This is a genomic window from Dactylosporangium maewongense (genome assembly GCF_039531485.1).
GTDB classification, from domain to species: domain Bacteria; phylum Actinomycetota; class Actinomycetes; order Mycobacteriales; family Micromonosporaceae; genus Dactylosporangium; species Dactylosporangium maewongense.
Window position 1 is genome coordinate 1 of sequence record NZ_BAAAQD010000009.1, and the last position, 54,761, is coordinate 54,761.

The window sequence follows — 54,761 nt, forward strand, 5'->3', positions numbered from 1 at the left end:
CCCCCGAAATCTGGTGCTTCACCCGAGACCTCCGCGTCCCGTTCGACAACAACCAAGCCGAACGCGACATCCGCATGACCAAAATCCAGATGAAGATCAGCGGCGCCTGGCGCACCACCACCGGAGCACACCACTGGCTCCAAGTCCGCAGCTACATCTCCACCGCCACCAAACACGGCCAGAACACCCTGACCGCACTCCGCCACGCCCTCACCGGCAACCCCTGGCTCCCACCCCTACCTGAATAGTTACCCGGATCCGTCCTTGGATCACCAGGCGGGGGTCCAGCAGCGACGCGCTTGGCGACCGGATCGATCCCTGACCCGAGCCGGTCCTGGCCGCGGCCTGCCTGCCGCAGGACTCGTCTGCTACTGCGCCGGCTGAGCTGAGCTTCCGCTCCGCCGCTGGCGCGGCGGGCGGGCACCGGCGGGGATTTCACCCACCTGCGCGCTACATCCCTTGGGGCCCGTCGCCGTGCAATGTCACCACGCCAGCCGAACTGCGCGGGAGATCGGTCATGAGATCGGTGATCCAATAGCGAATCTGGCTGTCGGGACGACCAGATCTGCAATTCGATCACGGTGGGGACTTTTCGAGGCCTGGGGCGCGCTTGTGGTTCCGGTTCTTCCGCGCCTTTGGCGCAAATACGAAATGTCGGATAAGTCCGGGCGCTTGCGCCTGGACTTATCCGGGGACGTCGCGCCAGGGGATGTGTTGCCCGCGGGGTTGTCGCCAATGGAGGCGGAGAGGGGAGCTGTGGCGTGCGTCGTGGTCAGGTGGCGGGGAGGGCCGTGGCGGTGGTGCGGGCGGTGTCGGCGGTGGTGCGGGCCGCGGTCACGATGCCGACGACAGCGCCGACGAGCAGGACGACGGACCAGATCAGGGCGACGATCGCCACGACGATGCCGGCCACGGCGTCGGTGATGCTGACCAGGATGCCTGGCACCAGGCCGTGCAGGAACGCCACCACCACGTTGCACAGCAGCGAGCACAGGGTCAGCAGGACCAGGCCCTTGTTCTGCAGGAAGCGGGGCTGGGCGGCGACCAGCGAGCCGGCGTAGACGAGCTTCAGGAACATGAGCAGCGAGAGGATCACGGTGGCGGTACCGCGGGGGAACGAGGCGAAGAGAATCAGGTAGGCGATCGTGCCGAACGGGAACGCCAGCAGCAGGGCGACCATCAGGACCAGCTTCGCCACGGCGAGAAGGATGAGGCCGATGGAGGTCAGGAGCAGCAGGATCGCCACGATCAGCGTGACGACGCCCTGGAGGCGGCCGTGCAGGCGCTGGGGGACCACGAGGCCGGCCGCCATCAGGGCGACGGTGAAGAGGGCCGCGAAGTCCAGCAGCGCCAGGTACGGGATGCCGACGCCGGAGGGGCGTTCGACGTGGCCGCCGGCCGGGACCTGGGCGCCGAGGGCGGCGGCGTTGTCGGTGAGGGCGGTGCCCGCGTCGACGCCGCCGATCAGCAGCTGCTCGCCGAGCTCGACGCAGACGACGAGGGCCATCGCGACGAGCGCGACGATGAAGAACGGGGTGCGGAGGCGTTCCACGGCTCAGCCCTTCTTCGCGATGGTGAGGACGCAGGTGCGTTCGCCGGCGCAGATGAGGTCGATGTCGGTGGCGGCGTCGCCGACGGTGACCGAGACGGTGTCGCCGGCCTTGGCGTCGCTGCGCACGAGCGTGTCCTGGCCGGGGGCCGGGGCCTGCACGCCGACGTCGCTGTCGGCGCGCAGGCGGACCGTGCGGCGGCCCTGACGGGCGGCGACCCGCAGCACGCAGCTGCCGTCGCGCACGACGAACGTGTCGCCGGAGCGGCAGGGGGCGCTGAGGTCGGCCGGGTCGGCGTCCGGGGTCTTCGCGAACTTCGCCCCGAACCATTCGACGAGCGCCCCGGGCTCCTTGAGCGAGCCGCCGCCCGGGCGTTGCGCGGCGGAGCCGGCGAACATCGCCGTGATCACGACGAGCGCCGCGATCACGATCTTCGTCTGCCTGGTCATCACGGCACCATCTGGGCGGGCAGGACGGCGGCGGCGGGGCCGATGCCGCCGAAGTCGTCGACGGCCTGGACGGTCCACACGAAGGTGCCGTTGAAGGTCAGGACCGTGCCGCCGAGGCCCATGTTCTGGGCGGGGCGCAGCGACGGCGCGTAGCTCTTGGCGTCGGTGCGGGCCGTCACCATCGGCACGGTGTTGCACGCCTGCGGGGTCAGGGGGCCCTGCGCGCACACCGAGATCGACAGGCTGACGACCCAGTGGGTCACGTAAGCCTCCGGCTGGTCCCAGACGAGCCTGCCGTCGGCCTGCTTCAGCTGCGCGTTGGCCGGGGTCTTCAGCACGGGCGGGGCCAGCCGCACCGCGACGACCAGGTCGACGGCCGTGCCCGCCGCGACGGTCTTCGCCGCCGGGACGCCCTGCTCCACGACCGTGTCGGCCCTGGTCGGGTCGTTGCGGTGCTTGATGGTGCCGGCGACGAGGCCCGCCTGCTTCAGCGCGAAGACGGCCTGGGTCTCGTTGAGGCGGGCCAGGTCCGGCACGGGGATCGACCCGGACGGCGGCGCGGTGACGACCGGTGCGGCCGACGCCGACGCCGAGGGCGCCGGCGAGGAGCCGCCGAGCGTCAGCACCAGGGTGACCGTGACGGCGGTGATGACGACGAGCCCGGCGGCGATCGCGATGATCCACCACGGGATCCGGCGCTCCGGCGGCGCCGGCGGGGCCGCGACGTCGAAGACGACCCGGCCGCTGAGCACCGACGACTCCTCGGGCGCGGAGTCCGCCGAGTAGGCGCGGCCCTGCACCTCGTACGAGCCGGGCTTCGCCTGCGCCGGGACGTGGACCTTCAGCAGGAACGACGCGGACGCGGCCGGCAGGACCCGGCGCTGCGGGTCGTCGACGGTGAACCAGGACGGGTCCGCGTCGCCGCCGGCGACCGGCTCGAACACGACCCGGTCGGCGGCCTTGCCGGGGTTGGTGACGGTGAACGTGGTGCCGCCCTGGTGCGCGTCGTCCAGGACGATGCGCTCGGCGGCGGTCGTGACGACCCACTTCGTGGACATGACACACAGCTCCTAGGGAATCGAGACGGTGACGGCCGCGGGCTTCTCCTGCTGCACCACGAGCCGGATCAGGGACAGCTGGTCGCGGGCGGGATCGGGCACCCGCACCACGACGTGGAAGGGGCGGGGCTCCTCGACGGTGAAGCCGGGCACCCCGGTCACCGTCTCCAGCAGCGCGCACAGGCCGCCCGCGGTGCCCCGGCGGCGGGCCAGGTCGCCGGCGCGGGCGACGAGGTCGCGCTGCCGGCCGGACGGCAGCGACCGTCCGATGTGGTCCATCGCCACGCACCGCAGCAGGAACGGCAGGAAGGCGTCGGGCGTCCGGTACGCGGCGAAGAGCTCGTCCACGGCCGTGAGCCGCCGCTCGGCCGGCGCGTGCATCGCCTCCATGACGTCCAGCAGCGCGGTCAGGACACTGCCGGGCTGCGCCGCCGGCTGGTACACGGCCGGGAGCAGCCGCACGATGTCGTCATGCCGCATTGAGACGCACCACCTCGACGTCGTGCTCGCCGGAGCACAGCAGCCAGGTCGGCGGGATCGTCACCGGCTGCCGGGTCTCCCGGTCGGCGGTGAAGGACCACGTCCTGGCGTCGTCGCTGCGGTACGCGCCGCGGGGCCCACCCGCGAGGACCCGCCCCGCGGTGCCGGTCCCGCCGCCGGCCACAGTGCTGGTCGCAGTGCTGGTCACAGTGCTGGCCGCGAGGGCCGCCACCGGCTCGAACCGGGTCCGGTCCCGCAGCGGCAGGCCACCGTTGACGTTGGCCGCCTCCCACTGCGGGGTCTTGCTCGCCAGGTCCAGCCGCAGCACCCCGGCGCTCTGCGTGGCGGCGACGACGGCCTGGCCGGTGAAGTCGAGGTCCCAGCAGGTGCCGCCGGTCCAGCCGGCGTTGAGCTGCTCCCACCGCACGTCCGCCTCGAACAGGCGGGCCCGGTGGCAGCCCTGCCCGGGGCGGTTCGGGTCCGACTCGCCGGCGCCGACCCACACCACGGTGGACGGGCCGTCGTACTGGATCTCGATGGCGCGCGCGTCGGTGCCGCGCAGCCCGACGTGGGCGAACGTGCCGGCGGTGCCGCCCTCAGTGGACAGGTAGACGCCGTACTTCGCCTGGGCCGCGAGGACGACGCCGTGGGTGCCGCGTTCGGAGACGAACGACCGGACGCCGGAGAAGCCGCGGCCCGGGTCGGTGTTGTCGACGAGCACCTGCAGCGGCACCGCGCCGGGCTCGGCGGCGACCTCGTACAGGCCGGCGTCGGTCGCGCACAGCAGCGTCGCCACGCCTTCCCGGTCGATCCAGGCGACGTCGGCGATCGCCGGCTCCAGGGCGGCGACCAGGGCCCACGTCTCGCCGAGGTCCCGCGACACGTGCACGGCGCTGGTCCCGTCGGCGGTGTGGGTGACCGCGGCCAGCAGCCCCGGGCGGGCGGTGATCCCGGGCCGGTTCGGCGCGGGCGCCGCGACGACCCGGCGGACATCCTCGCCCGGGAACCGCCCGGCAGGCTCCCAGCCGGCGCCGCCGTTGGTGGAGCGGAACACGACCTCGCCGCTGCCGGCGTACCAGGTGTCGTCCTGGAACCGGTCGGCGACGACGGACCGGACGGCCTTGTCGGGCGCCTCGTCGACCACGAACCGCACGTCGTCGACGTACCGGACGCCGGGCTCCGCGGACTCGAGCATCCGGTACACGTTGGACGCGCGCAGCGGCTCGCCGAACGCCCAGCCGGTGGGGGTCATCGGGGTCGGCAGGGGGCTGATCGTCGCGTACAGCCGGTCGTTGATCCGCCGGCGGACCGCGTCGACGTCCTCGTGGTCGCCGACCACGACCCGGGCCCGCACGGCGACCGCCTTGTAGCGGGCCCAGCCGGCGACGACCCGGGTGCCGAGCGCCCGCCGCGCCTCGAGGTCCTGCTGCGTGTGCAGGCGCACGTCCTCGCCCTGCACCTCCAGCAGCCTCGCCACCGGCAGCCGCCAGTCGGGCCGGGACTCCGTCCCGACGTGCGGCACGAGGACGACCTCGACCTCGCCGGGCTGCGCGAAGGACCACATGGTGGCGCGGGTGAACGCGGTCGCCCGGGCCACCGCCGCCGACGCGGCCGTGGCGAGCAGCTCGAAGTCGCGGGCGGTGACGGCCCGGCGCAGCGCGAAGAACTCGTACGGGCCGCGGGTCAGCGCGGCGTCGACGGGCTCCAGGTCCCGGCCGCCGAACGCGGGCCGCTCGTTGGTGACCCGCACTCCTGGCACCGGGTCGCGCAGCGCCGTCACGGTGTGCGCGGCCACGTTGCCGGCCGAGCCGCCGCCGACGCGGTACCAGATCCGCACCTCCCGGCCCGCCGGCGGGACCGCCGCGACGGGCGCGCCACCGGCGTCGACGGCCGGCGCGAACGTGACCGTGCCGGTGCTGCGGTCCAGCTGGTAGACGAGGGCGTCCGCCGGTACACCGGCGAAACCCGCGACGGGCTGCCAGATGACGAACGAGCGGCCGTCGTGCTCCCGCGCCGGGACCCCGTCGGCGACCTCCTCGGCGGGCGTCTGCACGCCCAGCATCACGTCGAGGTGTTCGGTGGTGGTCACGATCGGCGCCCGCGCCGTGCGCAGCACCTGCCCCGGCATGCCGGTGCCGAGACCGAGCAGCTCGGCCGCGACGGGCTCGCAGTGGTGCGCCCGTACGGTGACCGCGGCCTGCCCCTCGGCGAGCACCGCGGACTCGGTGGTGACGAACAGGACCGGCTGCGGGTCGGCGCCCTGCGCGGCCGCCTTCGTCCCGGCGGGCACCGTGATCCTGGTGGTGGTGTCGTCGCCGGTACGGGTGAACGTCAGCTCCGTCCACGCCGCGGCGGGCGCGTGCCGGGTGATGCCGAGCAGGTTGAGGTACTCGATGTAGGCCTTGTCGGGCAGCCGGTTCAGCCGGTACAGCATGACCTCCGTCAGGTGCGCGAACACCTCGACGAGGGCGATGCCGGGGTCGTGCACCGACAGGTCGGTCCAGCCGGGGCAGGACCGGGCGATGCGGTCGCGGGCCTCGCGGACGAGGTCGGTGAAGCTGCGGTCGTCGAGGTTGGGGATCGGCAGGGTCATGACGGGCTCCCGTCGGACGCCGGACCGAGGTCCAGCGGGATGTCGAGGTCGGCGAGGGTGAGGGTGGCGAGGACCCGGTACCGCAGGTGGATGGTCAGCCGGGTCGGCACGTCGGGGTCGGCGGCGGCGTCCAGCGACACGATCTCCGCGCGCGGCTCCCACCGCTGGACCGCCTGCCGGACGTAGTGCACGGCGAGGCCGGCGGTCGTGTGGTCGTTGGGGGCGAACAGCAGCCGGTTGAGATGGCACCCGTACTGCGGCCGCATCAGCCGCTCGCCGGGCGTCGTCGCCAGGAGGAGCAGCAGCGCCTGCCGTACCGCGGCGTCTCCGTCCACCATGGACAGCGACCCCGTGGCGGTGAGGGCGGGCGCGAACCTGATCGCCTTCATGCGTCGGCCCCCACGAAGGACTGGCCGGGGTCGCGGACCGTGTAGTGGACGGTGCCGGGGACCGTGCCGTCGGTGAGACCGTCCAGGTTGGACAGTGCGACCCGCTTGCCGTCGACGCGGATCCAGTCGCTGTACCCCGCCTGCACCGCCAGGGTGAGGGCGCAGGGCTTCATGGTCGGGCCGATGTTGGGGCAGCCGGCGACCGCGCGGCCCTGCGGGTCGTCGTCGACGAGGACGTCGGCGCCGCCGACGGTGACCCAGTGCTGCGAGGCGTTGTTGCGCACCCGGCCGTCGTGGCCGCAGCGCACGACCGCCCGCACCGTCACGAGTTTCATGCCGGACCTCCCGGGAGCGTCGGGACCGCGATGAGGGCGTGCTCGAAGTCGACCGTGCGGGCCTTGACCGTGACGCCGTGCCCGGGCGCCTCCAGGACCAGGTCGGTGGCGGCGTGCAGCCGCACCACGTCCGGCGCGAGCTGGAGGTAGCTGCCGTCGGCGGTCTCCACCCGCAGCGACTTCTCGGCGTCGTCGACGACGATCGACTGGCCGTGCGCGGTCCGCATCGACCAGCGCTTCACGCCGCCGCCCGTGACCCCGGCGCCGTCGGGCGCCTTGGCGGTGCCGAACAGGGAGCCGAGGACGACCGCGTCGCCGGACGCGTCGTGCGGCAGCGCGACCAGCACCGAGTCGCCGACGTCGGGCAGCAGCACCAGGCCCTTGCCGTCGCCGGCGCCGGGCACCAGCAGCGAAACCCAGCCGGCGTCGAGCCCGCCGTGCGCCTGCAGCGCCACCCGCACCCGGCCGCAGCCGTCGGGGTCGTCGACCGCGGTCACCCGCCCGAGCGTCAGCGACGCGCCGGGCCGAGCCACGTCGCGCGCCGGCGGCCGGGTCGACACCGCCGCCAGGTACCCGTCGGCGTCCACGGTGGACACGACCTCGGTGAGCACGTAGGTGCCGTCCAGGGCGTCGGCGACGCCGCGCACCGCGATCCGGCGACCGGCCCGCAGCGCGGCGCTGCCGGCGGCGACGCCGTCGAGGGTGACCGCCCGGGCCGCGCTCGCGTCGAGGGCGCCCTGGGCGACGGCGCGCAGCTCGTCGCCGGTCCGCGCGGACTCGTCGACCAGCGTCAGCGGCGCCGGGCTGTCCGGCCGCAGCGCGATGTCGCGGCCCTGCCGGGGCTGCCCGGCGGTCTCGGTGAACGCCTTCGCCCGCTGCGGGTGCCAGCCGACCGCCTCGCAGCGGGCCGCGAGCCGGTCGACGCCGGCGGCCACCTCGACGTGGTGCAGGTCCCTGCCGTACCGGAGCGGGACCGGGTCGCCGTGCCCCTGCAGGGTCAGCACCCGCAGGTCGGTGCCGTCGAGGACGACGTACATCCCGATCCTGCCGAGGGTCTCCGTCAGCAGCTGGAGGTCGCGCTGCCGGTGCTGCACCACCCGCTCGAACCGGGGGCCGTCGCCGCCGCCGTGCACGTGCACCCCCAGGTCGCCGGCGACCGCCTCGACCAGGTCCTTCGGGCCGACGCGGTCGAAGGAGCGGACGGTCTGCCGGGCGCGGAGCCGGTGCAGCAGGTCGTAGCCGGTCAGCCGGGTCTCCGCGGTGCCGTCCGCGGCCCGGGTGAGGCCGACCCCGGTCACCTCACCGGTGAACAGGGGCCCGTCGTCGCCGGCGACGCGCACGACGAGGCTCGCGCCGAGCAGGTGCAGGGCCTCGCCGCGCGGGTCGTCGAGGGTCAGCTCGCACTGCGCGGGCTGCGAGAGCCGGCTGGTGACCCGCACCCCGGTGACCGGAAGCTCCCGGTCGCCCGCCGTCGCGTGCACCGCCGGCATCATGGCCGGCCGCCCGTCGCCGGCACCGACAGCACCCGGCCCGGCGCGACCGCGAACGGGTCGTCGACGCCGTTGTGCTCGGCGAGCTCCCGCCAGCGCATCGGGCTGCCGAGCGCCTCCATGGCGAGCAGGTCGATCCTGCCGGTGCCGCCCGGGCCGGTGCTGCCGTCGCCGAGCGCCTGCACCGCCGTGGGTGCCGTGCCCGGTGCGGTGCCGGCGCCCGAGCGCGCCAGCTCCCCGTCGAAGTCGCGGGCGCCGGCCTGCTTCGGCTCGTCGACCCGCACCAGTTTGAGCCGCATCCACGACCGTCCCGGCGCGCCCGTGGGGCCGAACGCGTCGAAGCGCTCCGCGATGGCGGCGATGACGCCCGGCACGTTCCACGACCGGCCCCACACGAGCCGGACCAGCGGCGGGCGGGCGGAGCCGAGCTCCTCTGCGGTGTTCTCGGCCAGGTTCCACAGCTTCGCGGTCAGCTGCCGCACGTCCTGCGGCGCGGACCGCGACTCGACCAGCGCGACGTCGAACACCATGTCCAGCAGCAGCTCGGTGCGCCCGCCGCCGGTGAATCGCACCGGGTCGTCGGCCCGGCCCCGCCCGACGAGCCGGCTCTCACCGGCGGCGGGCGTGCGGATGCCGGCGAGCCGTTTGACCTCGAACGTCTCCGGGTTGAGCAGGCAGTCGATCCGCTCGCCGGTCTCGTCGACGACGAACGCTACGCGTTCCATGGCAGTCCTCGCTGTTCCTCGTCGAGCCGGCGGATCCGGTCGCCGCCGGGCCGCGGGGTGACCTCCCACTGGGCGCTGTCGTCGGGCAGCTCCGGCCACCGGCGGTGCGTCTCGTCCCCGAGCCGCGGCCACGGCCCGCTCCTCACCACGTGCTCCGCGACCTCGGGCAGCCGCGCCGGCCGCGCGCCCGGAAGCTCGGACCACGTCCCGGCGGTCCCGTGCCGTCGCGGCGGAGCGTCGGTGTGGTGCGGTGGGACCTCATCGGGTGGTGTCTCGTCACTCCATGCGTCGCGGGCCGAGTCCGGCAGGTCCGGCCACCGCAGCACCACCGGGCCGCGGCCGGGCGTCCCGGGCTTCTGGAGCTTCTGGGGCTTCCGGGGCTTCTGGGGCTTCTGGGGCTTCTGGGGCCGGTCCGCGGGACGCCGCGCGGGCTGCTCCCGACGCGTCTGGGGCGGCGCCGGCTTCTCGCGATGGGGGCTTGATGGCATGGCTTCCTCGACCGGTGCCGTGAAGACCGCCCGGGTTGGGTGGGTGTCCGCCTCGACCCGCAGGGCCGGCTTCGTCCGCGGTGCGGTGTCGTCCTCTGGTACTGGTCTGGCCCGCGGGGCGAGGTCCTCCTGCGACGCCGGCGTGGGGCGTGCGGCCGGCGCCTCGGCAGGTTCGGGAAGTCGCCGCGGTGCGGGGGAGCGGACCGGCTCCGGGACCGCCGGGCGCAGCCGGACCGCCGGCCGTGACGGCCCGATGTCCTCGGTGGACGCCCGGCGGATCGCCCGCCGTGGCGGCTCGGTGTCCTCAGTGGACGCTCGATGAGCCGCCGGTCGTGGCTCGCCGTCCTCGGTGGACGCCCGGCGGGCCGGGGGCGGGGCGGCCGCGGAGACCGCGACCGCCACACCCGTCCATCGCACCTGAGTCTCGCCGGCCGGCGGGGGAGCGGGCGCTGCCCGTACCGACGCCGCCGCCGCGACGGAGAGCACCTTCGCCGGCCGCAGCAGGTGCGGTGCACGGTCCCGGACCAGGCTGAGCCAGTGCTCCGGCGCTCCGGGCAGCGACCGCTCCTCGACGACCGTCTCAGCAGTGGGCACGAGCCGGTCGGCCGCCCACCGCAGCCACCCGGCGAGGGTGTCACGCAGCCGCGCGGCCACCGCCGGCCTCCCGCTGCAGCCCTTCGTGCGCGAGCACCAGGGTCTCGATGGCCAGTTCCCGGCTCATGGCGTCCAGCGGCGCGCCGCTCCACTCCTGCGGCCAGGCGTTGATGAGGTTCCACCGCAGCGCCTCGGCGGTGCCGGCGGGGTCGAGCATGACGATGGAGACGTTGCGGCGGCTGACCTTGCCCTCGACGGCGGTCATCAGCCAGTTCCACAGCTCGGCGGAGTTGGTCAGGCCGAAGCGCAGCGTCACCGGCGGGTACGTGACCCGGCCGGGGATCGCGCGCACCACGCTGCCGTTGCCGGCCTCGCGGTAGGAGATCCGCTCGACCTTGACGCCGAGCCCCTGCACCTCCGTGAAGTGGCCCTCGTTGACGTTGTTGATGAGGAGTTTGAAGTTGTACGCGCGGTACGGGTCGACCCAGTTGCCGGGCTGAGCGGACGGGGCCGGGACGGGTGCGGTCATCGAGCTGCTCCCTTACTGGGCTTCGGTGCCGATGGCGGACTGGCTGAGCTTGAACACGACGAACTCGGCGGGCTTGACCGGCGCGACGCCGATCAGCGCGACGACCTGGCCCGCGTCGCGGACCTCCGCGGGGTTGGTCTCGGCGTCGCACTTGACGAAGAACGCCTCCTGCGGCGTCGCGCCGAGCAGCGCGCCGTCGCGCCAGACGCGGGTCAGGAACGCGCCGATGTCCCGGCGGATCGAGCGCCACAGCTGCTCGTCGTTGGGCTCGAACACGATCCAGCGGGTGCCGTCGCCGATGGACTCCTTCAGCATCGAGAAGAGCCGGCGGACGTTGAGGTAGCGCCACTCCGACGCCTCGGCGGCGAGGGTGCGGGCGCCCCAGACGCGGATGCCTTCGGACGGGAAGTAGCGGATGCAGTTGACGCCGGCCGGGTTCAGCAGGTCCTGTTCGGCGCGGGTCACCCGGTACGTGAGGTCGACGGCGCCCCGGACGGGCTCGTTCGCGGGCGCCTTGTGCACGCCACGGATGCTGTCGTTGCGCGCCCACAGGCCGGCGACGTGCCCGCTCGGCGGGGTGGTGACGACGTCGCCGCTCATCGGGTCGCGGACGACCAGCCACGGCAGGTAGAAGGTGCCGTAGTCGCTGTTGCGGGGCCGCAGGCCGCCGTCGTCCGTCGCGGGGGCCGGCTGCGCGGGCTGCTGGCCGTCCTGCGCGGGGGTCTTCGCCTTCTTGGGCGCGGGCGCGGTCTCGACCCGCACGAGCCGCTCGACGTCGGTGATCTCCTCCGGCGGGTCGAGGATCGCCATCCGGTCGCCGAGGTTCTCGCAGTGCTTCAGCAGGTCCTCGTGCGACAGCACGTCGGTGTACCCGGGCGCGGCGACGATCGCGATCTCGTCGATCGCCTCCAGCAGGCCGAGGCCGGAGCGGGTGCGGCCGGCGCCGGCGATCGGCTCGCCCGGCGCGATGTTGACGATGTAGCACCGCCCGCCGCCGTTGTCGAAGAACCCGTACACGGCGCGGGACAGCGGCGTGCCGGCGCCCGGCTCGGTGCCGCCGGCGTAGATCCGCAGGAACTCCGACCAGCTGCCGACGGCGACCGCCTCGTTGCGGCGGGCGTCGCGGTCCGGCGCGGTGCCGACGAAGCCGGCGGTGCTGGTGCCGACGGCGCCGATGGGCCGGGCGCCGCCGCTGACCTCCTCGACGTACACGCCGGGAGACGCGTAGTAGGGCATGTCATGCCTCCTTGATCTCGCACCGGATGACCGCCGGGGAGGCGGCATCGGCGGTGACGGTGTGGTGGAACCGCAGGCCGCGGCCGGACAGCCGCAACCTGGCCGGCCGGTCCGCGGGCAGCCCGTCCAGGACGAACGTGCCGTCGGCGCCGGTGTAGGTGACCTCGGTCCGGTCGGCGCTCTCGACCCGCATGCCGGCCAGCGGCGTGTCGCGGGGCCCGAGCACCACCCCCGACAGCGGCCGCAGCGGCACCGTCTCGATCCGCAGCGGCGCGGTGACCCGCGGCGTGGCGGGCGCGGGCCGGTCGAGCCGCCCCGGGACGTCGACGTAGAACGCGGGTCTCGTCGGTACCCCCGACGACTGCCACACGTGCGCCGGCACCTCGTCGAAGACGGGCCGGTGCGGGCCGGTGGTCGTCGCGCTCAGCAGCCGGTCGAGCGCCGCGACGTCGTCGGCGCGGGCGGTGGCGAGCAGGAACCGCATCCTGAACCGGACCGGCTCCAGCCCGGTGGTGGGCCGCATGCCCTGCTCAGGCAGCAGCGCGGTGAGCCACACGTGCACCTCCGCGGGCTTGGCACCCTTGCCGTCGCTCTTGGTGTCGCCGCTCGGCGGCCCCTGCCTCGCGCTGAGGCCCGCGCCGCCGACCCAGCGCAGCAGGGCGGTGGTGGCGGTCTCGACGATGCCCGGTTCAGGCATGACGGTGTCCCCTCGTTCATGGGCTCGGGGTTTCGGTTCGGTGCAAGCAGGACGTCCGGCGGCCCCGGTTGATACGGGGAGCCGTGTCGCCTACCTGACTGGGTGAACCGGTATCAGCGGCACCCGCGGCCGCCTCTGCCGGCGCCCCGCCTGAGCACCCGCACCGGGCTACGATGCTCGGGCGGACAGTGACAGGTGTCGAAGGGAGACCGGCCGGTGGCGGACAGCGGGCTGGAGCGGGCGCTCGAGGAGCACCTACGGGCGCTGGAGCGCAAGGACCTCGCGGCGTACGCGGCGACGCTCGCCGAGGAGGTGGTGCTGATCCTGCCCAACGGCACGGTCGTCGACGGCAGGGCGGCCATGGTCGAGTTCCACCGCGAGATGTTCGCCGACGACACCTGGACGCAGGAGCGCACCGTCCGGAAGGTCACCCTGGCCGGCAGCACCGGATGGGTGCTGATCGAGTACCTGTGGACCACCGTCGACGCCGCCGGCGCGGTCGAGTCGCAGACCCGGGCGTACTTCACCCTCACCTACGCGCTCGTCGACGGCAGGTGGCTCGTCGTGGCCGACCAGAACACCCGCCTGCCGTAGCGGGCGGGTGCGGCGGGCCCAGGCGGCGGCGCGGGTGACGGCGGCGCCGACGGTCCGGGTGCCAGCTGGTCAACGTCAACTCCGGCAAGTGCCTGCAGCAGGCGGGCGTGACGTCGGAGACGCGGGTCGAGGTGCTGCCGCACGATGCGGGCGCGGCCGCCCGGTGGTGCTGCGGCAACCAACAGGTCAGCGGGAGCGGGGATCGACGTGCAGGAGGCAGAACTCGTTGCCTTCGGGGTCGGCGAGGACGGTGAAGGGTTCGGTGCCGGTCTGGCCGGCGTCGGTGGGGCGGGCGCCGAGGCCGACGAGCCGGACCACCTCCGCCTCCACGTCGCCGTCGAGGATGAGGTCCAGGTGGACGCGGTTTTTCGGAGAGTGTGGGGTGGCCGCGCGCTGCAGGAAGACCGACGGCGCGCCGGGCGGGCCGAACAGGTGCGTGCCGCCCTCCTCCGCGGGGCCGGCGGTGTAACCGAGGGCGTCGGACCAGAAGCCGGTCATCAGGTCGAGGTCGGTGACGTCGATGGTGCACTGCGCGATGTGAGGGGGCATACACCGTCTGCTACCCGTTCCGGGACAGACCCTAACGAGTGGCCCAGCCGGTGAGCGCCAGGACCGAGGCGGCGACGTCGGCGACGGTCCGGTCGTCGGTGGGGATCCGGTGGACCGACGGGGGCGCCGTCGCGGCGAGGGATCTGGCGGCGGCGTCGCTGCGCTGCACGTGCAGGTCGTAGGCGGTGCCGATCTCGCGGCGGGCCAGCCGGGTGCGGGCGGTCGCGTCGGAGGAGGTGAGCAGGACGGCGGTGACGCGTGGGGCGTCGCCCATCGCGGCCGTGAGCGCGGAGACCTGCTGGACGCTGACGGTGTTGGTGTAGATCAGGCGGCGGTAGCCGAGGGCGCGGTAGTTGGCCCACATGGCGGCGAGGTTGCGCTCCGCGAGGTGGTGCTCCCACGGCGGCGGGTACGCGAGGTCGAGGTTGTCCCCTTCGACGACGCAGTGCCGTACACCGGCCGCCGACAGCTGCGCGTGCAACTCCGCCGCCACGCTGCTCTTGCCGACCCCTGACCTGCCGCCGAGGAACAGCACCTCGCTCGCGTCGGTCATCAGCGGGGGCAGCGGCCGGTGCTCAGGACCACGCCGGTCTGGCCGTCGAGGAGGATGTACACGTGGTCCTCGACGATGTTGAGGCGGCCGCCCGGCAGCGGGTCGCCGGTGCAGTAGCTCGGGACCGGCAGCCGCTGCCCCACCGACACCGGCACGGGCGCGGCGGCCGGGACGGCGGCCGTCACGACGCACGCGGCCAGCACCGCGACGCGCGGCAGCACGCCGCGACGGTGCCGGGGTGGCACCGTGGCGGCGGCGGGCACATCGAGGTCGATCATCCCTGCCAATGGTACGGCCCCGGCGCGCGGTGCGCCGGGGCCGACCGGATGACTCAGCTCGCGGTGCAGGTGAGCGTGGCCGGAGCGGAGTTGGTGCCGCTGTAGGACGCGCCGAACCCGGCCGCCGTCGACGCGGTGGGTGCCAGGGCGCCGTTCCAGTCGGCGTTGCGGACCGTGACGGCGGCGCCGGTCTGCGTCCAGACGCCGGACCAGCCGTTGGTGACCCGCTGGTTGCCCGGGAACGTGAACGTGACCGTCCAGCCGGTGATCGCCTGACCACCGGAGTTGCGGACGGTCACCTCGCCGTTGAAGCCGTCGCCCCACTGGTTCGTGACGCGGTAGGTGGCCTCGCAGGACTTGCCGGTGGTGGTGCCGGTGGTCGTGACCGTGACCGGGTCGGACAGCACCGACAGGTTGCCGGCGGCGTCCTTCGCCCGGATCGCGAACTGGTACGCCGTGGACGCCGTCAGGCCGGTGACCGTGGCGGTCGTGCCGGTGGCGGTGGCGACGACGACCGGTCCGGCGGTGCCGCCGAGGCGCAGGACGTCGTAGCCGGTGACGCCGACGGCGTCGGTCGACGCGGCCCAGGTGAGGGTCGCGCCACTGCTGGTGACCCCCGACGCGACGGGCGTGCCGGGCTTCGACGGCGGGGTGACGTCACCGGTCGCCGGGGCGGTGGTGACGGTGCCGACCGGCGAGGCCGCCGACGTGTTGCCCGCGGCGTCGACCGCGACGACCAGGAAGCTGTACGCGGTCGCCGGCGACAGCCCGGTGATGGCCAGGGACGTGCCGGTCGTGGTGCCGACGACCCCGGCCGCCGAGGACACCCGGTAGGACGCGACGCCCACGTTGTCGGTGGACGCCGCCCACGAGGCGGTGACCGACGTCGAGGTCACGTTGGTGAAGGTCGGCGCGCCGGGCGTGGACGGCGGCGTGGTGTCCGCCGGACCGGTGCCGGGAGCCTCGCCCCAGACCTTGGTGGCCCCGTCGTACAGCGTGATGTGGTTGTTCGGGCTCTGCGTGGCGCCGGCCGGGAACGACCAGTCGTTCGTCGGGTCCCAGGTGCCGGCGGACGAGATGCGGAACTGCACCTCGCGCCGCCACGCGGACTGGCCGGCCGGGGCGATCTTCTGCCCGGCGCAGCTGACGGTGACGTAGTACGTGCTGCCGCTGACCAGCGTCGGGCCGGTGGGCGCGGAGCACTGGTTGTAGGCGCTGCTGAGCGAGATCTGCGCGGGCGTGGTGGTGCCGTCGAGGGTGAAGTAGTAGCGGAACGAGCCCTGGTCGAGGGTCCGCGCCGGCCACGCCGACTTGTTGTAGACCATCGCCTTGACCTCGGTGAACGTGGTTCCCGGGGTGTTGATGGAGGACTCGACGTACATCTCCGGCCCGTCCGGGGTCTCCGCGGCCGGGAAGCCGGACAGCGCCGTGCCGCCGTACTCGCCGTACATGCGGGCCAGGGCGGAGGTGAGCCCGGAGTTGTAGTCGGTGGCGACCTCGTTCATCACGTAGTCGGACCGGCTGTCGGTGTAGGCGTCGTTCGGCGACGACGGCCCGCCGACGAGCGCGCCGTACAGCGTGTGCCGCGAGACCTCCGGGTTGGTGATCTGGTCCGTCCAGGACCCGTGCGCGGTGCGGTGGTGCGGGTTCTTCGGCGGGTTCGCCCCGAAGCCGATCATGTAGCTGGACTTGCGGGGGTTGTCGCCCAGGATGTAGTTGATCTGCCGGGCGCCGAAGTCGTGGTAGCGGGCCTTGCGGGTGGCGTCGGTGAGCCAGTCGCTGTAGAGCAGCGCCACGAAGGATGTGTTCGCGGCGTACCGCAGCGAGCCCCAGCTGTCGAGCACCGCCTGCCCGCCGGGTGACGTGGGCACCTTCTGGCCGTTGACGCCGACGGTCCAGTAGTCCAGCCAGCGGTTGGCGTCGTCGACGTACCGCTGCTTGCCGGTGAGCTTGGCGAGGAGCACGTAGCAGCCGTACGACTTGTCGTCCCACGCGATCGTCCACCGGTAGGACTTCGTCGTGGTCTGGTTCTCGTTGCTGAGGTTGTCGTAGCCGGCCTCGGCCTTCGCGAGGTAGGCCGCGTCGTTGGTGGCGCGGTAGAGCCAGATCGCGCCCCACACGAGCTCGTCGTTGAAGCCGCTCCACGAGTTGTAGTAGCTGGCCGCGTCGGTGATGCAGTCGCTGTACTTGCGGCGCACGGTGTCGGCGAACGTGTACAGCTGCTTCGCGTGCGTGACGAGCTTGTCGGCGTAAGCGGCGTCGGTCGGGCGGATCACGATCGACGAGGCGGCCATGGCGGCGGCCGTCTCACCGGCGAGGTCCGAGCCGCCGCAGGTGGCGTCGATCTTGTACGAGGGTCGTGCCATCGGCATCACCTCGGCCGGGCCCCACCAGGCGTGGTCGGGGTTGCCGGAGCCGATCTGTCCATAGAGGACGTTCGGGGACGGGTGCGCCTTGATGAAGTAGTCGTTGACGAACTTCAGGTTGTTCACCAGATTGGTCAGCTGCCCCGACTGCACGTACGCGTCGCGGTACTCCACCGCGCCCCACGCGAGCATGGTGGTCGAGAACGCCATCGGGAAGCCGAACTTCACGTGGTCGCCGGCGTCGAACCAGCCGCCGGTCAGGTCGAGGCCGACGTCGGCGCCGTCGGTCGTGGCGGCGTTGCCGCGCCACCCGACCCGGCTCCACGCGGGCTTCGGCCCGGCCTGCTGGGCCTCGTAGAACCAGATGGACTTCTGCAGTGCCTCCGCGTAGTTGTACGCGGGGGCGGCTGTCGCCGGGGTCGAGGCTGCCACGGCGATGACCGTCGTGGCGGCGGCGACCCCGAGCGCCGCGACTGCGCCGAGAATCCTCCTGCGCATGGGTGGTGCTCCTCTCCGGGTGGCGGTGCGCGGATTGAACCGCGTCACCGCCCCGGCGCGGGCATATCACCGTCCGGCGAGGGTGTCCTGCCTGGTCACGGCGTGAAACTTTCTTCTTCGGAAGAGCAGGTGCGCGACCACCAGCGGCACGACGCCGACCGGGTACCAGGCCAGGTCGGCGGGGTCGAACTTCACGCCGAGCGCGTACCGCGCCAGGAGGCTCCGCGCGGACAGCTCGGCGGGAACGCCGGTCAGCTGCGCCAGCTCCACCGCCCAGCACCAGGCGATCGCGACGGCGCCCGCGACGAGCGGGGTCGTCCGGGGCCGGAGGACGAAGACCCCGGCGTAGATCATGGAGGCGTACAGCGCGGTCCCGGAGTACTGGCGCAGCGCGCCGTCGTCGACGGCCCGGATCGCGAACGCGACCGCCAGCGCCGCCGCGACGCCGGCGAGGGCGAGCAGGCGGCTACGCATCGGCGGGGAACTTCACGGCGCGGCCGGTGCGCAGGTCGACCGCGGGGTCGCCCGGGGCGGGGTCCTCGGCGGTGAGCAGGACCGTCTGCCCGGCGGGGACCCGCACGGCGAGGATCACCGAGCTGATGCGGCTGCCGTCGGACGGGTCGACGAGCGGCGTGGACTCGTAGATGGCGGTCCCCTTCCCGACGGTGATCACCGTCTGCGGATACGACTTGTCGGCGCGCGGCACGCCGGCGACGAGGGCGAGCACGTAGTCGTGGGCGTCGTCCGGCGCGATCAGCCCGTCGCCGTCCTTCTCCCAGGTCACCTTCTTCTCGGTGGCGGCGTCGAACTGGTGCGTCGTGACGACGGCGTCGACCCGGAACCCGGGGAAGTCCGGGGCGGTCACCACCGTGATCGGGGTGCCGGCGAGCTTGCCGAGCAGCGGCCGCTCGGCGTTCATGCAGCACTCGTCGTAGTCACCGGGGGTGTCCTGGAGCGCCTCGTCGACCGTGTCGGCGAACGGCCCGATGCAGCCCATCAGCGTTGTCGCGACCACCGCGAGCAACCAGCCTCGTTTCACGCGTCGAGTATGCCTGGCGGATACCACTGCGGAGCGTTACCTGACTATAGTCAGACATGTGGAACTGCTGGAGACCGTCCGCCGCTTCAACCGGACCGTGACGCAGCGCGTCGGCGCGCTCGACGACGAGTACCTGTCCCGCGGCCGCCCACTCGGCCAGGCCCGCCTGCTGTGGGAGATCGGCCCCGCCGGCGCCGAGGTGGCCGCCCTGCGCGCCCGCCTCGGCCTCGACGCCGGCTACCTGAGCCGCCTGCTGCGGGCCCTTGAGGCCGACGGCCTTGTCGTCGTCGGCGTCGGTACGAGCGGCGACGCGCGCGTCCGCGAAGCCTCGCTGACGGATGCCGGGCGGGCCGAGTGGGCGATCCTCGACAGCGCCTCCGACGACCTGGCCCACTCGATCCTCGGGCCGCTCAGCGACGCCCAGCGGTCCCGCCTGGCGACCGCGATGGCGGAGGTCGAGCGCCTGCTCCTGGCGTCGATGGTCGAGCTCACGGTCTGCCCGCCGGCCGACCCACGGGCCCGCGCCTGCCTGCGCGCCTACGCCCGCGAGCTGTCCCAGCGCTTCGACGACGGCTTCGACACGGGCGTCAGCCGGCCGGTCGACGACGAGGACCTGACCCCTCCCCGGGGCGTGTTCCTCCTCGCCACCCTGTCCGGCGAGCCCGTCGGCTGCGGCGCCCTGAAGCTCCACCGCGACGCCCCCGCCGAGATCAAGCGCGTCTGGGTCTCCGGCACCGTCCGCGGCCTGGGCCTCGGCCGCCGCATCCTGAGCGACCTCGAGCACCGGGCCGCCACCGCCGGCCACCGCTCCGTCCGCCTCGACACCAACCGCAACCTCACCGAGGCGATCGCGCTGTACCGCAGCACCGGCTACAAGGAGGTGCCCGCCTTCAACGACGAGCCCTACGCCCACCACTGGTTCGAGAAGCACCTCTAGTCACCGCAGGTGCACCTCGACGCCGCGTTCGTGCAGGACCGCGAGCACGTCGTCCATCGTTGTCGCCGGCGAGGGCAGCCGCCGGCGGAAAAGCGCGTGCGCGGTGTGGGAGCGGCGTGGTGGCATCTGGCATGCGGATCGACCGGGATGATCTGGGTGACCGGATGAAGAGTTACGAGCGGGTGACGAAGGCGGTGCTGCCGCGGCGGACCCACACGCTGCTGCGGGTCGACGGGCGGGCGTTCCACGGGTACCTGCGGGGGGCGGCGAAGCCGTTCGACCACGGGTTCATGGCGGACATGGACGCCGTGGCGGAGTCGTTGTGCGCGGAGATCTCCGGCAGCGTGTTCGCCTACGTGCAGTCCGACGAGGTGTCGGTGCTCGTGGTCGACTTCGCGGGGGCCGGGACGCAGGCGTGGTTCGGGGGCGAGGTGCAGAAGTGGTGCTCCGTCGCGGCCTCGGTTGCCACGGCGACGCTGAACGCGCGGCGGCCCGGGAAGCTCGCGCTCTTCGACGCGCGGGTCTTCACCGTCGCCGACCCGGCGGAGGTCGCCAACTACTTCATCTGGCGGCAGCGCGACGCCGTCCGCAACAGCATCACCATGGCGGCCCAGGCGGTGTTCCCGCACAGCCGTCTCCAGGGTGTGCACTCCGGGCAGGCCCAGGACATGCTCTACACCGAGCACGGCATCAACTGGAACGACTACCCCGACGGCTGCAAGCGCGGCCGCGTGGTCGTCAAGGCGTCCGGCGAGCGCACGGTGACCTTCGTGCACAAGCGCACCGGTGAGCCGGAGACGGTGACCGCGCTGCGCTCGTGGTGGGAGACCAGGCCGGCGCCGCACTTCACCGCGGCCCCGGACGGCTTCCTGGCGACCACGATCCCCGCGCTGCCGCGGCTCGCCACGCCGGCCTGACGAGGTCGGAAAACCGCGTGCGCGGGGCGGCGGCACGTGTTGCGATCAAAGCATGACGATCGACCACGGGGTGCTTCGGTTCGAGCGGGTGTTCGCGATGGCGGACTCGGTGGTTGTCGCCGGCTACGTGGCCCGGCGGCACCGGGAGTGCGTCTCGGTGGCGGTCCGGGCACTGCTGCCGGGCCGCCGGCCGCTGCGGGATCCGGGCGGGCCGGCGCGGGAGACGCTGTTCGCCAGGCACGGCGCCGGCCGGGGCGGCCATCTCGGCGGCCGCCGGCAGGCATGGTCGTCGCGCCGCCGGGGCAGCGTCCGGTCGCCCCTCTGCGTGGACGGCGCGGGCGCGCGCGGACGGTGACGGTCGTGCGCCCGTGAAGTGGCGGCCCCGGGACGGTTCCCGGGGCCGCACGCACGCCGGTCAGAAGCGCTTCGCGGCCTCGACGGCGTCGGCCGTGGCCAGGGCGCGGCCAGCGTCGGCGTCGGCGGTGGCGAGGTTGGGGCGGAAGGTGACCGGCGTGATGTCGGTGATGCCCGCCCAGCGCAGCCACCCCTCGAAGAACGGCCGCTGGAAGTCGGCGCCGAAGGCCGGGCCGCGGCCCTCGCCGTAGACGGCGCTGGTGTAGACGACCGCGGCCTTGCGGCCGGTGAGCAGGCCGCTGTACCCCTCGGCGGGGTCGAAGCCGAAGACCAGGCCCGGCTGGCTGACCACGTCGATGAACTGCTTGAGGATGTACGGGACCCCGGCGTTCCACATGGGGACCGAGAAGAGCAGCTTGTCGGCGGCGGCGAAGCGGTCGAACGCGGCGCGCGCGGCGGCCCAGGCGGCGGCGCCCTCGCCGGTGGGCTCGACCCCCGCGAACACGTCCATCTTCGCGCCGGCGGCGGCCGGTCCGAACGCCGGCAGCGTGCCGTCCCACAGGTCCCACTCGGCGATCTCATGGTCGGGGTGCTGCTCGCCGTACACCTGCAGGAAACGCGACGCGAGCGCGAGTGACTCGGAGCGGGTGCCGCGCGGGGACGCCGAGATGTGCAGCAGCTTGGTCATCGTGAACCTCCGAAAGAAAGTGTGTGCGCACGCACCTAACAACGCAAAGCTAGCCACTTGCGTGCGCACGCACAAGAGTTGGTACGGTGTGACGATGGACAACACGGCCGCCTGGGCGGGCCTGCTGCGGGTGCACGCCGCGCTGGTCCCGGTGCTGGACCAGGAGCTGCAGGCGGCCCACGGCCTGCCGCTGACCTGGTATGACGTGCTGCTGGAGCTCAACTCGGCGAAGGACCGCCAGCTCACGATGGGGGAGCTGGGCGCGAAGGCGGTGGTCAGCCGCAGCCGCAGCAGCCGCGTCGTCGACGAGCTCACCAGGGCCGGCCTCGTCGAGCGGGTCGCCAACCCGGCCGACGGGCGCTCGGCGTTCGCGCGGATCACGGCCGCGGGCCGGGCCAGGCTGCGGGCCGCCGCGCCGACCTACCTCGCCGGGATCGAGGCGCACTTCACCAGCAGGATGACCGCGGCCGAGGCGCGCACGGTCGCGACGGCATTGGAAAAAGTGCTCAAGGGGTAGATACTCACCGGGCATGGAGAAGGGCCCGGGTCGTGACCTCGCGCACGCGCTGCGCACCGGCCCGTTCTCCGCGGCGCTGCACCTCGCCATCGAGGACCGCGGCATCCGCCTCGACGAGATCCAGCAGCAGCTCGCCAGCAAGGGCGTCAGCGTCAGCATCACCACGCTGAGCTACTGGCGGCGGGGGCGCAGCCGCCCCGAGCGGCCCGAGTCGCTCAAGGCCGTCCGGCTGCTCGAGCAGATCCTGGCGCTGCCCGAGGAGTCGCTGATCGTGCAGCTCGGGCCGCGCCGCCCGCGGGGGCGCTGGCTGAGCCAGCCGCCGGGCACCATCGACGTCGACCGGCTGTTCAGCGACGGCACCAGCGTGGCGAAGATGGTCGGCGAGCTCGACCGGTGGATGTACCACGAGCTGACCAGGCTGAGCCTGCACGACCTGTACGTCGTCGGGCCCCATCGGCAGGAGCTGGGCCTGACCTGCCGGCAGGTGCTGCGGGCCAACATCGACCGGGTCTCCCGCACCGTCGCGGTCTTCCTCACCGACGACCCGGCCGCGAAGGTGACCATCAGCGCGATCCGCAACTGCCGCATCGGCCGGGTCCGGTCCGACGCCGGCGGGCTCGTCGCGGCGGAGATCATCTTCGACCGGATGCTGGCGCAGGGGGAGACGGTGGTGCTGGAGTACCAGTACCGCAGCGACTCGCTCTCCGCGACCGACAACTACTACCGGGGCTTCTCGACCCCGGTCACCGAGTACGTGCTGCAGGTGCAGTTCGACCACGACGCGGTGCCGGCGCGCTGCCGGCGGTTCGAACGCCGCGCGCTCAACGCGCCGGACCAGGGCGTGTGGGAGACGTGGATCGGCTCGACCCACGGCGCCCACGTCGTCGCGTCCGACGTACCCCCCGGCATCGTCGGCATGCGATGGGAGTGGGAGTGAGCCTCGTTGATCACTCCCACCCCCGGTCGGTGACCGGGCGCCCGATGTCGGCGGGCGCCCGGCCGGCTATCAGGAGGCGCTGATCGACACGTCGTCGAGGACGAAGCTGGTCTGCAGCGACCAGTCCTCGACGCCGTTGAACTTCAGCGTGACCGCCTGCCCCGCGAACGCGCTCGCGTCGATGACCTTCTCCACGTACCCGTTGGTCTTGTCCAGGTTCGTGTACGTGGCCACGGTGGTGCTGCCGAGGGTGACGGTCAGCTTGTCGTAGACCAGGTTCTCGGTCTCCGCGGTGGTGATGCGGATCCAGAAGCGCAGCTGCACGGTCGTGCAGCCGGACGGGACCGCCACGGGCTGCGAGACCGTGTCGGTCTGCACCTGCCCGCCGCCGTTGAGCCACGCGTTGCGGGTGCCGCTGCGCGCCGGGTACTGCGACCACGTGCCGATCACGTTCGCGGTCGCGGTCCACGGCGACGTGCCGCTCTCGAAGCCACCGTTGCCGACGGGCTGCGAGGGTGTGCAGCCGCCGCCACCGGTGGTGACCGTCCAGGTGAACTGGGCCGACGCGGTCTTGTTCGCCGCGTCCTTCAGGGTCACCGTGACGTTCGAGGTGCCCGCCGTCGTCGCGCTGCCGGTGATCCGACCGGTCGACGCGCCGATGGACAGCCCGGCCGGGAGGCCGGACGCGCTCCAGGTGTACGGCGTGGTGCCGCCGCTGCCCTGGACCTGAACGTCGACCTGCTGGCCGACGACGGAGCTCTTGTTGCCCGGGTTGGTCACGGCCGGGTCGGTCGGCGTGCCGCCGCCGATGAACGCCGTGTACAGCAGCACGTTGGGCGAGCCGCTCCCGGCGCTGGTGATCTTCCCGGTGGTGCCGTTGTTCACGAGCGCGTCGCGGACCTGCGCCGGCGTCGCGTTCGGGTTCGCGCCCAGGTACAGCGCGGCGGCGCCGGCCACGTGCGGCGACGCCATCGAGGTGCCCGTCATCGTCGCGCTGCCGGTGTTGCTGGAGTACGACGCCGACACGATGCTCGTCCCCGGCGCGAACAGGTCCAGGCACGAGCCGTAGTTGCTGGTGCTGTTGCGGGCGTCGGAGCCGTTGCTGTTGCCGACGGTGATCGCCGCGCCGACCCCCTGCGGGCTGTAGTAGCAGGCGTCGTCGCCGTTGTTGCCGGCCGCCTGCACGAACTGCACGCCCGAGCTGATCAGGCTCGACACGGCGCTGTCCATGGCCTGGCTGCTGCACCGGCTGCCGCAGCCGATCGAGTAGTTCGCGACCGCCGGCTTCTGGGCGTTGGTGCGCACCCAGTTGATCCCCGCGATCAGGTCGTCGTTGGTGCCGGAGCCCTGGCAGTTCAGGACGCGGACCGAGACGAGGTTCGCCTTCTTCGCGATGCCGTAGGTGGTGCCGACGGCGGTGCCCGCGACGTGGGTGCCGTGGCCGTGGCAGTCGGCGGGGTTGCTGTCCCCGTCGACGATGTCGGTGCCCTGCTTCACCCGGCCGCTGAACTCGGTGTGGCTCGCGTTGAGGCCGGTGTCCAGCACGTACACGGTGACGCCCTGCCCGGGGTTGGCCGGGTAGGTGAACGCCTGGTTCAGGGGCAGGCTCCGCTGGTCGATGCGGTCGTCGCCCCAGTTCGGCGGGTTGCTCTGGGTGTCGAGGACGGTGATGCGCTGGACCGCCTCGACCGACGCGACGGCCGGGTCTGCGGCCAGCCGCTGCGCCTGCTGCACGGACATGTTCGCCGAGAAGCCCCGCTGCACGCTGTCGAACACGTGCCGGGTCTGCCCGCCGAACCTGCCGGTGAGCCGCTGGGCCTGGGTGGCGATCGCGGTGGAGCCGTCCTTCAGCGTGACGATGTAGCGGCCTGCCACCGCGTCGGGACTGTCCGCGTACAGGATCGCGCCCTGCGCGACGGCCGCCGCCGGCGCGGCCGCCGCGAAGGCACCGGCCAGCCCCGCCACGAGCGCGACGCCGGCCGCCGTAATTCGGTGGAACACGGTGAGACCTCCTCCGAGGGATGCCAGCTCCGTGGCCGGGTCCGGTTGACGCCGACCCCGGAGGGCTGGAGCAGAAGGTAGGAGGACGCGACCGGCGAAGGTCACCCCGGTGAACAGACGGCGACGATCTGCGCCGTCAAAACTGTTTATGAGTTGCGTGCGCTCACCGGCAGTGACCGGTGGATCGGTTGAGAAGCCAGCCGGCTATGAGCCGTCTGGCTAAAAGCTGCGTCGAAGGGTGCAGCGAAAGATCGCTTCGTGCGAGGCTGGCCGCGGCACCCGCACCAGCTCAGGAGGCACGGATTTGAGCAACAACCTGGATGTCGCGCTGAAGAGCGCGATGAACATCGAGGGGGCGTTCGCGGTCGCGCTCGTCGACTACACCAGCGGCATGACGCTGGGCACCCTCGGCGGCGGCGCCGACTTCGACATCACGGTGGCCGCGGCCGGCAACACCGACGTCGTGCGGGCGAAGCTGCGCACCATCGAGATGCTCGGTCTCGGCGAGCCGATCGAGGACATCCTCATCACGCTCGACAGCCAGTACCACATCATCCGGCCGCTGCACTCCCGCAACGGCCACGGGCTGTTCCTGTACGTCGCGCTCGCGAAGGCGCGCGCCAACCTCGCGCTGGCCCGCCACCAGCTGCGCGCGATCGAGGAGGGCCTCGAACTGTGACGTCCGGCTTCTTCGGCGGCGCCCCCGACGAGGACGGCCTGCCGCGCAGAGAGGGCCTCGAGCCCGGGGGCGGCGTCGGTCAGCTGCAGTCGCCGCAGTTCGGCGCGCGGCCCGAGCCGCTCGACGCCGCCCTGTCCCCGGTGCGCGCCGCGATGGCGGACCTGCGCCTGCGCGTGCCGGGGGTCCGCGGCAGCGTGCTCGCCGGCGTCGACGGCCTGCTGGTCACCTATGACCTGGGCGCGTACGACGCCGGCGGAGGCACTGAGCCGCACGACGCGGCCGCGCTGGCGGCGACGACGTTCGGCCTGGGCCGGCAGGTGGCGCTGGTGCTGGGGCAGTCACCGTTCCGGGACGCGACCATGCGCAACGACGGCGGCTACTTCACCGTGTACGCCGTGGACGGCAGCACGCTGCTCGCGGTGCTCGGCAGCGATGGGCTCAACGTCGCCCGCCTGCACCTGGAGGCCCGCCCGACCTGCCAGCAGCTCGCCGCGCTGCTCTGAGCCCCGCCCCGGTCCCGCCCGGCGCCGTGCCCGCCCCGCGCGGCGCCGGCTACCAGCGGTCGTGATGCACGGCGTCGGCGAGCGGTGCCCGGCGGCGCCAGCCGTGCCGCTCCAGGTCGGGGACGGATTCCAGGTGGGTCACCGGGCCCAGGCACAGCCAGGCGACCGGGCGGATGCCGGCCGGGACGCCCAGCAGCTCACGGACGAACGGCTCGCGGTAGAACGACACCCAGCCGACGCCGAGCCCCTCCGCGGTCGCGGCCAGCCACAGGTTCTGGATGGCGAGGCAGACGGAGTAGAGGCCGGCGTCGGCGATCGCGTGCCGGCCGAGGACCGCCGGGCCGCCGCGGCCAGGGTCGTACGTGACGACCACGGACAGGGTCGACTCCAGCACCCCGTCGATCTTGATGCGGGCGAAGGCCGCGGCCCGGTCGGCGTCGAGCGTCGCGGCGAACGTGTCGCGTTCGGTGCGGACGTGGTCGTGGAAGGCGCCGCGCAGGGCGGGGTCGCGGACGAGGACGAAGTCCCACGGCTGGGACAGGCCGACGCTCGGCGCGGCGTGGGCGGCGCCCAGCACGCGGTCGAGGACGTCGGCGGGGATCGGCGCGCCATTGAACTGGCCGCGCACGTCGCGGCGGCGGTGCACGACGTCGTACAGGTCGGTGCTCATCAGGGCAGGCTCCCGCTGCTCGTGGCCGCCCGTCACGGACGGCCGGTGACCGCGAGGCCGGTCTTCGGACTCTCGGATCAACGCCTGCACCGTCCGCCTTCCCAGCCCTGAGGCCAGTGACCGCGCACCGCTGGTGCGCATGGACGGCAGCTCCCCGATCACCGCGGCGGGCCCGTGCCGGATTCACACCGGCTTCCCGATTCTCCCCGGTCGCCCGGGGCACCTCGCTTCAGTTCGTGCCGTCCGGCAGCATACGCGGCGGCCCGGCCGGGCCGCGGCATTCGCGGACCGCAGGGGCTCAGTCCGCGGCATTCGCGGACCGCAGGGGCTCAGTCCGCGGCATTCGCGGACCGCAGGGGCTCAGTCCGCGGCATTCGCGGACCGTCAGGGCTCAGGGCACGCAGAGCCGGTAGTGAGTGGTGAGCCGGCCGTCCTCGACGAGGTGGAACGCGAGCGCCGGCGGCGGCTCGGGCCGGTCCTCGGGCTCCCACGGCAGCACCATCGTCGACTCGACGCCCGGCGCGGCGAGCACGGGCACGCCCGCGAACGTGCCGACGGCGGCGCTGTGGACGTGCCCGCACAGGACGGCGAGCACGTCCGGGTGGCGGCGGAGGACCTCGGCGAGCCGGCCGGCGCCGAGCTGGCGGACCTGGTCCGCGGCGGGCTTGCCGACCGGTACCGGCGGATGATGGCAGCACACGAGCGCGGGCGTGCCCGTCGCCGCCGCGAGGGTGCCGTCGAGCCACCGGAGGGTGCCGTCGTCGAGCCAGCCCTCGGCGTGCCCGGGCACCGACGAGTCGCACAGCGCGAACAGCACCCCCGCCACGGTCTCGGCGCGGTCGGTCCGGAACGCGGCCGGGTCGTCGTGGTTGCCGGGCACCGCGAGGACGGGCACACCGAGCGTCCGGAGCCGGCCGAACGCGGCGTATTCGGCGTCGAGTCCGTGGTCGGCGACGTCGCCGGTGACGAGCACGGCGTCCACCGGTTCGCGGAGGCTGCCGATGTACGCGATGACGCGGTCGAACCGGTCGGGCGGCTGCGCGCCGAGGTGGAGGTCGCTGAGGTGGGCGATGAGCACCCCTGCCGGTTACCCCGGCACCCGCGCGGCTACCGCGGCGGGTGCGCGTCGCCCGCCGCGGTCCCGTGGTTTATCGAAGCAGGCGGGCGCTGCCCGCGGTTTCGAAGGCGGCGCGGACGTCGGTGATGCCCTCGGTGAAGTGGGCCCAGCTGTCGACGTGGACCGGCACCACGGTCTTCGCGTCCAGGAGCCTGGCCGCCGCCAGCATCCCGGTCGCGCCGAGGGTGAGGTCGGCGTCGCCGAGCAGCGCGGTGCGGGCCCGGCCGCCGAACAGGATCGCCACGTCGACGGACGGGAAGCGCTCCGCGACCGCGGCGACGACGTCCAGCGACGCGTTGTCGCCGCTGACGTAGACGGTCGGCAGGCCGTCGCCGTGCAGGACGAACCCGGTGACCGGACCGGTGAGGTGCTCGGTGCCGTCGGGGCCGTGCTGCGCGGGGACGGCGGTGACCCGCACGTGGCCGTCGCCGCCGGGCCGGGGCAGGTCGGTGTGGGACCACGGCTCCAGGCCGGTGACCTGGCCGCCCAGGCGGGCGGCCGCCGCCGGGGTGCTGAGCACCACCGGTACCGACGCCGCGAACGCACGACCGAGGGTGTCGAGGTTGTCGGGGTGCTGGTCGTGCGAGAGCAGCACGACGTCGACGGCGCCGGCGTCGTCGGGGGTGCCGGCGGCGGGCTCGGTCTTGGTCAGCACGCGGCTGCCGAGCGGGTACTGCCCGGGCGGGTCGAACGTGGGGTCGGTGATGAACGTGACGCCACCGACGCCGAACACCACCGTCGGGCCGCCGAACCGCTGGAACTGCATCGTCATGGGCATCACCTTCGCCGGTCCCGGCGCCCGCCGGCAGTGGCCGGAACGCCATCCTCCGATACGATCAAGCCATGACGCGCTCGGCGACGACGGTCGGGGTGCTCATCGGCGACGGCGCGCCGATGCTGGAGGTCGCCGTGGCACCCCGGGTGTTCGGCGTCGCGGCCGCCTTCGACGTGCGGACCGCGGGGGAGCACCCCGGCCCGCTGACGACGACGGCCGGCATCGCCCTCACCGCCCCGCACGACCTCGACGACCTCGACACCGCCGGCGTCGTCGTCGTGCCCGGCTGGCGGGTGCCCGGCGGCGCGCCGGTCGCGCCCGGCATCCTCGACCGGCTCCGCCGCGCGCACGACGAGGGCGCCACCGTGGTCGGGCTGTGCCTGGGCGCGTTCGTGCTCGCCGAGGCCGGCCTGCTCGACGGCCGCCGCGCCACGACGCACTGGCGGCACCTGCCCGAGTTCGCGTCCCGCTTCCCCGCGGTCGACGTCGTCGAGGACGTGCTGTATGTCGACGAGGGCCTGGTCGTCACCAGCGCCGGCAGCGCCGCGGGCCTCGACGCCTGCCTGCACCTGCTGCGCCGCGACCACGGCCCGGCGCTCGCCAACGCGGCCGCCCGCGCCCTCGTCGTCGCCCCGCACCGGGCCGGCGGGCAGGCCCAGTTCATCGAGCGCCCGGTCCCGCGGCTGCGCGACGGCGACGCCGTGGGCGACGCGATGCGCTTCGCCCTGGAGCGCCTCGACGACCCGACCCTGGACGTCGACCGTCTCGCCGCCACCGCCCACCTGAGCCGCCGCACGTTCGACCGCCGCTTCCGCGAGGAGACCGGCTCGTCCCCGCTGCGCTGGCTGCTCCAGCAGCGCGTGCTGCGCGCCCAGCACGTCCTGACCACCACCGACCTGGACATCGACGCGGTCGCCCGCGCGTGCGGCTTCACCGACGGCGTCGCCCTGCGCCCCCACTTCCGCCGCCAGGTCGGGATCCCGCCGCACTCGTACCGCGCCGGCTTCCGCACCCCCTGACGCCGCCCGCTCCGCCCGGCTTCACGGCCGCCGCTTCCGGCTTGGCGGTGCGGCGGTTCCGGCGGCTCAGTGGGGGAGCAGGAGGGCGGGCAGGTCGCGCAGTGAGCCGATCCGGTGCGCCTCGCCGGGTGGGGCGGTGCCGGGGCGGTCGAGGTGGACGGCGTGCAGGCCGGCGGCGCGGGCCGGGAGGACGTCCAGGTCGTGGCGGTCGCCGACGCTCACGACGGTCTCCGGGGCGAGGCCCCAGCGGCGGCACGCCTCGGTGAAGACGGCGGGGTCGGGCTTGAACAGGCCGAGGGTCTCGGCGGTGTAGACGGGGCCGGCGAGGTCGCGCAGGCCGATGCGGGCGAGCTTGGCGGTCTGCTGCTCCTCGATGCCGTTGGTGAGGACGGCCGTGCGCAGTCCAGCCCGCCGGATCGCCGCCAGCGCCGGGCGGGCGTCGGGGTAGGCGGCCCACGACTGCTCGTACATCAGCAGAAAGCCGGAGAAGAGGGTGTCGAGCCGCCCGTCGTCCTCGCAGGGGGTGCCGAGCGCGGCGAGGAAGTCGCGGAGCCTGCCGCGGCGCTGCTGCTGGAACGTGACCAGCCCGGCCCGCCACGCCTCGAGGTGCCGCTCCTGGACCGTCGCCCACAGGGTCCGGGTGCCGGCGTCCGGCTCGACCCCGATCGTGGGCAGCCAGCGCAGGAGGGCCGCGCCGACGGCGGCCTCGTGGTCGAGCAGGGTGCCGTCGAGGTCGAGCAGGACGCCGCACAGCTTCACGCCGCGCACTCTACGGGGTGACGTTCATAACCCTATTTCCGATCGGAAAAGCAGGTATACGATCGCCCGGTGGAAGGGGTCAGGGCGCGGTGGGTCGTCGCGGTCTGCCTCGGCGCCGGGTTCACCACGCTGCTGGACCAGTCGGTGCTGAACGTGGTCGTGCCCGCGCTGCGTGGCTCGCTGCACGCCGGCACCGCGTCGCTGCAGTGGATCCTCGCCGGGTACTCGCTGACGTTCGGGCTGGCGCTGGTGCCCGCAGGGCGGCTCGGCGACCTGTACGGCAGGCGGCTGCTCTTCGTCGGCGGCCTCACCGTGTTCGCCGCGGGTGCGATCGCGGCCGCCACCGCCCGGCACGGCTGGGTCGTCGCCGCGGCCAGGCTCGTGCAGGGCTTCGGCGCCGGCACCGTCAACCCGCAGATCATCGGGCTGTTCCAGGACCTGTTCCGCGGGCGTGCCCGCGCCCGCGCGCTCGGGGCCTACGCCTTCGTCGGCGGGGTTGCCGGCATGCTGGGGCCGCTGCTCGGCGGGGCGGTGCTGCAGGCGGCCGGACCCGGGTCCGGCTGGCGGCTCGTCCTGGTGGCGAACCTGCCGTTCGCGGTCGTGACGATCCCCCTCGCGCTGCGCTTCCTGCCCCCCGGCCGGCCTGCGGGCCACACCGGCGACCTCGACCTCGGCGGCCTGCTGCTGCTCGGCGGCACCACCCTCGCCGCGCTGCTGCCGCTCGCCGGCACCGGCGGCGGCGCGTGGTGGCTGCTCGCCGCCGGCGCGGGGCTGGCGGCGTTCCTCGCGTGGGAGCGCCGGTGGACCACGCGCGGCCGCACCGCGATCCTGCTGCCGGCGCTGACCCGCAACCGGGGCTACGTCCTCGGCGTGCTCGTGGCCATGTGCTACTTCGGCGCCACCCTCGCCCTCAACCTGGTGCTGTCGCTGTACCTGCAGGACGGCCTGCACCACCCGCCGCTCGCCGCCGCGGCGATCGCACTGCCGAGCGCGGTCGGCTTCACACTGACGTCGGCGCTCGCCTCGGGGCTGCGGCGGCGGGGGACCACGGTCGCGCTCGGCGTCGCGGTGGCCGGCATCGCGGCCTCGATCGCCTCGGTCGAGCTCCTTCCGGAGGGGCAGGTGGTGTGGGCCCTCGCGGTGGGGCAGTTCGTGACGGGGGCGGCGGGCGGCTTCGTCAACTCGCCGAACCAGGCGCTGACCCTGTCCCACGCGCCGCCGGGCGCCAACGGGCTCAGCGCCGCGCTGCTGCAGTTGTCGCAGCGGCTCGCCGCGAGCGTCAGCATCGCGGCCGTCAGCGGCATCTTCCTGGCGACGGCGGCCGCGCCCGGCGGTCACACCGCCGCGATGGCCCACGGTGCGGCGCTGTGCCTGGGACTCGCCGCGCTCGGCCTGCTCTTCGCCGCCCTCGACCGAGACCGCCGCCGAGACCGCCGCCGGGACTCGCCCGGCCCGTCGCCCGTCGCGGCCGGACGCCCGTCGCGGGTGCCATCCGAGGACTGATCGCCGGCATCGGCCTCGCTATTGGTCGCCGTGGATGGGTGATGGCTAGCGTGGCCGGCGTGTACATCGCCCGGCCGGCGTCGACCGGTCCGCAGCACCGGGTCGTCGTCGGCCATCAGCTCTTCGGGATCGACGCGTCGGTCCGCGCGTTCGCCGACCGGCTCGCCGCCGAGGGCTGCCTGGTCGCCGTGCCCGACCTGTACCACCGCAGCGCACCCGGCGTCGAGCTCCCGCAGGACGACGAGGGGCGGGCCCGCGGCTTCGAGCTGCTGCACGGCCTCGACCGGGACGAGGTCGTCGCCGACGTCGCGGCGGCGGTCGACGTCCTCGGCGGCGACCCCGCCGGCGTCAGCATGGTCGGGCTGAGCGTCGGCGGGCACGCCGCCTATCTCGCCGCCGCGCGGCTCGGGCTGGCGGCGACCGCGGTGCTCTACCCGGGCTGGCTCACCGGCACCCAGATCCCCATGAGCCGCCCCGAGCCGACGGTGACGCTGACCCCTGCCATCACGGGCCGCCTGCTGTTCCTCGTCGGCGGCGCCGACCACGTCGTGCCACCCGGGGACGTCGCCACCGTCGCCGCCGCGCTGCGCGACTCGGGCGTGCGGCACGAGGTCGTCGTCTACCCGGACACGCCGCACGCCTTCCTGCTGCCCGGTCCTCCCACGTACCGCCCGGAGCCCGCCGCCGACGCGTGGCGGCGGGTCCTGGAGCTGATCACGGCCTCGTAGGGTTGGACGCATGCGCGCCATCCGCTGCGACCGCTTCGGCGGCCCCGAGGTCCTCTCGCTCACCGATGTCCCCGACCCGGAGCCCGGCCCCGGCCAGCTGCTCGTCGACGTCAGCGCCGCCGGCGTCAACTACGCCGACACGTATCGCACGCTCGGCACGTACAGCGGCGGCCAGACCCTGCCGTTCATCCCCGGCACCGAGGTCGTGGGGCGCACCACCGGCGGCAGGAGGGTCGCGGCGCTCACCTTCGCCGGCGGCGGCTACGCGGAGCGCGCCGTCGTGTCCACTGTGGACGCCGTGGACGTGCCGGACGCCGTCGCCGACGGCGCCGCGCTCGCGCTGCTGGTGCAGGGCCTCACCGCGTGGCACCTGCTGCACGGCAGCGCCGCCCTGCGCCCCGGCGAGACGGTCGTCGTCAACGCCGCCGCCGGCGGCGTCGGCACCCTCGCGGTGCAGCTGGCCCGGCACCTCGGCGCGGGCCGGATCATCGCCGCCGCGTCCAGCCCCGCGAAGCGCGACCTCGCCGTGTCCCTCGGCGCCGACACGGCCGTCGACAGCGACCCCGGCGGCTACCCGGCCCGAGTCCTGGCCGCCAACGGCGGCGCACCGGTCGACGTCGTGCTGGAGTCGACCGGCGGGCCCGCGTTCACGGCCGCGCTGGAGGTCCTCGCGCCGCTCGGCCGGCTGGTCACCTACGGCGACTCGTCCCGCCTCGGCCGCCCGCCCGTCGACCCTTCGCTCCTGGCCGACCGCAGCGTCGCCGTCGCGGGCTTCTGGCTGCGCCCCGTCCTCACCCGCCCGGACGCGTTCGCCGGGCCCCTCGGGCAGCTGCTGGGCCTGACCGCGTCCGGGGTCCTGCGGCCGCAGGTGGGGCCCGCGTACCCGCTGCAGGACGCCCGCCGCGCCCACGAGGACCTGCTCGCCCGCCGCACCACCGGCAAGCTCGTCCTCACCGTCGACCGGCCCCGCTCATAGCTTCACGCCACGCGACCGGTCTTGCTGACGGCCTTTCACGCCACGCGACCGGCGTCGCGACGGCTTCACGCCACGCGGCTGGCCTTGCTGACGGCGTTCGCGCAACGACTGTCATCGGGCCGGCGGGGCGAGGTGGCGGTCGAGGAAGGCGGTGACGGTGCCGGCGAGCTCCAGGCGGTGGTCGGAGAGCGCGTGGTCGGTCGGGAAGAGCGTGTGCTCGAGGAGGATGTGCGGCCGCTGCTCGTACGCGCGAACCAGCGGCACATGGTGCACCTCGTGCGGAGTGACGGGGTCGCGGCCGGTGCCGATCAGCAGGACCGGGCGGCCCTCGAACGCGGGGGCGAGGCCGGCCAGGCGCCAGGCGGGACCGGCGGCGGTCATCTCGCGCACGAGGGCCTCGCCGCTGGTGCCGCGCAGCGGAAGCAGGTCGCTGCCGAGCGCCTCCACGCACTCGGCCCGCACCACCGGATCCGCGCACAGCTGCGCCGCGGTGCCGACGTCGAACCCGGCGACGGACACGGTCGCGCGGACGGCGGGGTCGGCGGCGGCGGTCATCAGCGCCGCGAACCCGCCGAGGCTGTGGCCGGCGACCGCGACCCGCGACGGATCCAGGCGGTGCGTGGCCGCGAACGCCTCCTCGCGGACGGCGGCCACGACCGCGGCGGAGTCCTCCAGGACGTGCCGCCACGAGTAGTCGCCGCCCATGCCCCACGAGCCGCGGTAGTGGAAGACGAGCGCCGCGTAGCCCGCCCGGCGCAGCGCCTGCGCGAGGTCGAAGTTGCGCTCGTTGCCCGGGAAGCCGTGCAGGAGCACGACGACCGGGTGCGGACCGTCCCCGGCGGGCAGGTGCAGGACGCCGGCGAGGCGCTCGCCGCCGCTGGTGAAGCTGACCGCGGGCGTGCCGGCGTACGGTGGCGTCGTCATCGTGCGGACGCTAGCACCCGGCGGCCGCCGCGCAGCGAGTTGTCCAACGGTGTCCAACGACGGGCGATAGACAGATGTCACATCGACACAATGCACGCATGGCGGCGTCGCAACTCGTACACGATGAAGCGTTCTGGAACTATCGGGAGCAGACCCGGCAGAACGGCACGCACCAGCACACCGGACGGTTACGGGCCTGGCGGGAGGACGGCGGGCGGCTGCTGGCGATGCTGACCGTGCAGCCGTACTTCGAGGACTACGGCTGCACGATCCCGCAGCAGGTGCGGGCGAGGTTCCCGTTCTCGGGGCGGCTCGTCGACGTCGTGTCGTATGAACCGGGCTGGTGGGGCGGCAGCTGCCGGTACCACATCGCGGACCCGGCGCATGTGAGCATGCAGCGGTGGATGTCGGTGGACGCACGTGCGGTCGCCAGGCGTCTGGGGCCCGGGTTCCTGATCGACGACGAGGCGGACACGACGTTCGGCCAGCTCGGGGCGTGAGGTCGTTGCTGCTCGGCCCTGGTGGCGTAAATATCGGGTAAAACCGCATATATGCGGTTTGGCGTCCGTAGCGTCGGGTTGATGAGGATGGTTCACAGGCTGGTGGGCGCTCTGGCCGCCCTCGCGGTGACCGGTGCCCCGGCACTCTCCGCGCCCGCCACCGCACTCGTTCCTGTTCCCCCTGCGGCTTCCCCGTCTCCGGTGGGTTCGGCGCCTTCGTCTCCTTCTGTTTCGGCTCCTTCAGTTCCGGCTTCAGCCGCCGCTTCGGAGGATCTTCGGCCCGCGCTGCTGACCGCGGCGGACCTGCCCGACGGGTTCGTGCCGATCGCCGCGGCCACCAACGACAACGGCGCGGTCACGCTCGGTGGCAACTTTCCCGGCTGCCCCTCGCTGGACCCGGTGACCGGCGACGGCACGACGGCCGCCGCCGTCACGTACAGCAAGGGCGCCGTCGGCCCGTACCTGACGCACGCGCTCGTGCACTTCCCGACCGGCGGCGCCGCGACGGCGATGGACCGGCTCGCCGCCGCGGTCACCACGTGCAAGTCGTTCAGCCAGGAGCTCGCCGGGATCACGGTCCGCTTCACGCTCGCGCCCACCGAGGTGCCGACGACACTCGGCCAGAGCGCCTTCGGGGTACGCATGACCGGCGACACCGACTTCGGCATCGCGGTCACCGCCGACATCGTCGCCGTCCGCCGCGGCGAGTTCGTGCTGTGGCTCAACGACATGACCGTCGGCACCACACCCGCCGGCATGGTCACAACCCTCGCAAAGGCTGCCGCCGACCGCTGCGCCTCCCGCATCAAGGGCTGCTGACCTGCGTTTCGCCAACACCACGACCACGTACTACGATGCGTAGTGAGCCCGCTCCGCGCCGAAACTGCGATTTGGTGGCCGGTGTTACCGTGTGAGGGTCGGAACACGTCACGGGCATCGGTCTCCTCAACGAGTCGCCGGCCGACGAGTCCGCGGCTCGGGAGTGGTTCAGGAACCGCCGCCAGCGAGGACGACCCAACGGGCGCGGGCGACGTAGCGGGCGCGCGGCCTGACGCGCGACGGGGTCGGCGCCGGCAGTTCGGCTGCCGACGACGAGCCAGCCGGTTAGCTGGCCGCCGACGCCTTAGCCAGCGACGGCTAACCCAGCGACGGTTAGGCAGCGACGGCTTAAGGGCTGTCTCGCTCGTCTCCGGGGCCTGGCGACACCTCGCCAGGCGAGGTGTCGCCAGGCCCCGGAGACATCTTCGCCGCCGCATGTGGTGCTCGATGTTGTGCGATGCTCCCCGGCATGCGAAGGAAGGCGTGGCTGGCAGGTGCCGGGGTGGCCCTGTTCGCGGTGCTGGTGCAGGTACTGTTCGGCGTTGGCGGGCCGTCGGAGCGGATCGAGACCGTGCTGGCACTGCTGGTGCCGGTTGGCGCCACGGTGCTGCTCGCCCCTGGCCTGCGTTCCGCCGTTGCCGTCACGGCCGTGCTGGCCGTTGGCCTGATCGCGCTTGGCGTCTGGGCCAGCCCCCCGCAGGGAGCACTGTCACCACCCTCGCAGGACTGGTTGCTGCCCTACTACGGCCTGGTCACCCTGGTATGCCTGGTGCTGCTCCCCATGCGGGTCCCCGGCTGGTGGCGCCTGCTGACGATCCCGATGCTCGCGACCGCGGCGGTATTCCTCACCTGCTGCTATCAGCTCTCGTTCTTCGTCATCCCGCTCAATCCGTCAGGCGGCCCACCGAGGACGGGGGTCCGCGACGCCGACTTCTTGTCGCTGCCCGACGAGCTGAACGTCCACCAGCTCGCCCCCAGCTGCCTCGGCGTCCACGTTCCGTGCCTGCGCCTGTACGAGGTATGGAGCCGCCACGGCGCGCCGAACCCGGAGGTCATGACCCTCACCGCAGCAGCCCTGCGTGACCAGGGCTGGCCGATGATCGGTAACACCGAGGGTGCCTCCGGCTGCCGCCCGGTCCGCGGCGTCTTCACCTGGGCGGATCACTGTCTCTCACTACACCCGACCACGGAGTTCGTGGAACCCCGTCAGACCACGCACCCCGGCGCCATCGTCCTATGGGCCTCCAGCCAATAGGGGGTTGTTCATGAACCAGGAAGCGACCGACGACGGGTCAGCCGCCGCCGACGGGGTTAGCCGCCGACGGTGGCTTTGCGGGCCCACGACGGGTTGGCCGGCGATGTGGATTCGCGGGCCGACGGCGACTTGAACACGGCCCGGTCCAGGAAGGGCGTGCGCAGCCGGCCAGCGGCGAGGCAGACTGTCGGCCGGTCAAGCCACCGTCAGCAGCTAACAGGCGGCGGCTCAGTGGGCGACGGTGAGGACGACCTTTCCGGCTGAGCGGCCGGTCGCGACGAGTTCGTGGGCGCGGGCGACCTCCTCCAGCGGCAGGACGGTGTCGACCACGACCCGCAGGTCGCCCTTGTCGACCAGGTCGGCGAGTGACCGCAGCCCAGCGTGGTCGGGCTGCACGAGCAGGAATCCGGCCCGGCGGCCCTGCTGCCGGGCCTCGTCCGCCAGGTACGCCTCGGCGGGCGAGGCGAGGGACACCAGGATGCCGCCGGGGCGCAGGGTGCTGAGGGAGCGGGGGCCGTACTCGCCGCCGATCGGGTCGATCACGGCGTCCAGGTCGGTGGCGGCGTCCTCGAACTTGACCGCGGTGTAGTCGATCACCTCGTCCGCGCCGAGGTCGCGGAGCAGGTCGTGCTTGGCGGGGCTGGCGGTGCCGATGACGTGCGCGCCGCGGGACTTCGCGATCTGCACCGCGAGGTGGCCGACGCCGCCGGCGGCCGCGTGGATCAGGACCCGTTGGCCCGGCTGGACGTCCGCGGTGTCGACGACCGCCTGCCACGCGGTCAGGCCGGCCAGGCCGAGGCCCGCGGCCTCCACATGGGACAGTCGGGCCGGCTTGCGGGCCAGGTGCCGTGCCGGTGATGTCACGAAGTCCGCGTACGTGCCCGCCGCCTCCGGCAGGCGTGGCATGCCGAACACCTCGTCGCCCGGGCGCAGCCAGGTCACGCCGAGGCCGGTCTCCTCGACGACGCCGGACACGTCCCAGCCGAGCCGGACCGTGGTGCCGAGCAGGCCGCCGGTCGTGCGGTGCCACAGGTCGGTGGGGTTCACCGCGGTCGCGTGGACGCGGACGAGGACCTCCGAGATCCCCGGCTGGGGGCGGTCCACCTCCACGACCCGCAGCACCTCGGGACCGCCGAACCCGTCTTGACCGATCGCGCGCATCTTGTTGCTTCCCATCTGTTCGTACGACGTGTGTGCGTTCAGCGTCGCCGTGACGGGTGCCGCTTTCGAGTGGCCACATTGCCAGTATGTGCAAAGATCTGGCCATGGCAGCCACCGTGCATCGGGTCGTCGTCCTTGCCCTGGACGGGGTGTATCCGTTCGAGCTGAGCATTCCGAGCAGGATCTTCGGCACCGCCGGGCCGCTGCTGTACGAGGTGGTGACGTGCAGCCTCGACGGCGCCCCGGTCCGCACGGGCTACGACTTCGACGTCGCCGTCCAGCACGACGCGTCCGCGATCGACACCGCCGACACGCTGGTCGTGCCGCCGTTCGTGTGCGCGCCCGACGGGCCCCGCGACTGGCTGCCCGCTCCACTGGCCGCGGCGCTGCGACGGCGGCGTCCCGGGACGAGGATCGTGTCGATCTGCACCGCCTCCTATGTGCTGGCCGCGGCGGGGCTGCTCGACGGCCGCCGGGCCACCACGCACTGGAACGACGCCGAGCACTTCCAGCGCACGTTCCCTCAGATCGACGTCGACGCGTCTGTACTGTTCATCGACGACGGCGACGTGTTGACGGCGGCCGGTGCCGCCTCGGGGATCGACGTGTGCCTGCACCTGATCCGGCGGGACCACGGCAGCGCGGTCGCCAACCGGGTCGCCCGGCTCTGCGTCGTGCCACCGTGGCGGGAGGGCGGGCAGGCGCAGTACATCGACCGGCCGGTCCCGGCTCCGTCCACGGCGACGACGGCGGCGACCCGGCAGTGGGCCCTCGGCCGCCTCGACCGCCCGATCTCCCTGGCCGAGCTGGCGGCGCACGCGAGGATGAGCGTGCGGACGTTCTCCCGCCGGTTCCGCGAGGAGGTCGGCATGACGTCGGGGCAGTGGCTGACCCGCCAGCGGGTGGAGCACGCCAGGCGCCTGCTGGAGACGACCGACCTGCCGGTCGACCGGGTCGCCGCGGAGTCGGGCTTCGGCACCGCCGCCTCCATGCGCCAGCACCTCGCCGGCGCCATCGGCGTCCCGCCCATGGCCTACCGCAACACGTTCCGCGCTTCCGCACCGGCCTGACCCGACGCATCGGCCGCAGAAGCCGCAGCCTCGGAAGCCGCGACCGAGGGAGCCGCCGCCTCCGACGCGATGGCATCGGCGGCGGCGGTACGGAACTGCTGCGTCTCGACGACCCACCGGATGCGCTCCCGGTCACGTGGTGGCATCCGGGTCAGCAGATCGGCGACGTAGCCGGCGGGGAGAACGGTAACGAGGTCGTCGTCCGGCCATCCGTTGGGCAGGGCCGCGAGCACCAGCGCCGCGGCGTCCGGAGCCAGCGCGGTCAGGAACCGGGCGGTGACGTCAGGCGGTCGCCACCGCAATTGCTGGGCGGCCCGCAGGGGTGTCATCGCCGCGAGCCGCGCCACGGCGTCCCCGAAATCCATCAGCAGCAGGATTTCCGTCCGTTTCGGGCGGGGGAACCTGGCGGCGGCCGCCGCGGGTGGCATGGCGGCGAGCAGGCGGGCGGCAAGCGGCTCCGGCATCGCGTTGAACATCCAGGCCGCCGACCGCGGATCCATGGCGGCGACCGCACCGGCCAGCGCGGCGACATCCGGCACGGCAGCATCGGCCTCCGCCGGCGCCGGGGGAGGGGCGGACAGCAAGGCCGCGACGATCCGAGCGGCCGGGGCCGGTTCGAGGGCCTCGAACACCGCGGTCAGCCGTGCCGTGCCCAGGCCGGCGAGCTCCGCCGCAGCGACGGCCGGCGGCAGCGCGGCGAGGTCGGCGGCGGGCCGTGGGTGGGTGATCGGCACGCCGTGCGTGCGGCGCCAGCGGCGCCACGAGCGGGTCGTCAGGCTCTCGCGGGGGTGGTCGATCAGCCACAGCAGATAGCCGGCGCGGAGCCGGACGGCCTGGTCGGGCGAGCCGGCCCCGATCCGCAGCCGGTCCCGCAGCGACGGGCCGTCGAGGAACCGAGCCAGCCTGACGGGATGGCGTCCGGATCTGGGTTGGCGCGAACCGGTGCCGGCGTGGACGGCGTCGAGCACCAGATCCTCCAGCACGGCCCGGGCCCGCTCGGACACGCCGTGGCGGATGAACGCGTCGTCGGGCCAGCTGCCGCGCGGCAAGCGGGGCACCACCCGGCGCCACTCGGCCGGGAACTGCCGCCGCCACTGTACGAACAGCAGCGCGTACGGCTCGAGCGCGCGCAGCTCGCCGGCGGTCAGGTCGGTCGGGTACGCGGCGTACGCGGCGACCGGGTCGGCGAGGGTGCCGGTCGGGTGGGACTCGTAGCGCCGCCAGAGCAGCGCGACATGGCGTTCCACCGCGGCGGCCCTGACGGCGGGGTCGGCGGAGACGAGGTCGAAGACCCACGCGTACGCGGGCAGGGTGCGCAGGTCGAACCAGCCCATGGTCACTCCGAAAGCAGGGCGGAGACCTGCGGGGAGAAGGTCGCGTGCAGGACCAGCGCCGCACCGCCCACGACGGCGGAGTCGACGCCGAGGGGGGACAGCGCGACGTCGACGACGCGGATGTGACGGGCCAGGGGACGGGTGGCGAGGGCGCGGACGACGGCGTCGCGGAAGCGGTCCTCGACGTGGCGGATGCCGTGACCGCCGAGGATGACCAGGTCGACGTCGATGATGTTGACGACGTTGACGACGACGGTGGCGAGGTGCTCGGCGGCGGCGTCGATGACGGAGACGGCCAGGGGGTCGCCCGCGGCGGCGGCGAGGCAGATCGCCGGATGATCGACGGTGGACGGGTCGGCACGGAACGCGGCGGCGAGCGCCGACTCAGGCGCCCCGGCAACCGGCGGCGGCTCAACCACCGCAGCGGCAACGGGCGACGCCCTGCCAACCGAAGCGGCAGTGAGCGACGCCTTGGCGACCGGATCGGCAGCGAGCGATGACCCGGCAACCGGGGCGGTCGCGGACGACGAAACGGCGGCCGGGGAAGCGGCGAGGAGGCGGTGGGCGGCGGCGACGATCGCGGGCGGGTTGACCAGGCTCTCCAGGCAGCCGCGGTTACCGCAGTAACAGCCGGGCCCGTCGTCGGCGACGGTCGTGTGGCCGAACTCGGCGGCGTTCATCGAACCGCCGCGGAAGACCTGGTGGCCGAGGACGAGGCCGCCGCCGACGCCGGTGCCGAGGTGGAAGTAGGCGAAGTTGGCGACGCCGCGGCCCGCGCCGGCCCAGCGCTCGCCGACGGCGGCGGCGGTCGCGTCGTTGTCGAGCGTGACGTCGAGGCCGGTGGCGGTCGCGAGCATCTCCTTGATGGGCACGCGGGTCCAGTTGGCCAGCTGCGGCGGTGAGATGACCATTCCGACGTGCTGGTCGATGGGGCCGGGGGCGGCGAGGCCGAGGCCGAGGACCCGGTCGCGCTCGACGCCGGCCTCCCGCAGGACCTCGTCGACGAGCTCGGCCATCGCGGCGGTCACCACGGCCGGGTCGGCGGGGCGCGGGGTGGGGCGGCGGGCGGTGACCAGGGGGCGGCCGAGGAGGTCGACGACGACCGCGGCGAGCTCGACCGGGTCGAAGTGCAGGCCGACGGCGCGGCCGGCGTCGGCGTTGATGCGCAGGACGGTGCGGGGCTTGCCACCGCTGGAGCTGCGGGCGCCGTCCTCGTGGACGATGCCCTCGTCGATCAGCCGGCGGACGATGCCGGAGACGGTCTGCGGGGTCAGGCCGGTGTGCTGCGCGATCTCCACACGGCTGACGCCGTCGGCTAACTGAATCTGATCCAGCACCACAGCTCGGTTGTATTGCCCTACTTTAGGGAGGTTGGTCCCTACCTGTCGCACCCGTTACCGCCTTCGCACCCGTTGCTCATCACATCCTCTCCCAGGACGTTGACTTTGTAAAACAATTTGATTTACGCTCGGACACACGCAGCTCACCGCCCAGACACGAGACCGTGCCTCGCGAGGCAGCGTCATTACCGGATTGTTACCAACCAGTCCAGCTGGCGGCTTTGCAAAGTCTGCGATCTGAAATAAGTTGGTCGCCACAACAAATGTGCCAACTGGCGTTCCCCCGGAGGCAACATGACGAGCAGCGCTCCGGTCTTGCTGGAGATGCGGTCGATCACCAAGGAGTTCCCCGGCGTCAAGGCGTTGTCGGACGTCAACCTGGTGGTCCGGTCCGGCGAGATCCACGCCATCTGCGGCGAGAACGGTGCCGGCAAGTCCACTCTGATGAAGGTGCTCAGCGGCGTCTACCCGTATGGGTCCTACGACGGCGACATCTTCTACCAGGGCAACCAGGTCCGCTTCCCGGACATCCGGTCCAGCGAGCACGCCGGCATCGTGATCATCCACCAGGAGCTCGCCCTCGTCCCGGGCATGTCGATCACCGAGAACCTGTTCCTGGGCAACGAGCCGAAGAAGTTCGGTGCGATCGACTGGCAGGCCGCCAACAAGAAGGCCTACGAGCTGATGGCGCTGGTCGGCCTCAAGGAAGACCCCGACACCCTCATCAAGGACATCGGCGTCGGCAAGCAGCAGCTCGTGGAGATCGCGAAGGCGTTCGCCAAGGAGGTGCGGCTGCTGATCCTCGACGAGCCGACCGCCGCGCTCAACCAGAACGACTCCCAGCACCTGCTGGACCTGCTCACAGGGTTCAAGGAGCGGGGCATCACCTCGATCATGATCTCGCACAAGCTCAACGAGATCGAGGCGATCGCCGACACCATCACGATCCTGCGCGACGGCAAGACCATCGAGAGCCTCGACGTCAAGGGCGACGGGGTCAACGAGGACCGGATCGTGCGGGGCATGGTGGGCCGCGACCTCAACAGCCGCTTCCCCGACCACACGCCGAAGATCGGCGAGGTGTTCTTCGAGGTCCGCGACTGGACGGTCCGGCACCCGATCTCCGCCGAGCGCCTCGTGTGCAAGAACTCGGCCTTCAACGTCCGGCGCGGCGAGATCGTCGGCTTCGCCGGCCTGATGGGTGCCGGCCGCACGGAGCTCGCGATGAGCATCTTCGGCCGGTCCTATGGGACCTGGCTGTCGGGGCACATCTTCAAGGACGGCAAGGAGATCGAGCTCAAGTCGGTCTCCGAGGCCATCAAGGCGGGCCTTGCGTATGTCAGCGAGGACCGCAAGGCGGTCGGGCTCAACCTCCTCGACGACATCAAGACGTCGATGGTCGCGGCCAAGTTGTCGAAGATCTCCCGCAACGGCGTGCTCGACCCGATCAAGGAGCACTCCGCCGCCGAGGCCTACCGCAAGAGCCTGCGGGTCAAGACCCCGACGGTCGACGAGGGCGTCACCAAGCTCTCCGGCGGCAACCAGCAGAAGGTCGTCCTGGCGAAGTGGATGTTCACCGACCCGGACCTGCTGATCCTCGACGAGCCGACCCGCGGCATCGACGTGGGCGCCAAGTACGAGATCTACGGGATCATCCAGCAGCTCGCCGACCAGGGTAAGGGCGTCATCGTCATCTCGTCCGAGCTGCCCGAGCTGATCGGCCTGTGCGACCGCATCTACACCGTGTTCGAGGGCACCATCACCGGCAACATCGAACGCCGCGACGCCAACCCGGAACTCCTCATGAAGCAGATGACCTCCGCGAAGACCGCGCCGACCATGAAGAAGATGCCGACGTCATGAGCCGATTCAAAGACCTGCAGAAGAACCTCTTCGGAGGCTCGACCTCCAACGCCCGGCAGTTCGGGATGATCTTCGCGCTCCTGGCGACCATCCTGTTCTTCCAGTTCAAGACCGACGGCCTGACCCTCACGTCCGGCAACCTGATCAACGTCGTCCTCCAGGGCTCGTACATCCTGATCCTGGCCATCGGCATGCTGATGGTCATCGTGGCCGGTCACATCGACCTGTCCGTCGGATCGGTCGCCGCCTTCGTCGGCATCATCGTGGCGAAGGTCATGAAGGAGTGGGACCTGCCCTGGTGGGCGGCGATCCTCTTCGGCCTCGGCGTCGGCGCGATCGTCGGGGCGTGGCACGGCTTCTGGGTCGCCTACATCGGCGTGCCGGCCTTCATCGTCACGCTCGCCGGCATGCTGCTGTTCCGCGGCGGCAACCAGTACATCGGCAACGCCGACTCGGTGCCGGTGCCGGCGGCCTTCAAGGAGATCGGCGCGGGCTACCTGCCCGAGGTCGGGCCCGACACCGGGTACAACAACCTGACATTGCTGCTCGGCCTGGCCGCCTGCCTCGCCGTGGTCTACCGGGAGTACCGGGCCCGGCAGGTGCGCTTCGCGATGAACGCGGACCCGACCCCGATCTGGGTGTCGGCCATCCGCCTGGCGGTCATGCTCGGCGTGATCATCTTCGCCACGCTGCGCTTCGCCGGCGGCCGGGTGGGCACCAGCTTCCCGATCTCCGGCATCATCCTGGCGGTCCTGATCCTCTGGTACTCCTTCTACACCCGCAACACGGCCGGCGGCCGCTACATCTACGCGGTGGGCGGCAACTCCCGCGCCGCGGAGCTGTCGGGCGTGAAGCTCAAGCGGGTCAACTTCTTTGTCATGTTCAACATGTCGGTCCTCGCCGCACTGGCCGGCATGATCTTCGTGGCCCGTTCCGGCGCCTCCGGCCCGCAGGACGGCCTCAGCTGGGAGCTGGACGCCATCGCGGCCGTCTTCATCGGCGGCGCGGCGGTCTCCGGCGGCCTCGGCACCATCAGCGGTTCGATCGTCGGCGGTCTGGTCATGGCCTTCCTCACCAACGGCCTCCAGCTGCTCGGCACCGGCGCCGACAAGACCCAGATCATCAAGGGTCTGTTCCTGCTCGCCGCCGTCGCGTTCGACGTCTACAACAAGAGCCAGGGTCGCTTCTCGATCATCGGATCGTTGAGCAAACCCTTCCGCCGGGAGTCAACCGGAGGTCCGTCCGCACCATCCGGAACCGGACAAGAGGCCGCCAAGACCCCGGTGGCCGGCTGACGCCCTGTCCCGCCCCAACACCCGCACCTCCCATCCGAAGAAAGGCAATCCGAAACATGCGCAAGTTCCTCACCAGGAGCCTCGCCGTCAGCGCGGTCGCTCTGCTCGCACTCGGCACCGCCGCCTGTGGCGACTCGGAGCGCGAGGGCAGCAGCAGCCCGAGCGGTGCCGCCGCCAAGGGCTTCGCCGCCGACTCGCTGATCGGTGTCGCGCTGCCGTCGAAGACGTCGGAGAACTGGGTGCTCGCCGGTGACCTGTTCACCAACGGCCTCAAGGACGCCGGCTTCAAGTCCGACGTGCAGTACGCCGGTGCCTCGACCACGGTCGCGGACCAGCAGGCGCAGATCTCCGCCATGGTCACCAAGGGCGCGAAGGTCATCGTCATCGGCGCGACCGACGCCGCGCAGCTGTCGACCCAGGTCAAGGCCGCCCACGACGCCGGCATCAAGGTCGTCGCGTACGACCGCCTCATCACCCAGACGCCGGACCTGGACTACTACATCGCGTTCGACAACTTCAAGGTCGGCCAGCTCCAGGGCCAGGCCCTGCTGGACGGCATGAAGGCCAAGAAGGCGACCGGCCCGTGGACCGTCGAGCTGTTCTCCGGCTCGCCGGACGACAACAACGCCGGTGTGTTCTTCAACGGCGCGATGGACGTGCTCAAGCCGCTCATCGACAAGGGTGACGTCATCGTCGGCTCCGGCCAGAAGGACGTCAAGCAGACCGCGATCCAGGGCTGGAAGGCCGAGGGTGCGCAGCAGCGCATGGACTCCCTGCTGACCTCGACCTACACCGCCGGCAAGACCCTCGACGGCGTGCTCTCCCCGAACGACACCCTGGCCCGCGCGATCATCACCTCGGTGAAGGCCGCCAACAAGCCGATCCCGGTCGTCACCGGCCAGGACTCCGAGGTCGAGTCGGTCAAGTCGATCATGGCTGGCGAGCAGTACTCCACGATCAACAAGGACACCCGCAAGCTGGTCGCCGAGACCATCAACATGGTGAAGGCGCTGCAGGCCGGTAACGAGCCGACCATCAACGACACCAAGTCCTACAACAACGGCGTCAAGGTCGTCCCGTCCTACCTGCTCCCGCCGGTGATCGTGACCAAGGCCAACGCCGCCGAGGCGTACGCCAACGACCCGAAGCTGTCCCCGCTCACCAAGTAACTCGAGCGATCCGCTAACACAGCGATCAGGTAGTACGAGGCAACTCACCGTCGTGGGCCCCCGGAACACGGTTCCGGGGGCCCACGGCCGCTCTAGGGAGCGAAGGAGCGATCCGTGTCCACGAGCCCCCAGCGGAGCACCCCGACCCAGGACTCGGTCCGCCGCCAGAACCTGGGCGCGCTGCTGCGATACGTGCACGTCAGCGGCGACACGTCCCGCGCCGAGCTGACCAACCAGCTCGGTCTCAACCGCAGCACCATCGGTGCCCTCACCGCGGACCTCGCCGGCGCCGGGCTCATCGACGAGGGCGTGCCGCAGGAGACCGGCCGGGCCGGTCGGCCGTCGCTGGTCGTGCGGCCGAGGTCGTCGTGGGTGTACGGCTACGCGATGAGCATCGAGGTCGACCGGCTGCGCGCGGCGCGGGTCGGGCTCGGCGGCAAGGTCCTCGACAGCCGCGAACTGCCCCGCCCGCACGGCACGGCGGTCCGCGACACCGTCGCGACGCTCGCCGGGTTCGTCCGCGACATGCAGCGCACGGTGTCGGCGTCAGGGCCCGGCGGCGCCGTCTTCGTCGGCAGCGGCATCGCCGTGTCCCGCATGATGCGCCACGCCGACGGCACCGTCCGCATGCTGCCCGCCGGGGCGCGGCTCGGGTCCGACCTCGACGGGTGGTCGGAGCTGGGTCTGGACAGGGAGCCGCTCGTCGGCAACGTGGCCGACCTCGCCGCGCTCGCCGAGCACACCCGGGGCGCCGCTGTCGGCCTCGACAACGTCGTCTACCTGCACGGCGACGCCGGCATCAGCGCCGGGATCATCGCCGGCGGGCGGCGCGTCACCGGCCATGGCGGTCACGGCGGCGAGGTCGGGCACATGGTCGTCAACCCGCAGGGCCGCGACTGCGGCTGCGGCTCGCGGGGCTGCTGGGAGACCGAGATCGCCCGGCACGTGCCGCTGGACCGCGCCGGCGTCCTCGCGGCCGTCGAGGCGGCCCGGCGCGGCGACCCGCCCGCGCGCGCCGCGGTGCGCCAGGCCGCGGACTGGCTCGGCTTCGGGGTCGCCAACCTGGTCAACGTCTTCAACCCGACGGCGGTCGTCTTCGGCGGCGCGCTGCGGGAGCTGTACCTGACGGGCGCCGCCCACGTCCGGAGCCGCCTCTCGACGATGTCGCTGCCGGCCTGCCGGGAGCACGTACGGCTGCGGACGCCGCTGCTCGGGGACGACGCCCCGCTGGTCGGCGCGGCCGAGCTCGCCTTCGAGCGCCTCCTCGCCGACCCCCTGGAAACCGCCGAGACCTGACCTCCGGAAACCGCCGGGCGCCGCGGACGTGGGGGCTGCGGGCCGGCGACCGGGCCGACCACTGGCTGGCGTTCCGGCTCAACCGGCGCCTGTACGACTCCCTCGCCGGACACGACGTCGCCGGGCGCGGCAACCCGGTGGCCCGGGCCGCGATGCTCCTGCTCGCCACCCCGCTCGCGCTGGTCCCGCCGCTGCTGCTCGGCACCGGCGTCCACCTGACGCTCAGCGGCACCCCGTCCGGTCACGTCATCGGCCCGGTCCTGCTCATCGGCGTGATCTCCGCGGCCTGGCCGCACCGCCGCGACCGGCACTGGCAGCCGTGGATCGTCGACCGGGCCGCGGCGCCGGCGCTGTTCGCCCTCCTCGACCGGGTCGCCGCGGCGTCGTCGTCCGCACCGCCATCGGGGTCCTGCGGAACCTGCTCGACATGCTCGGTTCCACGCTCCGGATGGGCATCTGGATGCTGCCGCTGGTGGTCGTCGTGAGCCCGGTGCTGTGGCTGCTGTCCACGGCGCTGCTGGTCCTGTCCGGCCGGGACAGCCAGCGCGCCGAGTACCTCGCCGACCAGATCGCCACCCGGGTCGCCGGCTCCGCGGCCATGGAGGGCCTGTTCGACGGCCTGGTCGTCGCCGGCGGCGATGTCGGCCGGTCACCGCCGCCACGCCGACCCCCACGCCTGGCGGTCCGCCGCCGGCCGGCTGCGCGGCGCGGCGACCCTGGACGCCGAGCGGACGCTCACCCTCAGGCACCAGGCGGCGCCGCTGGACTCGCATCCGCCGACCGGGCTGCGCCGGCGGATGGTCCGGTCGTGGGCCGTCCAGGAGCCGCGGGTCGCGCCGTCCGAACAGGAGTGGACGGCGATCGAGCACGACCTGAGCCCGTGGTACGCGAAGCTGGCCGCCCGCCTCTGCGGCTGACGTCCCGCGCGCCCGGTCCCCGCGGACCCGGACGCAAGAACTGGATTCAGGAGCAGGAACTTAACGGACCACCGCGGTCAGGGCGTCGGGATCGTCGAAGTCGTCGGTGCCGGTGGCGTCCGGGTCCGCCGGTTCGGTGGCGAAGAGGGTGAGGGTGGCGCCCGGCGGCAGCGACTCGCGCAGCGCCGTCAGGTCCTCGCCGGGCCCGACCCGGTGCCAGCGGCGCTCCCCGCCGGACCGCTCCAGCAGCGGCAGCGCGGTGCCCGCCGCGGCCGCCCGGTCGGCCACCTCCGACCACCACGCGTCGCCCGCGACCGGCAGCGGCGGCACGACGGGGACGGCGCGCTTCGACAGCTCGAGCAGGCTCGCCCGCTCCTGCGGCCGGCTCCGCCGCGGCGCCAGCCGCGAGCGCAGCAGCGCGGCGTACACCCGGCGGCGGACCCCGAACACGGCGACGCCGAGCAGCACGACCAGCGCCAGCCGGGCCGCCAGGATCGGGATCATCCACCGCAGGCGCACCTCGAAGCCGTGCGCGGCCAGCAGATCCGCGTGGGGCAGCGTCGCCCCGGCCACGAGGGTGGCCGCGGCGCCGACCTGGAACACCGTCAGCGCGGTGGTGCGCAGGACCGTGGCGGGCTCCTCGCCGAGCCCTCGCACGGCGGCGGCGCTCAGCAGGTACCAGCCGGCGACGGCGGCGAGCAGGACGAAGAACAGCACCATCTGGGCCGTGCCGAGCCCCTGACCGGCCACCAGGACGTGCAGGTCGGGCGACGGCAGCGCGGCGCGGACCCGCAGCACGTACGCCAGGTCGTCCGCGGCCACGGCGGCGAAGACCCCGGCCACGGCGAGCAGGCCCCACGTGGCCCACTCGACCCGCGCGCCCGCGCCGCCCGCGGCGAGCCGGAACGGCGGCCGGACCGCCGCGACGTCCTGCGTCATACCCGCCACCCGCCCGCCACCGCGTGGAGCCGGTCGGCCGCGGGCACGTCGCCGGTCGTGACCGCCCAGCGGTCTCCGGCGACCAGCGCCGCCGGCAGGCCCGCGAAGCCGCTGGCGATCACGGTCAACCGCTCCGACTCGACCCAGGCGTCGCGCTGTGCGTTGTCGTCGAACGTCGCCACCGTGACGTCGAAGCCGCCCTCCTCGCAGGCGACGGTCTCCCGCGTTCCGGTGGCGTGCTTCGGCTCCGCCGGGGGGCAGCCGAGGAACGCGGCGAGCGCGGTAGCCGACGGCGCGTCGGACGCGTCGGACTCACGGCCGGACGCGATGCCGTAGGCCGCGATGACCGCGACGGCGACCAGCGTCCACAGGTAGCGTTGGAAAGACACGCGCGCACTGTACCGGCGCAAGGTCCACTGCGTTGACCGCCGGCGACCAGGATGTGTGCGTCGGGCGGGACGCCGCTGAAATTCCCTGGGGCCGCCTGTCGATTTCGGTGCCGCCCGCATCGTCGTACAGGTAAACGGCCGCTTGGAAGGGACAGCACGTGGCGAAGTACCTGATTCTCATCTACGGCGACGAGCAGCGCTGGGACGCCGAGACCCCGCAGGAGCTGCGGGCCAAGGACGAAGGGCACCGGGCGTTCGCCGCCACCGGCGGTGCCCGCGTCCTCGCCGGGCACGAGCTGGAGTCGTCCTCGACGGCGACGACGCTGCGCGGCAACGACGGCGAGGGGCTGCTGACGACCGACGGGCCGTTCCTGGAGGCGAAGGAGGCCCTCGGCGGCTTCTACGTCATCGAGGCCGCCGACCTCGACGCGGCGATCTCCCTGGCGGCGCTGCTGCCGGAGCTCGCGTCCGGCCACGGCGGCGTCGAGATCCGGCCGATCGTGGATCACGGGTGAGCGGCCCGGAGCGCAGCGGAGAGGCTGCTCACCAGCATTGCAGGGCCGACGTGCGGCGGTGCTGGAGCGAAGCGGAGGCGCCGTCGTGCGACGCAGTCGCGGAGGCGCACCGTCGCGAGTGGGCCCGCGTGCTCGCCGCGACGGTGCGGGTCACCCGCGACCTCGACCTCGCCGAGGAGTGCGTCCAGGAGGCGTACGCGCAGGCCCTGCGCACCTGGCCCACCGACGGCGTCCCGGCCCGTCCCGGCGCGTGGCTCACGACCGTCGCCCGCAACCGCGCCCTCGACGCGCTGCGCCGCGAGTCCGCCCTGCGCCGCGCGCTGCCACTGCTGGTGCCGGTGCCCGAGGCCGGGGAGCCCGCGCCCGACGGCCGGCTCGAGCTCATCTTCACCTGCTGCCACCCGGCCCTGTCCCGGGAGGCGCAGGTCGCGCTGACGCTGCGGCTCGTCTGCGGGCTGACGACCGCGGAGGTGGCGCGGGCGTTCCTCGTGCCGGAGGCGACGATGGCCGCCCGGGTGACCCGCGCCAAGCGGAAGATCAGCGCGGCCCGCATCCCGTTCCGGGTGCCGTCGCCGGACGAGCTGCCCGTGCGGGTCGGTGCCGTGCTCGAGGTCGTCCACCTCGTCTTCACCACCGGCCACACCGCGCCCGTCGGCGAGCAGCTGGTGCGGCAGGACCTGGTCGACGCCGCGATCGGCCTGGCCCGGGTGCTGCGGCTGCTGGTGCCGGGCGACGCCTCGGTCGCCGCCCTGCTGGCGCTGATGCTGCTGATCGACGCCCGCCGGGCCACCCGCGACGCCGGCGGCCGGCTGCTCCTGCTGTCCGAGCAGGACCGCACCCGCTGGGACGCCCGCCAGATCCGCGAGGGCACCGACCTGCTGACCTTCGCGCTGCGCCGCAGCCCCCCGACCCGCTATGCCGTCGAGGCCGCGATCGCCGCCGTTCACGCCGAGGCGCCCTCGTGGGAGGCGACCGACTGGCAGGAGATCGTCGCGCTGTACGACGTCCTCCTGCGCCTCTGGCCGTCGCCGGTCGTCGCGCTGAACCGCGCGGTCGCCGTAGGCCTGCGCGACGGTCCCGCGGCGGGGCTGTCCGCGCTCGCCCCGCTGCTCGACTCGCCGTCGCTGTCGACGTACGCCTACCTCAGCGCGGCCCGCGCCGACTTCCTCCGGCGGCTCGGCCGCCTGCCCGAGGCCGCCGAGGCGTACGCGGAAGCCCTGGCCCTGACCGGCAACGACGTGGAGCGCGCCTTCCTCGCGGCGCGCCTCGCATCGCTCACGCCGTGACGAGGTCGTTCGCGGTGCGCAGGACGGGGGCGGTGCGCCAGGCGGGGGAGTCCGGTGCGGGCAGGTCGGAGCCGGTGACGCGCAGGGTCACCGAGGCGCCCGGCAGCAGCGTCACGAGCTGGTCGTCGACCGTCGCAGAGGGGGAGAGACGGTCGGCGAACAGGGTCAGGTCGCGCACGAGCGTGCGGGCGGTGATCTCCACGTCGGCGCCGCCGTCGAACGGCCGGACGGTCACGTCGACCGAGGCGGCCGGGTAGGCCAGGTCGACGTCCTCGGCGAAGAACCACACCGCGCGGTCGGCGGTGATGAGCTCCGCCGACGGCGAGTCCGGCGTGACCACGTCCGCGGGCAGCGGCAGGGTCACCGACCCGAACGCCGGCACGTCGAGCGTGACCGTGGTCTTCGCCCGGATGTCGCCGGTGAAGGAGACCCGCTGCACGTCCAGCTGGGCCTGCCAGGGCAGCGCCGAGTCGTTGACGGCGACCAGCGCCGGTGCGCCGTCGCGCGGCTGGAAGGTGAGGAGGCGGTCGGCGTACACCCGCCGCAATGCGAACCAGAGCGGCTTGCGGCGGCCGTCGCCGTCCACGGCGGACCACGACGTGACGGGCCAGTTGTCGTTGAGCTGCCACAGGATCGTGCCCATGCACAGGGGGCGCAGCGAGCGGAAGTGTTCGATCCCGAACGTGATGGCGCGGGCCTGGTTGAGCTGCGTCGCCCAGTGCCAGTCGTCGAAGTCGGCGGGTGCGGGGAAGTGGCCGGCGAGGCCGCGGGCGAGCTTGCCGTTGCCGTCGGCGGCCTTCTGGTGGTGCAGGACGCCCGGTGAGGCCGGGGTCAGCGGGTCGTCGGAGACGGCGCGGCGCAGCGTGGCGAACGAGGGTGGCGCCTGGAAGCCGAACTCGGCCAGGAAGCGGGGGCGGTAGGTGCCGTAGTGCCGGTAGTCGTGGGTGTTCCACACGTCCCAGATGTGGGTGGTGCCGTGCGCGGGGTCGTTCGGGTGCACGTCCGGGGTCCCGGAGTAGGGGCTGCCCGGCCAGTACGGGCGGGAGGGGTCCAGCGAGTGGACGATCCCCGGCAGCACATCCAGGTAGTAGCCCTCGCCCCAGGTGCGGCCGTCGAGGGCGGCCTGCCAGTCCCAGTCGTGCCAGCCCCAGATGTTCTCGTTGTTGCCGACCCACATGACCAGGCTCGGGTGCGGCATCAGGCGGACGACCTGCTCGCGTGCCTCCGCGGCGACCTCCGACGCCAGGGGCTCCTCCTCGGGGTAGGCGGCGCACGCGAACAGGAAGTCCTGCCCGACGAGCAGCCCGAGGGAGTCGGCGAGGTCGTAGAAGTCCTCGCTCTCGTACCGGCCGCCGCCCCACACCCGCAGGTAGTTCACCCCGGCGTCGACGGCCTGGGTGAACCGTGCCTCGTAGCGGGCCCGGTCGACGCGGGTGACGAACGCGTCGTCGGGAATCCAGTTCACGCCCCGCACGAACACCGGCATCCCGTTGACGACCAGGGTGAACGCGGTCCCGTCGGCGTCGGCGGCGGTGTCCAGCTCCACCGTGCGGAAGCCGATGTGGCGCTGCCACGCGTCGAGCGGATCGGGGCCGGCGGACAGGGTCACCGACAGGTCGTACCGCGCGGGGTCACCGTAGCCGCGGGGCCACCACAGCCGCACGTCCGGCACCCGCACCCGCACCGACGCCTCGGTGGCCCCGGCCGGGACGGTCGCGGACGCCGTGACGCCGGCGACCGAGGCGGTCACGGTCAGCGGGTCGTCGGCGGCGCGTTCGACGGTCACGTGCACGTCCACGATGCCGTCGGCACCGTCAACGCTCACGACCGGCCGCACCGAGTCCAGGCGCGCCACCGACCACGACGAGAGTCCGATCGGCCGCCAGATGCCGGCGGTGACGAGGGTCGGACCCCAGTCCCAGCCGAAGTTCGAGGCCATCTTGCGGATGTACTGGAAGGGCTCGTCATACGCGTTGGGGCGGGCTCCGAGCGCGTCCCGGACGCCCAGCGCGTACTCGTACGCCGAGTCGAAGTGCACCTCGAGCACGTTGCCGACGGGTCGCAGCAGCGAGCGCACGTCGAACCGGTAGCCGCGGTGCATGTTCGCCGTCCGGCCCAGCCGCACCCCGTTGAGCGTCACCGTCGCCACCGTGTCCAGGCCGTCGGCGACCAGGTCGACCCGGTCGGCCTGGTCGGCCTCTGTGGCAGCGTCGAACGACGTCGAGTACACCCACGACGACCGGCCGATCCATGCCAGGTCCAGCTCGTTCGCGTCCAGGTACGGGTCGGGGATCAGCCCGGCGGCGAGCAGGTCCGTGTGCACGCAGCCCGGCACGGTCGCCGGCACGGGGCCGTCGATGGAGGGTGCGCGCAGGGTCCATCCCGAGTGGAGGGGACGCAGGACAAGCATGTGGTGTGCTCCCGTGGTCACTGCCGGACTGAACCGGATAAGTACGCGAAGCATGACCTTAAGTTGGTGGTGTAAGGAGTGTCAACAGTAGCGCGCTGAACCGGTTGCGAACGGTCAGGCGGTGCGGCCGGGGCGCAGCGGCCGGGTCGACTGGCGGGCGGTGAGGGTGCCCGGGGGCAGCGTGACGTGGCTGATGCCGCCGCCGTTGATGGTCGTGAGCAGGGCGCGGGCGGCGAGCTCCGCCTGCTCCGCCGGGGTCTGCTGCACGGCGGTGATCGCCGGGACGGTGATCTGGCACAGGTCGGAGTCGTCCCAGGCGACGACCGAAACGTCCTCCGGCACGGACAGGCCCATCTCGTGCGCCACCTTCAGCGACGCGGCGGCCATCACGTCGTTGTCGAACACGACGGCGGTCGGCGGCTCCGCGCCGCTCATCAGCTCGCGCATCGCCCGCATGCCGTCGACGGCGCTGTAGTTGGTGTAGACGACCCGGTACCGGTCGGTGTCGAGCCCGGAGTCGGTGAGCGCCGCCAGGTACGCGGCGTCGCGCTGGCCGGTGTGGAAGAGCTCCTCGGTGCCGGCGACGCGGGCGATCGTGCGGTGCCCGAGGGCCCGCAGGTAGCCGACGATGGCGCGGGCGGTGCCGGCCGTGTCGGCGTCGACGGTGCTGCACCCGTCGAGCCCGGGCTTGCCGCCGATCACCGCGGCG

58 protein-coding genes and 1 riboswitch (1 of these 59 running past the window's edge) are annotated in these 54,761 nt (G+C 73.2%); of the genes, 25 read left to right on the top strand and 33 right to left on the bottom strand.

All coding sequences use genetic code 11. The annotated features are described in order from the left end of the window. Positions 1 to 248: IS66 family transposase (locus tag ABD332_RS22660; protein ID WP_344504042.1), on the top strand; the 248-nt coding region annotated here is incomplete at its 5' end. Between the two features lie 524 nt (positions 249 to 772). Here ABD332_RS22660 and ABD332_RS22665 read toward each other — a convergent pair. From ABD332_RS22665 to ABD332_RS22725, 13 genes are read right to left on the bottom strand one after another with little or no spacing between them, the layout of a single operon-like run. Next, positions 773 to 1,552, bottom strand: a complete 780-nt coding sequence (locus ABD332_RS22665) for a hypothetical protein (protein ID WP_344504043.1) — start codon at positions 1,550 to 1,552, stop codon at positions 773 to 775. 3 nt (positions 1,553 to 1,555) lie between these two features. Continuing rightward, complete coding sequence (locus ABD332_RS22670; RefSeq protein ID WP_344504044.1) at positions 1,556 to 1,999, bottom strand: hypothetical protein; 444 nt, start codon at positions 1,997 to 1,999, stop codon at positions 1,556 to 1,558. Then, positions 1,999 to 3,057 (bottom strand): PASTA domain-containing protein, encoded by a 1,059-nt coding sequence (locus tag ABD332_RS22675; RefSeq protein ID WP_344504045.1) that lies wholly within the window; start codon positions 3,055 to 3,057, stop codon positions 1,999 to 2,001. Before ABD332_RS22675 ends, ABD332_RS22670 begins: the two co-directional genes overlap by 1 nt. A 12-nt stretch (positions 3,058 to 3,069) precedes the next feature. Further along, the gene (locus ABD332_RS22680; RefSeq protein ID WP_344504046.1) at positions 3,070 to 3,537 is read right to left on the bottom strand and encodes a phage tail protein; all 468 of its coding nucleotides are present in this window, start codon (positions 3,535 to 3,537) and stop codon (positions 3,070 to 3,072) included. Then, positions 3,527 to 6,130, bottom strand: coding sequence for a putative baseplate assembly protein (locus ABD332_RS22685; RefSeq protein WP_344504047.1), 2,604 nt, complete (start codon positions 6,128 to 6,130; stop codon positions 3,527 to 3,529). Before ABD332_RS22685 ends, ABD332_RS22680 begins: the two co-directional genes overlap by 11 nt. Next, the gene (locus tag ABD332_RS22690) at positions 6,127 to 6,519 is read right to left on the bottom strand and encodes a GPW/gp25 family protein (RefSeq protein ID WP_344504048.1); all 393 of its coding nucleotides are present in this window, start codon (positions 6,517 to 6,519) and stop codon (positions 6,127 to 6,129) included. The genes ABD332_RS22685 and ABD332_RS22690 overlap by 4 nt, the downstream gene beginning before the upstream one ends. Next, positions 6,516 to 6,854 (bottom strand): hypothetical protein, encoded by a 339-nt coding sequence (locus ABD332_RS22695; RefSeq protein WP_344504049.1) that lies wholly within the window; start codon positions 6,852 to 6,854, stop codon positions 6,516 to 6,518. Before ABD332_RS22695 ends, ABD332_RS22690 begins: the two co-directional genes overlap by 4 nt. Next, entirely contained in the window at positions 6,851 to 8,335 is a 1,485-nt protein-coding gene (locus tag ABD332_RS22700; RefSeq protein WP_344504050.1) for a phage baseplate assembly protein V, read from the bottom strand. Before ABD332_RS22700 ends, ABD332_RS22695 begins: the two co-directional genes overlap by 4 nt. 8 nt (positions 8,336 to 8,343) lie before the next feature. Continuing rightward, entirely contained in the window at positions 8,344 to 9,069 is a 726-nt protein-coding gene (locus tag ABD332_RS22705) for a CIS tube protein (RefSeq protein WP_344504051.1), read from the bottom strand. Further along, a complete protein-coding gene (locus tag ABD332_RS22710) occupies positions 9,057 to 10,211 on the bottom strand; it encodes a hypothetical protein (RefSeq protein ID WP_344504052.1) in 1,155 nt (384 codons plus the stop codon). Before ABD332_RS22710 ends, ABD332_RS22705 begins: the two co-directional genes overlap by 13 nt. Further along, complete coding sequence (locus ABD332_RS22715; RefSeq protein ID WP_344504053.1) at positions 10,192 to 10,680, bottom strand: phage tail protein; 489 nt, start codon at positions 10,678 to 10,680, stop codon at positions 10,192 to 10,194. Before ABD332_RS22715 ends, ABD332_RS22710 begins: the two co-directional genes overlap by 20 nt. A gap of 12 nt (positions 10,681 to 10,692) precedes the next feature. Beyond that, positions 10,693 to 11,916, bottom strand: coding sequence for a phage tail sheath family protein (locus tag ABD332_RS22720; protein ID WP_344504054.1), 1,224 nt, complete (start codon positions 11,914 to 11,916; stop codon positions 10,693 to 10,695). Between the two features lies 1 nt (position 11,917). Further along, entirely contained in the window at positions 11,918 to 12,613 is a 696-nt protein-coding gene (locus ABD332_RS22725) for a carboxypeptidase regulatory-like domain-containing protein (protein WP_344504055.1), read from the bottom strand. 216 nt (positions 12,614 to 12,829) lie between these two features. Between ABD332_RS22725 and ABD332_RS22730 the strand changes: the two genes are divergently transcribed. After that, a complete protein-coding gene (locus tag ABD332_RS22730; protein ID WP_344504056.1) occupies positions 12,830 to 13,207 on the top strand; it encodes a YybH family protein in 378 nt (125 codons plus the stop codon). Positions 13,208 to 13,393: 186 nt separating this feature from the next. Here ABD332_RS22730 and ABD332_RS22735 read toward each other — a convergent pair whose 3' ends face one another. From ABD332_RS22735 to ABD332_RS22760, 6 genes are all read right to left on the bottom strand, one after another. Beyond that, on the bottom strand, positions 13,394 to 13,756 hold the full coding sequence (locus ABD332_RS22735; RefSeq protein ID WP_344504057.1) for a VOC family protein: 363 nt from the start codon (positions 13,754 to 13,756) through the stop codon (positions 13,394 to 13,396). Positions 13,757 to 13,787: 31 nt separating this feature from the next. After that, the gene (locus ABD332_RS22740; protein WP_344504058.1) at positions 13,788 to 14,309 is read right to left on the bottom strand and encodes an adenylyl-sulfate kinase; all 522 of its coding nucleotides are present in this window, start codon (positions 14,307 to 14,309) and stop codon (positions 13,788 to 13,790) included. Further along, positions 14,309 to 14,587, bottom strand: a complete 279-nt coding sequence (locus ABD332_RS22745) for a hypothetical protein (protein ID WP_344504059.1) — start codon at positions 14,585 to 14,587, stop codon at positions 14,309 to 14,311. The genes ABD332_RS22740 and ABD332_RS22745 overlap by 1 nt, the downstream gene beginning before the upstream one ends. 53 nt (positions 14,588 to 14,640) lie before the next feature. After that, the gene (locus ABD332_RS22750) at positions 14,641 to 17,451 is read right to left on the bottom strand and encodes a glycoside hydrolase family 9 protein (protein WP_344504060.1); all 2,811 of its coding nucleotides are present in this window, start codon (positions 17,449 to 17,451) and stop codon (positions 14,641 to 14,643) included. A gap of 66 nt (positions 17,452 to 17,517) precedes the next feature. Then, on the bottom strand, positions 17,518 to 17,925 hold the full coding sequence (locus ABD332_RS22755) for a ribosomal maturation YjgA family protein (RefSeq protein ID WP_344504061.1): 408 nt from the start codon (positions 17,923 to 17,925) through the stop codon (positions 17,518 to 17,520). Beyond that, positions 17,918 to 18,490: a hypothetical protein gene (locus ABD332_RS22760; protein ID WP_344504062.1), complete on the bottom strand. Its 573-nt coding sequence runs from the start codon at positions 18,488 to 18,490 to the stop codon at positions 17,918 to 17,920. The genes ABD332_RS22755 and ABD332_RS22760 overlap by 8 nt, the downstream gene beginning before the upstream one ends. 58 nt (positions 18,491 to 18,548) lie before the next feature. On the opposite strand from ABD332_RS22760, the gene ABD332_RS22765 reads away from it, so the two are divergent. The 3 genes from ABD332_RS22765 to ABD332_RS22775 all read left to right on the top strand — a co-directional run bounded on the left by ABD332_RS22765 (position 18,549) and on the right by ABD332_RS22775 (position 20,699). Beyond that, complete coding sequence (locus tag ABD332_RS22765; protein WP_344504063.1) at positions 18,549 to 19,427, top strand: bifunctional helix-turn-helix transcriptional regulator/GNAT family N-acetyltransferase; 879 nt, start codon at positions 18,549 to 18,551, stop codon at positions 19,425 to 19,427. A gap of 164 nt (positions 19,428 to 19,591) precedes the next feature. Further along, on the top strand, positions 19,592 to 20,344 hold the full coding sequence (locus ABD332_RS22770; RefSeq protein WP_344504064.1) for a tRNA(His) guanylyltransferase Thg1 family protein: 753 nt from the start codon (positions 19,592 to 19,594) through the stop codon (positions 20,342 to 20,344). Positions 20,345 to 20,396: 52 nt separating this feature from the next. After that, a complete protein-coding gene (locus ABD332_RS22775) occupies positions 20,397 to 20,699 on the top strand; it encodes a hypothetical protein (RefSeq protein ID WP_344504065.1) in 303 nt (100 codons plus the stop codon). 60 nt (positions 20,700 to 20,759) lie between these two features. Here the strand turns inward: ABD332_RS22775 and ABD332_RS22780 are convergent, their stop codons facing one another. Continuing rightward, the gene (locus tag ABD332_RS22780) at positions 20,760 to 21,386 is read right to left on the bottom strand and encodes an FMN-dependent NADH-azoreductase (RefSeq protein WP_344504066.1); all 627 of its coding nucleotides are present in this window, start codon (positions 21,384 to 21,386) and stop codon (positions 20,760 to 20,762) included. A gap of 94 nt (positions 21,387 to 21,480) precedes the next feature. Between ABD332_RS22780 and ABD332_RS22785 the strand changes: the two genes are divergently transcribed. Together ABD332_RS22785 and ABD332_RS22790 are read left to right on the top strand one after the other, a co-directional pair. After that, positions 21,481 to 21,903 (top strand): MarR family winged helix-turn-helix transcriptional regulator, encoded by a 423-nt coding sequence (locus tag ABD332_RS22785; RefSeq protein ID WP_344504067.1) that lies wholly within the window; start codon positions 21,481 to 21,483, stop codon positions 21,901 to 21,903. A gap of 13 nt (positions 21,904 to 21,916) precedes the next feature. Continuing rightward, on the top strand, positions 21,917 to 22,840 hold the full coding sequence (locus ABD332_RS22790) for a hypothetical protein (protein ID WP_344504068.1): 924 nt from the start codon (positions 21,917 to 21,919) through the stop codon (positions 22,838 to 22,840). A gap of 69 nt (positions 22,841 to 22,909) precedes the next feature. Here ABD332_RS22790 and ABD332_RS22795 read toward each other — a convergent pair whose 3' ends face one another. Next, positions 22,910 to 24,841, bottom strand: coding sequence for a S8 family serine peptidase (locus tag ABD332_RS22795; protein ID WP_344504069.1), 1,932 nt, complete (start codon positions 24,839 to 24,841; stop codon positions 22,910 to 22,912). Between the two features lie 340 nt (positions 24,842 to 25,181). Here ABD332_RS22795 and ABD332_RS22800 point away from each other — a divergent pair, with 340 nt between their 5' ends. Continuing rightward, on the top strand, positions 25,182 to 25,520 hold the full coding sequence (locus ABD332_RS22800) for a hypothetical protein (protein ID WP_344504439.1): 339 nt from the start codon (positions 25,182 to 25,184) through the stop codon (positions 25,518 to 25,520). Beyond that, on the top strand, positions 25,517 to 26,023 hold the full coding sequence (locus ABD332_RS22805; RefSeq protein ID WP_344504070.1) for a roadblock/LC7 domain-containing protein: 507 nt from the start codon (positions 25,517 to 25,519) through the stop codon (positions 26,021 to 26,023). The genes ABD332_RS22800 and ABD332_RS22805 overlap by 4 nt, the downstream gene beginning before the upstream one ends. A 49-nt stretch (positions 26,024 to 26,072) precedes the next feature. On the opposite strand, the gene bluB is transcribed toward ABD332_RS22805, so the two are convergent. From bluB to ABD332_RS22820, 3 genes are all read right to left on the bottom strand, one after another. After that, complete coding sequence (gene bluB / locus ABD332_RS22810) at positions 26,073 to 26,693, bottom strand: 5,6-dimethylbenzimidazole synthase (protein WP_344504071.1); 621 nt, start codon at positions 26,691 to 26,693, stop codon at positions 26,073 to 26,075. 38 nt (positions 26,694 to 26,731) lie between these two features. Further along, positions 26,732 to 26,934: riboswitch (cobalamin riboswitch) on the bottom strand. A gap of 150 nt (positions 26,935 to 27,084) precedes the next feature. Continuing rightward, entirely contained in the window at positions 27,085 to 27,771 is a 687-nt protein-coding gene (locus tag ABD332_RS22815; protein WP_344504072.1) for a metallophosphoesterase, read from the bottom strand. Positions 27,772 to 27,841: 70 nt separating this feature from the next. After that, on the bottom strand, positions 27,842 to 28,582 hold the full coding sequence (locus ABD332_RS22820; RefSeq protein ID WP_344504073.1) for an MBL fold metallo-hydrolase: 741 nt from the start codon (positions 28,580 to 28,582) through the stop codon (positions 27,842 to 27,844). Between the two features lie 71 nt (positions 28,583 to 28,653). On the opposite strand from ABD332_RS22820, the gene ABD332_RS22825 reads away from it, so the two are divergent. Continuing rightward, complete coding sequence (locus ABD332_RS22825) at positions 28,654 to 29,604, top strand: GlxA family transcriptional regulator (RefSeq protein ID WP_344504074.1); 951 nt, start codon at positions 28,654 to 28,656, stop codon at positions 29,602 to 29,604. A 66-nt stretch (positions 29,605 to 29,670) separates the two neighbouring features. On the opposite strand, the gene ABD332_RS22830 is transcribed toward ABD332_RS22825, so the two are convergent. Beyond that, positions 29,671 to 30,363, bottom strand: coding sequence for an HAD family hydrolase (locus ABD332_RS22830; protein ID WP_344504075.1), 693 nt, complete (start codon positions 30,361 to 30,363; stop codon positions 29,671 to 29,673). A gap of 69 nt (positions 30,364 to 30,432) precedes the next feature. On the opposite strand from ABD332_RS22830, the gene ABD332_RS22835 reads away from it, so the two are divergent. From ABD332_RS22835 to ABD332_RS22845, 3 genes are read left to right on the top strand one after another with little or no spacing between them, the layout of a single operon-like run. After that, entirely contained in the window at positions 30,433 to 31,866 is a 1,434-nt protein-coding gene (locus tag ABD332_RS22835; RefSeq protein WP_344504076.1) for an MFS transporter, read from the top strand. A gap of 41 nt (positions 31,867 to 31,907) precedes the next feature. After that, positions 31,908 to 32,594: a dienelactone hydrolase family protein gene (locus tag ABD332_RS22840; RefSeq protein WP_344504077.1), complete on the top strand. Its 687-nt coding sequence runs from the start codon at positions 31,908 to 31,910 to the stop codon at positions 32,592 to 32,594. 10 nt (positions 32,595 to 32,604) lie between these two features. Beyond that, positions 32,605 to 33,570 carry a quinone oxidoreductase family protein gene (locus ABD332_RS22845; protein ID WP_344504078.1) on the top strand — a complete coding sequence of 322 codons (966 nt, stop codon included), beginning with the start codon at positions 32,605 to 32,607 and terminating at the stop codon, positions 33,568 to 33,570. A gap of 111 nt (positions 33,571 to 33,681) precedes the next feature. On the opposite strand, the gene ABD332_RS22850 is transcribed toward ABD332_RS22845, so the two are convergent. Further along, entirely contained in the window at positions 33,682 to 34,494 is an 813-nt protein-coding gene (locus tag ABD332_RS22850) for an alpha/beta hydrolase family protein (RefSeq protein WP_344504079.1), read from the bottom strand. A 98-nt stretch (positions 34,495 to 34,592) separates the two neighbouring features. Between ABD332_RS22850 and ABD332_RS22855 the strand changes: the two genes are divergently transcribed. The 3 genes from ABD332_RS22855 to ABD332_RS22865 all read left to right on the top strand — a co-directional run bounded on the left by ABD332_RS22855 (position 34,593) and on the right by ABD332_RS22865 (position 37,068). After that, positions 34,593 to 34,994 carry a hypothetical protein gene (locus tag ABD332_RS22855; protein WP_344504080.1) on the top strand — a complete coding sequence of 134 codons (402 nt, stop codon included), beginning with the start codon at positions 34,593 to 34,595 and terminating at the stop codon, positions 34,992 to 34,994. 81 nt (positions 34,995 to 35,075) lie between these two features. Further along, positions 35,076 to 35,813, top strand: coding sequence for a hypothetical protein (locus ABD332_RS22860; protein WP_344504081.1), 738 nt, complete (start codon positions 35,076 to 35,078; stop codon positions 35,811 to 35,813). A gap of 502 nt (positions 35,814 to 36,315) precedes the next feature. Next, the gene (locus tag ABD332_RS22865; protein ID WP_344504082.1) at positions 36,316 to 37,068 is read left to right on the top strand and encodes a hypothetical protein; all 753 of its coding nucleotides are present in this window, start codon (positions 36,316 to 36,318) and stop codon (positions 37,066 to 37,068) included. Between the two features lie 228 nt (positions 37,069 to 37,296). Here the strand turns inward: ABD332_RS22865 and ABD332_RS22870 are convergent, their stop codons facing one another. Beyond that, positions 37,297 to 38,229 (bottom strand): NADP-dependent oxidoreductase, encoded by a 933-nt coding sequence (locus ABD332_RS22870; protein WP_344504083.1) that lies wholly within the window; start codon positions 38,227 to 38,229, stop codon positions 37,297 to 37,299. Between the two features lie 104 nt (positions 38,230 to 38,333). Between ABD332_RS22870 and ABD332_RS22875 the strand changes: the two genes are divergently transcribed. Next, the gene (locus ABD332_RS22875; protein WP_344504084.1) at positions 38,334 to 39,299 is read left to right on the top strand and encodes a GlxA family transcriptional regulator; all 966 of its coding nucleotides are present in this window, start codon (positions 38,334 to 38,336) and stop codon (positions 39,297 to 39,299) included. Here ABD332_RS22875 and ABD332_RS22880 read toward each other — a convergent pair. Together ABD332_RS22880 and ABD332_RS22885 are read right to left on the bottom strand one after the other, a co-directional pair. After that, positions 39,263 to 40,633, bottom strand: coding sequence for a hypothetical protein (locus tag ABD332_RS22880; RefSeq protein WP_344504085.1), 1,371 nt, complete (start codon positions 40,631 to 40,633; stop codon positions 39,263 to 39,265). The genes ABD332_RS22875 and ABD332_RS22880 overlap by 37 nt on opposite strands. Before the next feature lie 2 nt (positions 40,634 to 40,635). Continuing rightward, a complete protein-coding gene (locus ABD332_RS22885; RefSeq protein WP_344504086.1) occupies positions 40,636 to 41,970 on the bottom strand; it encodes an ROK family transcriptional regulator in 1,335 nt (444 codons plus the stop codon). A 297-nt stretch (positions 41,971 to 42,267) separates the two neighbouring features. On the opposite strand from ABD332_RS22885, the gene mmsA reads away from it, so the two are divergent. From mmsA to ABD332_RS22915, 6 genes are all read left to right on the top strand, one after another. Continuing rightward, the gene (mmsA, locus tag ABD332_RS22890; RefSeq protein ID WP_344504087.1) at positions 42,268 to 43,836 is read left to right on the top strand and encodes a multiple monosaccharide ABC transporter ATP-binding protein; all 1,569 of its coding nucleotides are present in this window, start codon (positions 42,268 to 42,270) and stop codon (positions 43,834 to 43,836) included. Next, the gene (gene mmsB, locus ABD332_RS22895; RefSeq protein ID WP_344504088.1) at positions 43,833 to 45,131 is read left to right on the top strand and encodes a multiple monosaccharide ABC transporter permease; all 1,299 of its coding nucleotides are present in this window, start codon (positions 43,833 to 43,835) and stop codon (positions 45,129 to 45,131) included. The genes mmsA and mmsB overlap by 4 nt, the downstream gene beginning before the upstream one ends. 56 nt (positions 45,132 to 45,187) lie before the next feature. After that, positions 45,188 to 46,300: a substrate-binding domain-containing protein gene (locus tag ABD332_RS22900; protein WP_344504089.1), complete on the top strand. Its 1,113-nt coding sequence runs from the start codon at positions 45,188 to 45,190 to the stop codon at positions 46,298 to 46,300. Between the two features lie 114 nt (positions 46,301 to 46,414). After that, the gene (locus ABD332_RS22905) at positions 46,415 to 47,596 is read left to right on the top strand and encodes an ROK family protein (RefSeq protein ID WP_344504091.1); all 1,182 of its coding nucleotides are present in this window, start codon (positions 46,415 to 46,417) and stop codon (positions 47,594 to 47,596) included. Positions 47,597 to 47,748: 152 nt separating this feature from the next. Continuing rightward, positions 47,749 to 48,081, top strand: a complete 333-nt coding sequence (locus ABD332_RS22910; RefSeq protein ID WP_344504092.1) for a hypothetical protein — start codon at positions 47,749 to 47,751, stop codon at positions 48,079 to 48,081. A 153-nt stretch (positions 48,082 to 48,234) separates the two neighbouring features. Further along, positions 48,235 to 48,513: a hypothetical protein gene (locus tag ABD332_RS22915; protein ID WP_344504093.1), complete on the top strand. Its 279-nt coding sequence runs from the start codon at positions 48,235 to 48,237 to the stop codon at positions 48,511 to 48,513. A gap of 60 nt (positions 48,514 to 48,573) precedes the next feature. Here the strand turns inward: ABD332_RS22915 and ABD332_RS22920 are convergent, their stop codons facing one another. Then, complete coding sequence (locus tag ABD332_RS22920; RefSeq protein WP_344504094.1) at positions 48,574 to 49,452, bottom strand: hypothetical protein; 879 nt, start codon at positions 49,450 to 49,452, stop codon at positions 48,574 to 48,576. Beyond that, positions 49,449 to 49,841 carry a hypothetical protein gene (locus ABD332_RS22925; protein WP_344504095.1) on the bottom strand — a complete coding sequence of 131 codons (393 nt, stop codon included), beginning with the start codon at positions 49,839 to 49,841 and terminating at the stop codon, positions 49,449 to 49,451. Before ABD332_RS22925 ends, ABD332_RS22920 begins: the two co-directional genes overlap by 4 nt. 158 nt (positions 49,842 to 49,999) lie before the next feature. Between ABD332_RS22925 and ABD332_RS22930 the strand changes: the two genes are divergently transcribed. Further along, on the top strand, positions 50,000 to 50,356 hold the full coding sequence (locus ABD332_RS22930) for a YciI family protein (RefSeq protein ID WP_344504096.1): 357 nt from the start codon (positions 50,000 to 50,002) through the stop codon (positions 50,354 to 50,356). A gap of 128 nt (positions 50,357 to 50,484) precedes the next feature. Next, positions 50,485 to 51,642 carry an RNA polymerase sigma factor gene (locus ABD332_RS22935; RefSeq protein WP_344504440.1) on the top strand — a complete coding sequence of 386 codons (1,158 nt, stop codon included), beginning with the start codon at positions 50,485 to 50,487 and terminating at the stop codon, positions 51,640 to 51,642. On the opposite strand, the gene ABD332_RS22940 is transcribed toward ABD332_RS22935, so the two are convergent. Together ABD332_RS22940 and ABD332_RS22945 are read right to left on the bottom strand one after the other, a co-directional pair. After that, the gene (locus tag ABD332_RS22940; RefSeq protein ID WP_344504097.1) at positions 51,632 to 54,052 is read right to left on the bottom strand and encodes a glycoside hydrolase family 2 protein; all 2,421 of its coding nucleotides are present in this window, start codon (positions 54,050 to 54,052) and stop codon (positions 51,632 to 51,634) included. The genes ABD332_RS22935 and ABD332_RS22940 overlap by 11 nt on opposite strands. Positions 54,053 to 54,166: 114 nt before the next feature. After that, positions 54,167 to 54,761, bottom strand: the 3' portion of a protein-coding gene (locus ABD332_RS22945; RefSeq protein ID WP_344504098.1) for a LacI family DNA-binding transcriptional regulator. 482 nt of this gene lie beyond the right edge of the window; 595 of the gene's 1,077 nt are visible here — the last part of the coding sequence; the start codon falls outside the window, past its right edge; its stop codon occupies positions 54,167 to 54,169.

Bases quoted from the DNA above. Each gene is read 5' to 3' on its own strand.
- ABD332_RS22670 (WP_344504044.1), bottom strand. From the start codon at position 1,999: ATGACCAGGCAGACGAAGATCGTGATCGCGGCGCTCGTCGTGATCACG.
- ABD332_RS22675 (WP_344504045.1), bottom strand. From the start codon at position 3,057: ATGTCCACGAAGTGGGTCGTCACGACCGCCGCCGAGCGCATCGTCCTG.
- ABD332_RS22680 (WP_344504046.1), bottom strand. From the start codon at position 3,537: ATGCGGCATGACGACATCGTGCGGCTGCTCCCGGCCGTGTACCAGCCG.
- ABD332_RS22685 (WP_344504047.1), bottom strand. From the start codon at position 6,130: ATGACCCTGCCGATCCCCAACCTCGACGACCGCAGCTTCACCGACCTC.
- ABD332_RS22690 (WP_344504048.1), bottom strand. From the start codon at position 6,519: ATGAAGGCGATCAGGTTCGCGCCCGCCCTCACCGCCACGGGGTCGCTG.
- ABD332_RS22695 (WP_344504049.1), bottom strand. From the start codon at position 6,854: ATGAAACTCGTGACGGTGCGGGCGGTCGTGCGCTGCGGCCACGACGGC.
- ABD332_RS22705 (WP_344504051.1), bottom strand. From the start codon at position 9,069: ATGGAACGCGTAGCGTTCGTCGTCGACGAGACCGGCGAGCGGATCGAC.
- ABD332_RS22715 (WP_344504053.1), bottom strand. From the start codon at position 10,680: ATGACCGCACCCGTCCCGGCCCCGTCCGCTCAGCCCGGCAACTGGGTC.
- ABD332_RS22720 (WP_344504054.1), bottom strand. From the start codon at position 11,916: ATGCCCTACTACGCGTCTCCCGGCGTGTACGTCGAGGAGGTCAGCGGC.
- ABD332_RS22725 (WP_344504055.1), bottom strand. From the start codon at position 12,613: ATGCCTGAACCGGGCATCGTCGAGACCGCCACCACCGCCCTGCTGCGC.
- ABD332_RS22735 (WP_344504057.1), bottom strand. From the start codon at position 13,756: ATGCCCCCTCACATCGCGCAGTGCACCATCGACGTCACCGACCTCGAC.
- ABD332_RS22740 (WP_344504058.1), bottom strand. From the start codon at position 14,309: ATGACCGACGCGAGCGAGGTGCTGTTCCTCGGCGGCAGGTCAGGGGTC.
- ABD332_RS22745 (WP_344504059.1), bottom strand. From the start codon at position 14,587: ATGATCGACCTCGATGTGCCCGCCGCCGCCACGGTGCCACCCCGGCAC.
- ABD332_RS22750 (WP_344504060.1), bottom strand. From the start codon at position 17,451: ATGCGCAGGAGGATTCTCGGCGCAGTCGCGGCGCTCGGGGTCGCCGCC.
- ABD332_RS22755 (WP_344504061.1), bottom strand. From the start codon at position 17,925: ATGCGTAGCCGCCTGCTCGCCCTCGCCGGCGTCGCGGCGGCGCTGGCG.
- ABD332_RS22770 (WP_344504064.1), top strand. From the start codon at position 19,592: ATGAAGAGTTACGAGCGGGTGACGAAGGCGGTGCTGCCGCGGCGGACC.
- ABD332_RS22775 (WP_344504065.1), top strand. From the start codon at position 20,397: ATGACGATCGACCACGGGGTGCTTCGGTTCGAGCGGGTGTTCGCGATG.
- ABD332_RS22780 (WP_344504066.1), bottom strand. From the start codon at position 21,386: ATGACCAAGCTGCTGCACATCTCGGCGTCCCCGCGCGGCACCCGCTCC.
- ABD332_RS22785 (WP_344504067.1), top strand. From the start codon at position 21,481: ATGGACAACACGGCCGCCTGGGCGGGCCTGCTGCGGGTGCACGCCGCG.
- ABD332_RS22790 (WP_344504068.1), top strand. From the start codon at position 21,917: ATGGAGAAGGGCCCGGGTCGTGACCTCGCGCACGCGCTGCGCACCGGC.
- ABD332_RS22800 (WP_344504439.1), top strand. From the start codon at position 25,182: ATGAACATCGAGGGGGCGTTCGCGGTCGCGCTCGTCGACTACACCAGC.
- bluB (WP_344504071.1), bottom strand. From the start codon at position 26,693: ATGAGCACCGACCTGTACGACGTCGTGCACCGCCGCCGCGACGTGCGC.
- ABD332_RS22820 (WP_344504073.1), bottom strand. From the start codon at position 28,582: ATGACGATGCAGTTCCAGCGGTTCGGCGGCCCGACGGTGGTGTTCGGC.
- ABD332_RS22825 (WP_344504074.1), top strand. From the start codon at position 28,654: ATGACGCGCTCGGCGACGACGGTCGGGGTGCTCATCGGCGACGGCGCG.
- ABD332_RS22840 (WP_344504077.1), top strand. From the start codon at position 31,908: ATGGCTAGCGTGGCCGGCGTGTACATCGCCCGGCCGGCGTCGACCGGT.
- ABD332_RS22845 (WP_344504078.1), top strand. From the start codon at position 32,605: ATGCGCGCCATCCGCTGCGACCGCTTCGGCGGCCCCGAGGTCCTCTCG.
- ABD332_RS22850 (WP_344504079.1), bottom strand. From the start codon at position 34,494: ATGACGACGCCACCGTACGCCGGCACGCCCGCGGTCAGCTTCACCAGC.
- ABD332_RS22855 (WP_344504080.1), top strand. From the start codon at position 34,593: ATGGCGGCGTCGCAACTCGTACACGATGAAGCGTTCTGGAACTATCGG.
- ABD332_RS22860 (WP_344504081.1), top strand. From the start codon at position 35,076: ATGAGGATGGTTCACAGGCTGGTGGGCGCTCTGGCCGCCCTCGCGGTG.
- ABD332_RS22870 (WP_344504083.1), bottom strand. From the start codon at position 38,229: ATGCGCGCGATCGGTCAAGACGGGTTCGGCGGTCCCGAGGTGCTGCGG.
- ABD332_RS22875 (WP_344504084.1), top strand. From the start codon at position 38,334: ATGGCAGCCACCGTGCATCGGGTCGTCGTCCTTGCCCTGGACGGGGTG.
- ABD332_RS22880 (WP_344504085.1), bottom strand. From the start codon at position 40,633: ATGGGCTGGTTCGACCTGCGCACCCTGCCCGCGTACGCGTGGGTCTTC.
- mmsA (WP_344504087.1), top strand. From the start codon at position 42,268: ATGACGAGCAGCGCTCCGGTCTTGCTGGAGATGCGGTCGATCACCAAG.
- mmsB (WP_344504088.1), top strand. From the start codon at position 43,833: ATGAGCCGATTCAAAGACCTGCAGAAGAACCTCTTCGGAGGCTCGACC.
- ABD332_RS22900 (WP_344504089.1), top strand. From the start codon at position 45,188: ATGCGCAAGTTCCTCACCAGGAGCCTCGCCGTCAGCGCGGTCGCTCTG.
- ABD332_RS22910 (WP_344504092.1), top strand. From the start codon at position 47,749: ATGCTCCTGCTCGCCACCCCGCTCGCGCTGGTCCCGCCGCTGCTGCTC.
- ABD332_RS22915 (WP_344504093.1), top strand. From the start codon at position 48,235: ATGTCGGCCGGTCACCGCCGCCACGCCGACCCCCACGCCTGGCGGTCC.
- ABD332_RS22920 (WP_344504094.1), bottom strand. From the start codon at position 49,452: ATGACGCAGGACGTCGCGGCGGTCCGGCCGCCGTTCCGGCTCGCCGCG.
- ABD332_RS22940 (WP_344504097.1), bottom strand. From the start codon at position 54,052: ATGCTTGTCCTGCGTCCCCTCCACTCGGGATGGACCCTGCGCGCACCC.